Source organism: Staphylococcus sp. AC872 (assembly GCF_979255425.1).
Genome location: NZ_CEEDKW010000001.1, coordinates 403,292 through 460,962, shown reverse-complemented (window position 1 = coordinate 460,962; position 57,671 = coordinate 403,292). Strand labels below are relative to the sequence as shown.

Below are 57,671 nucleotides of genomic sequence, written 5' to 3'. Positions count from 1 at the left end.
CGGTGAAACAGCGTTACATCCATCATGCAGTGCGAAAATGGGACCTGCATCAGATCCAATGGCAGTTGTAGACCCACTTACAATGAAAGTTCATGGTATGGAAAATTTACGTGTTGTTGATGCCTCAGCAATGCCTAGAACAACAAACGGAAATATTCATGCACCAGTTCTAATGTTAGCAGAAAAAGCTGCTGATATTATTCGTGGTAGAAAGCCATTAGAACCTCAATATGTTGATTATTATAAACATGGTGTTCATGATGAAATGGCTGGCGCTAAAGAAAACGATCCATTTTATAAACATTAAATCTTTTCAATTAATCACTTCGGTATGACATATTCATATCGAAGTGATTTTTTATATTTTCATAACGATGTCTTTAACAATGTAAAGTGTGACACAACAATAAATGGGAATAACGTATTATAATATAGATAAAAGGAGAGGATTTTATGAGTAATACTTTAGTTGAACGTCTACGTGAAAAAGAAGATAGAATGATTGAGATTAGAAGATATCTTCACCAACATCCTGAATTGTCATTTAAAGAAGTAGAAACACCTAAATACATCGCTAACTTTTACAAAGATAAAGATTGTAAAGTAGAAACGAATGTAGGACAAAATGGTGTAAAAGTAACGATTGATAGTGGTAAACCTGGTAAAACACTTGCAATTCGTGCTGATTTTGATGCGTTGCCAATTAAAGAAGAAACTGGGTTGCCATTCGCCTCTGAGAATGAAGGTGTTATGCATGCGTGTGGACACGATGCACATACTGCTTATATGTTAATTTTGGCTGAAACACTTATCGAAATGAAAGACCAATTTAAAGGTAAAGTTATTGTTATTCATCAGCCAGCTGAAGAAATGCCTCCAGGTGGTGCGCAAGGTATGATTAAAGACGGTGTCTTAGAAGGTGTTGATCATGTACTAGGCGCACACGTCATGAGTACGATGGAAGCTGGTAAAGTCTTTTATAAAGAAGGATTTGTTCAAACAGGACGTGCGTATTTCAAACTTACTGTTCATGGTAAAGGTGGTCATGGGTCATCACCCCACATGGCAAACGATGCGATCGTTGCGGGGGCTAACTTTGTGACAACAGCACAAACTGTAGTGTCTAGACGCTTAAGTCCATTTGAAACAGGTGTTGTAACTATTGGTTCATTTGACGGTAAAGGTCAATTTAATGTTATTAAAGATAGTATTGAAATTGAAGGTGACGTGCGCGCATTAACAGATGATACTAGAGATACAATTGAAAAAGAATTAACGCGTCTCGTAGAAGGATTAGAAAGTACATTCGGTGTGACATGTGATTTTGAATTTAATAAAGACTATCCTGCATTATACAATAACCCAGAATTTACATCTTACGTTGCTGACACAATTAAAAATGCAGGAGACAATGATATTAAAGGTGTTGAAGAATGTGAACCACAACCACCGTCTGAAGACTTTGCGTTTTATGCAGTAGAATTACCAAGTACATTTATTTACTCAGGTGCTGCACCTGAAGACGGTGAGATTTATCCGCATCATCACCCTAAATTTAATATTAGCGAATCTTCTATGTTAGTTGCAGCTGAAGCAGTGGGTACTGTTGTGCTAGATTACTTGAATTAAAGGAGATTAATACAACTATGAATCAACAACAAGAATTTAAAGGTAATAATAGATTATTAATTGGTATTGTTTTATCGGTGTTAACATTTTGGCTATTTGCGACGTCATTAGTTAACGTGATTCCAACATTGACGCAAGCATTTCATAGTCGTTTAGAGACAATCAGTATAGCCGTCAGTCTAACAGCACTCTTTTGTGGAATGTTTGTTGTAGGTGCTGGCGGTCTTGCTGATACATATGGGCGTGTCAAATTAACGAATATCGGTTTGTGGCTTAATATCATAGGATCATTACTTGTTATTGCTACATCTTTTGTGCCATTACTATTAATAGGAAGAGCAATTCAAGGTTTATCCGCAGCAGCCATTATGCCGGCGACTTTAGCAATAGTGAAAACATACTATCACGGTAAAGATAGACAACGCGCATTGAGTTTTTGGTCCATAGGCTCTTGGGGTGGCTCAGGTTTAGCATCTATATTTGGTGGTGTAATGACTACATTTTTAGGATGGAAATATATATTTATATTTTCTATTATCGCGTCGCTTATTGCGTTGTTGCTTATTAAAGGCACACCAGAAACAACTGCATACCAAGGCAAAGAGAAGAAACGCTTTGATGTTATAGGTGTAGGGTTGCTTGTTTTAATTATGCTCAGTATCAATATTATTATTACGCAAGGGTCAAAGATGGGATGGCTTTCTATATTTATCATATGTTTGATATGTTTTTTTATTACGATGGCTATCATATTTTATTACTTTGAAAGAAAATCATCGTATCCATTAATAGATTTTAATCTTTTTAATAATAGATTATATTCGGTTGCAACATTAGCTAACTTTTTACTAAATACAGTGGCAGGAACACTCATTGTTGCGAATACGTTTGTACAACAAGGTTTAGGATTTTCTGCTTTTAAAGCAGGTATGTTATCAATCACATATTTAGTTGCTGTGCTTTCTATGATAAGAGTTGGCGAAATGTTTTTAAGAAAAGTGGGACCCAGACAACCAATGTTACTTGGTACGTTTTCAACCATGTTAGGCGTGTTATTCATGTCGATGACTATGCTCTCGGTTACAAGTTACATTGTAGTTTGTGTATTAGGTTATTTGTTATTTGGATTGGGATTAGGTTTGTTTGCAACACCATCCACAGATACTGCCATTTCCAATTGTTCAGAATCAGAAGTAGGTGTGGCAGCAGGTATATATAAAATGGCCTCATCTTTAGGTGGTGCATTTGGTATTACTTTAGCCGGTACGATTTATAGTGTAATGGCAAGTACATCTTCTATTGCTACTGGTGCTATGATAAGCTTCTGGTTTAATGCTTTAATGGCATTAAGTTCATTTTTAGTAGTTTGTGTAGCTTTGCCCAAATTATCACGTCGCTCAAAATAATATCAATCATGTAAAACGACTTACATGTGAATTGATATAATTTTGAAAATGAAAAAAAGTTTAATGCTATTTGATTGATAGTGATGTTTTATTGCGCGTTTCGTGATAGTATAGTAGCAATAAGTAAGATGAGGTGATAGCGTGACGTTTTATGAATTTATACAAAGTTTTACGGGGGACCAGACACCTCTAGGCGAACTTGCGGCATGGGTAGATAAGGATATACAATTTCCAAAAGAAGAAAAACTAGCTGATAATATATTATTATATTTTAAGCAAGTGACTAATTTAGACGATGAAATATTAGAAATAGTTAAAAGATCACTCTCATTATACGAACAAGCTGTATAAAGAAAAGTAAAAATGAATTAGGATGAAGGAATAACATGTTATTAAATGATTACTATAAAACATATAAGATGAGTGAATCAGACGATACATTTATGATCGAGAAAAATAATGATGCTCAGTATTATGACATCTTAGAATCGATTAATGAGCTATCAAATGATACATTTTGTGTGCTCAATCATTTATATGTCAATGAAGATAAAGAAACTCAATTTGAAGATAAATTTTTAGGACGTCAAAAGCATTTGCAAGATGTACCAGGATTTAAAGCGTTACGTTTTCTTAGACCTCAAACTAAACATAAACATTATATTATAGTGACTTTATGGCAATCGAGACAAGCCTTTTATGATTGGCAAAAGTCATCAGCATACGCACAAACACATCGCAAACGTGGAACAAAACGTGGCGTTGATAACCTAATTGTCAATCGTGATTTGTCATATAATATTAGAATAGAACTTGAAGATATGGCCAATCAGTTTCTAAATTATGAAGATATATTCTAATATATAAAGAAACGGTACAGAAATTATTTCTGTACCGTTTTTTGATGAATATGAAAGTCATATTAGTTTGGTCGTCTGTCAATAAAGAGTAAAATATATCAATGTGATAATACATTTGATAAAATTGAAATGAATGACATGGAAAGGGAGTAAAAATATGCAAAAAACAGATTTACTTGCACCTGAAAAGTATAATATTACATCAGCAATAGAACAATATGCTACAGATGCAACTAAAAAAGCAATTATTTACAAAGATTCAGAACATGATCATATTGAAGTGACTTATCAAGAATTGATAAAAAATGCGAATAAAGTAGGTAATATTTTCAAAAAGCATGGCTTGAAACATGGAGACAAAGTATTAATTATGATGCCAAGAGCTATAGCTACATATGAATTATATATTGCAGCATTAAAATTAGGGATTGCCATCATTCCAAGTTCTGGAATGTTACGTACCAAAGACTTACAATATCGAGTAAGCCACGGTGAAATTGATGCGGTTATTTCATTTGGGAAATTTATTAAGGAATTTGAAGGGTTAAAAGAATATCAAAACCTTACTAAATTTATTGTTGGTGATACACATCCAGATTGGATTTCAATTGAAGAAGAGAAACCCAATGCAAGTGATGAACTAGAAGTGACTGATACTTCTCGAGAAGATGTTGCGATTTTATCATACACGTCTGGTACTACTGGTAATCCAAAAGCTGTTACTCATACACATGGTTGGGGTTATGCGCATTTACAAATGGCACCTAAACATTGGTTATGTATTAAAGAAGATGATCTTGTTTGGGCGACTGCAGCGCCAGGTTGGCAAAAATGGGTATGGAGTCCATTTTTATCAAGTTTAGGTTCAGGGGCAACAGCGTTTGTATATAACGGTCGTTTTAAACCAGAAACATATTTAGAATTATTACAAGAATATCAAATCAATGTATTATGTTGTACGCCGACAGAATATCGTATGATGGCTAAATTACAAAATTTAGATGATTATCATTTAGAACATCTGCATAGTGCAGTGTCAGCGGGTGAACCATTAAATAGGGAAGTCGTTGAACAATTTAAAAAGTATTTTGATATCACAGTGAGAGACGGCTATGGTCAAACAGAAAGTACATTATTAATTGGTTTCTTAAAAGATACAGCATCTCGTCCAGGTGCGATGGGTAAATCTATTCCAGGTAGTTATACAACTATTATTGATGACGATGGAAATGAAGTGGAACCTAACGTCAAAGGTAATATTGCTGTGCCGTTAGACTTACCAGCGTTATTTAAAGGGTATTTCAAAGAACCAGAACGAACTGCAGCTGCAAGATTAGGCGATTATTATGTGACTGGAGATTTAGCTCATCAAGACGAAGATGGTTATTTCTGGTTTGAAGGTCGTAAAGATGACATCATTATTAGTTCTGGTTATACGATTGGACCATTTGAAGTAGAAGATGCATTGACAAATCATCCTGCTGTTAAAGAATGTGCTGTCGTAGCAAGTCCACATGAATTAAGAGGTAATATTGTTAAAGCATTTATAATTCTTCAAAATGGATACACAGGTGATGACGAGCTAATTAAAGAACTTCAAACCTTTACAAAAAATGAAGTTGCACCATATAAATATCCACGTGCAATAGAATTTGTAGAAGAATTACCAAAAACAAATTCAGGTAAAATTAGACGTGTTGAATTAAGAGATGCAGAAGTAGAAAAATATAACCAAGAACATTAATAAAATATAAAGTGAGAAAACAGGCTGGGACATAAATATATATTTCAAGTTACATTCATATTTAGGCAGTAGTTGACTGAAATGAAAATGCCCTTGTACCAAGCTTTTTCATTTCTAGTCAACCTTGCCGGGGTGGGACATCGAAATAAATTTTAATCAAATATTATTTCTGTCCCACTCCCTTTTTATTAGTATGACACATTGTTTGTAAAAAGATGGCTAAAACAACTATAGATTTTTAGTACAAATATTAGATGAATTGTGACAATAATAAAAACTTTGCGTAATCGTTTTCATATCATACTTGTATTTTTCTTTTTATTATGACATACTCAAAATTAATTAGTATGACATAATAAAAAGAGGTGCTTACTTATGACAAAATTGATTTATGCATTTGATGAAGGACAAAAATCTATGAAAGACTTATTGGGGGGGAAGGGTGCCAATTTATCGGAAATGAAACGATTGGGTTTACCTGTTCCAGACGGTTTTACGATTACGACAGAAGCTTGTATAGATTACTTAAAGCAAGGTGAACGTTTATCAGACGAAGTAAAGTCACAATTACATGACCACTTAACTGCTTTTTCAAATAGAACAGGCAAATCTTTTTCATCTCAGGATCATTTATTACTTGTATCAGTACGAAGTGGTGCGAAAATATCTATGCCAGGTATGATGGATACCATATTAAATTTAGGATTAAATGATGAGAATGTAGAAAAACTTGCCACTAAAACAGATGATGCTCGATTTGCATATGATTGCTATCGACGTTTATTACAAATGTTTGGTGATGTTGTTTATGGCGTACCAATGACTCATTTTGATACATATTTTGAACAATATAAAAAAGCGCATCAATATAACTCTGATGCTGATATTACTGCTGAAGGATTAAAAGAAATTTGTGAACAATATAAAGAGATTTATTTAGAACATGGTCATAAACCCTTCCCTCAAGATCCGCTTCAACAATTAGAAGAATCCATTGAAGCTGTATTTAAGTCTTGGGATAATGATCGTGCTCGTGTCTATAGAGATTTAAATGATATTCCACATGATATTGGTACAGCTGTGAACATTCAGGAAATGGTATTTGGTAATAGTGGTGAACGAAGTGGTACAGGCGTGGCATTTACTAGAAACCCTGTGACAGGAGAGAATCAATTATTTGGAGAATATCTATTAAATGCTCAAGGTGAAGATGTCGTAGCAGGTATTCGTACACCCAAGGATATTGATACATTGAAGGAACAAATGCCAGATGTGCATCAACAATTTGTCAATGTGACGAAACAATTAGAAACGCATTATAAAGATTTACAAGACATTGAATTTACGATTGAAAATGGAAAACTGTATTTATTACAAACGCGTAATGGTAAGCGTACGGCTCGAGCAGCTATTAAAGTGGCTGTTGATTTGGTTAATGAAGGGCTCATTACTAAAGAAGAAGCTGTGACACAAGTTGATGTAAAATCAATCGAGACATTATTACATCCTAATTTTAAAGAAGAAGCATTAAAACAAGCGACGGTTATTTCGAAAATGGGGCTACCTGCAAGTCCAGGTGCAGCGACAGGAAAAGTTGTATTTTCAGCTGAAGAAGCTAAAGTTCAAGCAGAGAATGGTGACAGTGTTATTTTAATGAGACCTGAAACATCTCCGGAAGATATCGAAGGTATGGTGGCGAGTGAAGCTATTGTAACTACACATGGAGGAATGACATCACATGCTGCAGTTGTCGCTAGAGGGATGGGGAAATGTTGTGTGACAGGTTGTTCTGATGTCGAAATTGATACAGTAAACAAAACAGTACATTACCCTAATGGTGATATGTTACATGAAGGAGATATCATTTCTGTCGATGGTAGCGCTGGAGATTTATATCTTGGAGAAATTGAAACAGTTAGCGCTGAACATAGTGATGAGTTCGAACAATTTATGCAATGGTCAGAAGAAATTGCACGATTACAGGTACGAATGAACGCAGAAACACCACAAGATATACAAGCAGGTTATCAATTTAATGCTAAAGGTATTGGCTTAGTGCGTACAGAGCATATGTTTTTCGGTGCGGAACGCCTTGTGGAAATGCGTCGATTTATATTAGCTTCTAATTATGATGAACGTGTAGAAGCATTAAATAAAATCAAGACATATCAAATCGAAGACTTTGAAGCTATATTTAAATTGTCATCTGGGCGACCAACAATTGTCCGCTTATTAGATCCACCATTACATGAGTTCTTACCATCAACGGAAGAAGATATTGCTATGGTTGCAGACCAATTAAATGTTTCTACAGCACATCTAAAACGAAGAATCAATGATTTGAATGAAGTTAACCCAATGTTAGGACATAGAGGATGTCGCCTAGCTATTACTTACCCTGAACTTTATGAAATGCAAGTTGAGGCAATCATGACTAGCGTGTTTAACCTTAAAAAAGAAGGTATTACATCTCAACCAGAAATCATGATTCCACTTGTATCTACAGTTGAAGAATTTACAACATTAAAATCACAATTAGTATCAACGATTCAGGATTTAGAAAATGATATGAAAGATAAAGTACATTATTTGATTGGCACTATGATAGAAACGCCAAGAGCATGTTTGACTGCGGACCAATTGGCACAACAATGTGACTTCTTTAGCTTTGGAACGAACGATTTGACGCAATTAACATATGGGTTCTCAAGAGATGATGCAGGTAAATTTATAAATGTGTATACTGAAAGTAATATATTACAGCTTGACCCTTTCCAAACGTTAGATCATGATGGCGTAGGTCAACTGATAGAGATAGCGGTCACAAATGCTAAGCGCGTTAATTCGTCCATAAAAATAGGTGTTTGTGGAGAATTAGGTGGAGATGCAAAATCAATACGTAGATTTAACCAATTGGACATTGATTATGTTTCATGTTCACCATTCCGTGTACCTGGAGCAATCCTAGCTACAGCTCAGAGTCAAGCTGAAGAAAGTGAGAGATAATGTGAAAGAACAACAAGCACAACAATTAACGATTTACATCGTTTCTGACTCTATAGGGGAAACGGCACAACGGATGATACATGCGACACTGACCCAATTTCCAGATTTAACACAAATAGAAATTAAGAAGTTCCCATATATTAAGGATGAAAATGAATTTCTTAATGTATTAGAATTAGCGCATGAAAAAAACGCGATAGTGGTTACAACACTGGTTAGTGAATCTTTCAATGCACTTGGTCATCAATATGCACAGGAACACCAAATATCATATATAGATTATATGTCGGAATTAATCACGATGATTGAGCAACATACGCAATTTACACCACTGATGGAAAGTGGCGCATTACGAAAAATGAACACAGAATATTTCAAACGTATTGAAGCTATAGAATATTCGGTTAAATATGATGATGGTAAACACTTCACGGATATTGGAGAAGCGGACGCCTTAATTGTTGGCGTATCTCGAACGTCTAAAACACCATTGAGTATGTATTTAGCCAATAAAGGTTATAAAATAGCGAATATACCATTAGTGCCAGAAGTGACGATTCCTGAAAGTGTATTTCAACATAAAGGACTAAAGGTATTCGGTTTAACAGCAAGTCCCAATTATATCGCTAATATTAGAAAAAATCGTGCTGAGGCGTTAGGTATTTCAAAAACGTCAACATACAACAGTTTAGACAGAATTAAAAAAGAATTATCCTATGCCGAAGAAATATTCAATAAATTAAATGCAACCGTGATTAACACAGAATATAAATCTATAGAAGAATCAGCATTTTATATTGAAAAGTTTTTACAACAAAACGATTAAAACATAATCATATTAAATGTTATTTTATAGTGACTTAATGTGACATATATACGATTTCATGTATTTATGGATAAAATATAATCACCTTCTAAATCAATTTCTATTATTATAAAGAATAATAATTTACTTTTATCAATGGTTGATTTAACATAAGAATAGAAGACTAGTTTATGAGATGAAATGTTAGAAAAATTGTATTAAATCCTGATTTAGTCAATAAAATGCAATTTTAGTGGACTGGTGTAAGTATTTATTTTGGAGAGGTGAACAACATGGCAAAGTCTGACAAAAAAGACGTGATTTTAATTGGTGCCGGTGTACTTAGTACAACTTTCGGATCAATGTTAAAAGAAATTGCGCCAGACTGGAATATTCATTTGTATGAACGCTTAGACCGTCCTGGTATTGAAAGTTCTAACGAACGTAACAATGCAGGTACAGGTCATGCTGCACTTTGTGAATTGAACTATACTGTTCAACAACCTGATGGTTCAATTGATATCGAAAAAGCGAAAGAAATCAACGAACAGTTTGAGATTTCTAAACAATTTTGGGGTCATTTAGTTAAATCAGGAAATATTGAAGACCCACGCGCATTTATTAATCCATTACCTCATATTAGTTTTGTAAGAGGTAAAAATAACGTTAAATTCTTAAAAGATCGTTATGAAAAAATGAAAGCTTTCCCAATGTTCGATAATATCGAATACACTGAAGATATCGAAGTAATGAGAAAGTGGATTCCATTAATGATGAAAGGTCGCCAAAATGATGGTGGCTACATGGCAGCAAGTAAAATTGATGAAGGTACAGATGTAAACTACGGTGAATTAACACGTAAGATGGCACAACACCTTCAAGAAACTGATAATGTAGAAGTAAAATACAATCATGAAGTGGTTGATTTTACACGTTTATCAAATGGTAAATGGTCAGTAAAAATTAAAAACCGTAACACAGGTGACGTGTTTGAACAAGAAACGGACTATGTATTTATTGGTGCTGGTGGTGGCGCAATTCCACTATTACAAAAAACAGGTATCCCTGAAAGTAAACATTTAGGTGGATTCCCAATCAGTGGACAATTCATTGCATGTACAAACCCAGAAGTCATCAAACAACACGATGCCAAAGTGTATGGTAAAGAACCACCTGGCAAACCACCAATGACTGTACCTCATTTAGATACACGTTATATTGATGGTGAAAGAACATTATTATTCGGACCATTTGCGAACGTAGGTCCTAAATTCCTTAAGAATGGTTCAAACTTAGATTTATTCAAATCTGTAAAACCATACAATATTACAACTTTACTAGCATCTGCGGTTAAAAACTTACCATTAATTAAATATTCATTTGACCAAGTGATTATGACTAAAGAAGGTTGTATGAATCATTTACGTACATTCTATCCAGAAGCACGTGATGAAGATTGGCAAGTTTATACAGCAGGTAAACGTGTACAAGTTATTAAAGATACAGAAGAACATGGTAAAGGTTACATTCAGTTCGGTACTGAAGTAGTGAATTCACAAGACCACTCAGTGATTGCATTATTAGGTGAATCACCAGGGGCTTCAACTTCAGTATCTGTAGCATTAGAAGTTCTTGAGAAAAACTTCGCTGAATATGCTGACGAATGGAAACCATTAATTAAGAAAATGATTCCATCATATGGAGAATCATTAATTGAAGATGAACAATTAATGAGAAAAATCCGTAAACAAACTTCAAAAGACCTTAAATTAGGTTTCTATGGAGAAAAATAATTAAAATTAACTCAACCAAAGTGTAAATGAACTTTGGTTGAGTTTTTTTGTTTTGTTATAAAGTTTGAACTTTTAATTGATATAATGAATGTAACAGATAAAGAAATGAGGGGTTGTAGTATGTCTAAATTACCTAATGATTTTTTATGGGGTGGCGCATTAGCGGCTAACCAATTTGAAGGTGGCTATGATCAAGGTGGAAAAGTACTAAGTGTGATTGATGTGATGACAGCAGGTGAACATGGGAAAGCACGTGAAATCACTCAAGAAGTAGAAGCAGACAAGTATTATCCTAATCACGAAGGTATTGACTTCTATCATCGTTATAAAGAAGATGTGAAATTATTTAGTGAAATGGGATTAAAATGTCTCCGTACTTCTATTGCTTGGACACGTATTTTCCCTAATGGAGATGAAGAAGAACCTAATGAAGAAGGACTAAAATTTTATGATGACTTATTTGATGAATTATTAAAATATGGTATTCAACCGGTCATTACGTTATCACATTTTGAAATGCCATTACATCTTGCTAGAGAATATGGTGGGTTTAAAAATAGAAAAGTAGCAGATTTCTTTGCGCATTTTGCTGAAACAGTATTTCAACGTTATAAAGATAAAGTGAAATATTGGATGACATTCAATGAAATTAATAACCAGATGGATTTGAATAACCCTATCTTTTTATGGACAAACTCTGGTGTGTTATTATCCGAAGAAGATAATAAAGAAGAGGTTTTATATCAAGTCGCACATAATGAACTCATCGCAAGTGCCAAAGCTGTTAAAATTGGTAAAGACATTAATCCTGAATTTGAAATAGGCGCAATGATTTCACATGTACCTATTTATCCATATAGTTGTAATCCTAAAGATATGATGGAAGCGGAAATTGCAGGTAGAATGCGTTTCTTCTTCCCAGATGTGCAGGTTAGAGGGTATTACCCAGGTTATGCTACGAAAATGTTTGAAAGAGAAAATATTAACATAGGTTGGCTTGAAGGAGACGACCAAATTTTACAAGAAGGTACAGTCGATTACATTGGATTTAGCTATTATATGTCTACAGTAGTTAAACATGATAGTAATAGTAGTGTAGAAGATAACGTAGTGAACGGTGGCTTACCTAATTCAGTTGAAAATCCTTATATTCAAACTAGTGATTGGGGTTGGGCAATTGATCCGGTAGGTTTAAGATTCACATTGAATGTATTATATAATCGTTATCAAATTCCATTGTTTATAGTCGAAAATGGATTTGGTGCAGTTGATGAAATGGATGAAAAAGGAAATATACATGATGACTACGGTATTCAATATTTAAAAGAACATATTGAAGCCGCAATTGATGCAGTCGACCAGGATGGTGTTGACTTAATGGGTTATACACCTTGGGGTATTATAGATATTGTATCTTTCACTACTGGAGAAATGAAAAAACGATATGGTTTAATCCATGTTGATAGAGATAATAGAGGACAAGGTACACTCGAACGCACGAAAAAAGATTCTTTTGAATGGTATAGAAATGTGATTGAATCTAATGGAGAACGGTTATAAGAGTATCAATAATGTATTAATAAAAAGGGAGTATACTATGTCTTATTATTTAGTGAAATTTGTTCATACAGATATGAAAGGCTGGCAACAGCACATACGTGATCATGCTATTTATTTATATCAGCTCGTTGAATCTGGTGACTTATTAGTATCAGGTCCAGTCGAAAATGAGGATAAAAGTAAATTGGAGGCGTATTTAGTACTTAAAGCAAATAATGAAGACCAATTAATGTCTTTACTCAAAGCTGATCCGTTTTGGAAAGAAGGATTAGTGGCAGATTATACGATAGAGCAATGGACACCTATGTTTGGTAAGCCAGAAAATATTGAAATAACTAGTCCTATAGAAGAAGATTAATTAATACAAATGGCGCTATGAAAGGAAAAATCATAGTGCCATTTTTTATTTTAAAATAATTAACGATATATCGTTGACTAATTTCGATATATCGTTTAATATATCGATATATCGAAAAAAGAAAGGTGATTAACATGTTTAATAGAAATAATAATCGTATAAATAGAGGTATGAGACATTTTGAAGGATTTGATATGAACAGAGGCCAAGGTAGAGGGCCAGGTCAGTTTGGAGACTTTAGACAAATGAATGGTAGAGATAGATTCTTCAAAAAAGGAAATTTACAATTTGTAATTTTAGAAATGTTAAAAGAGGAACCAAGACATGGTTACCAAATTATTAAAGATTTAGAAGAAAAATTTAAAGGTTTTTATTCTCCAAGTCCAGGTTCAGTGTATCCTATTTTACAAATGTTAGAAGATAGAGACTTTGTCACAATCACTAAAGATGGCAATAAAAAAGTGTATTCAATTACAGAAGAAGGTCAACAATTTGTTGATGAAAACAAAGAAAATAGTGATTTTTCAGAACGCATGGCGCAATTTGAAAATGTAGACTTTGAAGAAATGAAACAATCACGCGAAAAGTTACACGATTTATTCCATTTATTTATGAAAGCATCAAAAGAATCTATGCAAGACAATGATAAAAAAGAACAGTTAGATAAGATTATAAAAGAGACAAAAGAGAAATTAGAACAATTATCTAAATAGAGATATAGTTGTACTGTAGAAGGTCTATTCAATAAAAAACAAAGAATAGGAATTATCGGTGCAGGTCCAGGAGAATTAATGTTTAGTCAAAATAGTACACAAAAATTTGGTGATTTTTTCAACCAAGCTTTTGATGAAGCATAAAAAATAAAAATGATATAAAGAAAGGTCGTGCAGTTTTCCTGCACGACCTTTTTTTAATGTGGAAATTAGTTTTTATTAACTGATGCATCGTAGATTGAATCTACAGCGTCACCTAATGCTTTATCGAATTCTTCTTGAGATTGGCTAGCTCTTAAGTCACTAGCTAATGCACGTGAGAAGCTTGCGATAAGTTCATCGTTATCTTTTAATAATTTGTTAGCTTCATCTCTGCTGTAACCACCAGAAAGTACTACAACACGTACAACATTTGGATGTTGAGCTAATTCTTTATATAAGTTAGGTTGAGTTGGGATAGTTAATTTAAGCATTACTAATTGATCACTGTCTAAACTATCTAAACCTTTTTTAAGTTCATCTTTTAAGACATTTTCAATTTCAGCTTTATCTTTAGCATTGATATTTACTTCAGGTTCAATAATTGGTACTAAACCTTTTGCAATAATTTTTTTAGCGAATTCAAATTGTTGTTCAACAACATCTTTGATACCTTGTTCGTTTAATTCTAAAATGTTTGAACGCATTTTAGTACCAAAAATATGACGTTCATTAGCACGATCTAATGTCTCGTCTAAATCGTCAATTGGTTTCATTAATTGAACACCGTTTTGTTCTTCAGCTAAACCTTTATCAACTTTTAAGAAAGGAACAACGCCTTTATCAGCTAAATAGTCTCCAGTATATTTACCTTCAACTTCACGGTCCATTGTTTGTTCGAAAAGAATTGCACCTAGGATTTTATCAGCTGAGAATGATGGTGAAGTTACCACGCGAGTACGCATGTCATGCACAAGTTTGAACATTTCATCGTCATTGCTATATTCATCTTCGTTTACACCATATTCTTTAAGTGCTTTAGGGGTACTACCGCCACTTTGGTCTAATGCAGCGATAAATCCTTTACCATTCTTCATTTTTTCTAATTGTTCTTTATTCATACTTTCCACTCCTTAACTTAACTTTCATCTACAGTATGATAAAAAATATTGTTATTCTCAAGCGATTCAACTTATAATTACCTAGAAAATTACACTATAATAGTATAAAGTCAAAAAATCGCCTTATAATGTGATGATTTGAAGGAGGATAACAATGTATAACAAAGTTCTAGTTATAGGTAGTCCAGGGAGCGGTAAATCTGCGTTAAGTACTCATTTGTCTAAATATATGAGCTTGCCTCTTTATCATTTGGATCAAATCAATTGGAAAGATGATAATCAGACCATAGAACAAGATGAATTGATTAACGAAATCAAAGATATCTTGATACAACAATATTGGATTATTGATGGTAATTATATAGACACATTAGAACTGAGAGTAAGTCATGCTGAAGTTGTTATTTGGTTACAAGAAAAAAGAGTGACGTGTATATGGAGAGTACTAAAACGATATTTCCTACATGTCATTTGTAAGCAAACGATTGGAAAGAATCCTAAAACAATGAGTCTAGCGTTTTTAAAATTTATTTGGGATTTTCCAAAGATTAATAATGAACAAATAAAGAAGTTACAACGTAAGTACCCAGAGAAATTATGGATTATCAAATAAAGAGATTAAATATATGTAATGTACATGCTATGTATGAAATATGATAATATATAATATAAGAAAAGATTAATGATTTTTAAAATTTTGTACCACTACATAAATTGTCTGTAAAAATCATTTTCAATACATAAAAGGGGATTAAGGATGAAGCAAAAGAAAATTTGGATTACATTAGCAGCAAGTGCATTAATAATTACTGGTTGTAGTTCCGGTCATGAGAATGATAAATCAAAAGATAATAAAGCAGAACAAACGGCTAACCAAAGAAATAAAGTCGCTTATCCTAAAGATGGTGTGAAAGGCATCTACGTTACAAGTAATTCAACACAAGGAGATAAAATTGACCAATTAATTAAATACGTGAAAGATGCCAAATTAAATGCAATGGTTATCGATGTCAAAGATGACGAAGGTAATGTCACTATGAAATTTAATACTGGAAATAAATTAATCGATAAAAATACTATGGATATTGCAGATGCTAAACCATTATTGAAAAAGTTAAAAGATAATGACATTTATCCTATCGCAAGAATCGTTACATTTAAAGATACTAAACTAGCTAAAGAACATCCAGAATGGTCATATAAAGAGAAAGATGGTTCTGTTTGGCAAAATGGTAAAGGGGATAGTTTTGTAAACCCATTTGTTAAAGATGTTTGGAAATATAATGTAAGTATTTCTAAAGAAGCAGCCAAAGCTGGTTTCCAAGATATTCAGTATGACTATGTTAGATTCCCAGAAGGATTTGAAAATGAAGCTGATCAATTAGATTACGATAAAGGTGATTATAAAAATAGTAAATTAAGTAAAGGCGATCAGCGTGTAGATGCTGTTACAAGTTATTTAGAATATGCACGTAAAGAATTAAAACCATACAATGTGAAAATATCAGCAGATGTCTTTGGGTATTCCGCATTAGTGAAAAATGCACCAGGTATTGGTCAAAGCTTCCCTAAAATCTCTAAAAACGTAGATGCTATTTCTTCTATGATTTATCCATCACATTGGAGTCCAGGAGATTTTGGATTAGAAGCACCTGATACTGAACCATATAAAACGGTTAATAGATATATCCAAAAAGAAAATAGTATATTAGATTCATTAGGTAAACAAAAACCAATTTCTCGTCCATGGATTCAAGACTTTACTGCTTCATATCTTGGAGAAGGTAACTATAAAGAATATGATGCAAAAGCATTATCTGATCAAGTACAGGCTTTAAAAGATAATGGCGTTAACGAATTCTTATTATGGAATGCTGGCAATGACTATACTAAAGGTGCCAACTTCAATCCTGAAAAAGGAAAGAATCAAGATAAAGATTACCAAAAAGAGAAAAAAGATAAATAGTTAATTAAAAACACCTCTAATGCATACGATGCACTAGAGGTGTTTCTTTCAAAGTATTTAATTTAAAATAGCATTTGATCGCTACCAAATGTGTCATTTAATGCTTGCTGAGCAAGTACGTTTAAGTAATTCCAAGGTCTGTCGTAGTCAGGTTGGAAGAAGAAGTCTTGTACTGCGAGTTGTTCTAAAGTATAACCAGCTGAAATGGCAATGGACATGGTGTTGATTGATTCAGTAATATTATCTTTAGACATAAGTTGTGCGCCTAAAATTTTATGACTATCTTCATCATAGATAATTTTCATGTGTACAGGGATTTCATCTTGCATGAATTTTGGACGAATAAGTTCTTTGACATATTTTTGTCCTAAGTTTCCATTATAATGATCTTGTTCTGTACCATGAACACCTGTTTGACCAAATTTATAATCAAACAATTGTAAACCAGATGTACCAGAAACGCGAGGCATTGTCATATCATGGCCTAACATATTTTTAGCTGCTGTTACACCTTGTCGACGTGAATTGGTTGCTAAAGCAATATATCGATTTTCTTCAACTGGTGCAAATGGAACAAGTGTTGCATCGCCACCAGCATAGACATCTTTAGCAGATGTTTGTTGTTGATGATTAATATTAATGACGCCTTTTTTGCCTAAATCTATTTTACCTTCTAACCAATCTGTTGCTGGTTGGACACCTACGGCAAATAGTACTGTATCTGCTTCGTACTCGTTTTTATCTGTGATGACTTTAGTTACATTTCCTTGTTCATCACCGTTTAAGGATTGAACTGTTTCGCCACCTATAAATTCTAATCCGTGTTCTTTAGCGTTATCCTCAAGAATATCAGTAAATTCTTGGTCTAAATACGTACTTAAAATACGATCCGCGACATCAATAACTTTCGTTTGAATACCAGCTTTAGCGAAGGCTTCTGCTGCTTCGATACCGATATAGCCACCACCAACGACAACTGCTTTTTTGGCGTTTGACATACGTGATTTTACTTGATTAGCCCAATCTCTGCCACGCATGAATAAAACATGATTGTATTGATCGATACCTTCAACTGGAGGTGTGACCGGTTTTCCTCCTGGACTTAAGAAGAGTTTGTCGTAATTTACTTGCTCAGTATTACCATTTTGATCAACTGTAATGACTTTTTGTTCAGTATCTATATCAGTAACGGTGCTATTAACATGAATGTTAACACCTTGATCTTTATATGATTGTTCATTCGCATAGTGTAATGAATCTAGAGATGGTGATACATCTTCTAAGTAACTTTGTATACCACAAGATAGGAAAGAAGGTTTGTCACCACTTTCATATACATGTATATCAGCGTCTTTGTCTTCTTTAAGTAGTGTTTGGATGACCTCATATCCAGCATGAGATGTACCAACAATAATGTATTTCATTCTATTACCTCCTATTAGAATGGTTTATAATCATGAAAATAATTTTATTTCGTCTACAAATTATGTTTACCACTATATTTATTTTTTATTCACATAATCGGCAATTAGAGGCAATGTTCAAAAATTTGTCATGATTAACGGTTTTGAAAACATAAAAAAGAGGTCAGGACAAAAGTGTTTAGGATATGAACAGAACCGAACGATGATAAAGAACTACTTCCTTATTCATAGGTTAGTAGTTCTTACAAACTCAATAGTTGAGTTTGTTCATTTGAATTGTTTTCCAAATTTTGTCGAATCGTGAGCGTTTGCCCAACTTGCATTGTTTGCAGAAATTGGAATACCAATTTCTCTATGTTGGGTCCCTTCTGCCGATAATCCTGCTTTCGGGATGCCGTTAATCGGTTTCCTAGAGCACAAAAACTTTATATCTCAACCTCTTTTTTGAATATATGAATTATGAAATTTTTCTTAATGGTCTTTGGCTAATGAAAGCTATGCCTGCTACTAGGGACAGCACTGCTAATGCATCAGTAGATCTTGTGTCATCCTTACCTGACTCTGGTAATTCGTTAGATTTCACTTTACCAACATAATACGCATTTAACTCTTTAGTGCTATCTACTGAGGCATTCTCTTGTTGGCTTTCATTATTTTCTTCATAGCTTTTGGCACTGATACCTTGGCCTGTATAGTTATCTGATGAATTTAAAGAACTATAATCTCCGAAATTACCACTTTTATATTGAACTTCTCCATTTTTGTAAACTTTATATGCACCAACGCCGGCACCAGACTTATTATTAATATTAATGATAAAATAAGATCCTTTATCTTTGACGTTGTTGAAATTTTGTAAGTCGGGATTACCGCCGCTATTTTTCATAGCTTGTTGTGCAACATTGATGGCATTGTCTGCAGTGACTTCTTCAGCTTTGGCCTCACTTACGAAAGATGCTGAAAATAAAACAGTGCTAGCTAAAACAGTTGTTGCTATTATAGAGCGTTTCTTCACAATGAAAACCCCATTTCCAATTAGAGAATGATTTAATTCCTTTTACATTAATAGTGTACCACCATTTTTTTCTGAATAAGCCTTTTTAAATGAATCAATACTCAAACTTAAAGCTAATTTAAAGAACTTAATAAATGATTTAGAAATGGATATTAAATGTTATAGATAAACCCAATAGATTAGAAGATAAACAAATTACTTATTTACAATTATTGTGTAATTAGATATATGTTTTTGAAATAAGATAGTTTATAATAAATTTATAATGTAATGTATATACAAAATATAAATAAAGGGGATTCTTTAATGAAAAAATTAGCTGGCACATTACTAACAGCATCTATAGTATTAGCAGGTTGTGGGTTAGGGAATAATGACAATGATAAAGGAAGTTCTAAAGTATCTGATGATTCAACAAGTAAGAGTCATCAAAGCAGTGATAATAAAGATAATCACTCATCACAATCGAATCAAAGTTCAAGTCAATCATCTTCAAAGAGTTCAAAAGCACAACAAGAAAATACCAATACCCAAGATTATTATGCTAAAGTTTGGCTTACAGTATTTAAAGACTACCGTGGAAGTGGTGAAGTAGAGAATCATATATCAGCTATGTCTCATACTGATGTTAGTGGTGAAGCAATTAACCCATACAATAAAGAGGCATCAGAAAAATATCCAGATGGCGTTCAAATTATAAGTGGTACACCAACAGCTGCTGGTCATGTTATATATAAAAATAATGGGGATGGTACAATAACGACTTATGGCACGCCATCTCATTTCCAAGACCGTCGTTGGATGGAAGATGATTATACAAAATCTGAAACAAAACGTATTTTAGATAATGCTAATACGATTAAGTTATATGATGCGAGTCAAGATGAAATTGATAAAGTTAAAGGTTACTTTAATGAATCAGATTCAGTGCCCGCGACTGATGATGATGTATCAAACGATTCATCTGACGATTCAGATGATGACACGTCTTCAGATTCTAGTGATACAACAGTGACTCGTGATAATGTTATTGATATAGTTGAAGACTATGAAGGTCATAAATTGGATACATCAACATATACGTATAAAGAACCTGAGAAAAATAGCGATGGAGAATGGGGATTCTCATTCACAGATAAAGACGGTAACTTAGCAGGCTCTTATATTATTGATGAAGATGGAAATGTAACGAAATACGATGAAAATGGTGACGAAGAATAATCATCATTCAATTAGCGATAGGCTAGGATATAAATATATATTTCAAGTTACATTCATATTTAGGTCGTAGTTGACTGTAAAGTCATTCTTTTTCTTTAGAAAGTAGTATTTCTTATGCATGAGTTTCACTCATGTATTTCTAAATTTAAAGTACACATTAGCTGTGGCTAATGCGTAAGAACCACTACATAATCAATGATTAGTGGTTCTTTATTATTTCTGTCCCACTCCATTGTTTTATAAATGTAATTTTGAAATAGCAAAGATACAGAAATACATGAATACTACAAAGATCATATGTGCAATGAGCCACCAAATCCATTCTGTCGCATTAAATACAAAGAATGATCTTTGAGCGATGGCAATGAGGAAAGGATACATACCGATAAATATCACTAATAAAGGTAGATAGGCTAAGTGATAGAGTAGTTTTGATATATTGTAAAGTACCATGAAGATGAGATAAATCATCAAACCTATAGACAGATGTATGATGACTTCCATCCATGTTGGTACAAGTTTAGGGTTAACTAGAAAATCTATATTTAATAATAGCTGTGTTAGATGAGTATGCTGTATGAGAACATCTAAAATCATAGTACTGAGTAATAATACAAAGGATGAAGCAACAGCACTTAAAAAGTGGTAAGTCAGTCTTAGAATAATACCCCTCCTAGTCCACGTTTGATGTATATTTTATTCCCTAATACGGATAACATATACATACAAAAAAGATATCTATTTTATTTAGTTAGAATTTTCGGAAAATATTTACAAATCTGAAAATTATTAGTATATTGAGTACTATCATCAAATCGAAATCATTTTATAACTGAAGCATATGAATCATCTTTTTAATCGTCAGTAATGAAGTGAAGTTTAATTAAGAAAGGATGATTTGATCATGAGTAAAGCACAAGACTTAATAAAAGAAGATGAGCAATATTTTGCTAAATCTGGAAGAATCAAATATTATCCTTTAGCCATTGATCATGGCTACGGTGCAACGCTAGTAGATGTTGATGGAAAAGAGTACATCGACTTATTAGCCAGTGCAAGTTCACAAAACGTGGGTCATGCGCCTAAAAAAGTAACCGAAGCGATTAAAAAGCAAGTTGACAAGTTTGTCCACTATACGCCAGCGTATATGTATCACGAGCCATTAATTCGCTTATCTAAAAAGTTATGTGATATTTCACCCGGTGACTATGAAAAAAGAGTGACATATGGGTTGAGTGGTTCAGATGCCAATGATGGTATTATTAAGTTTGCTCGTGCATATACAGGACGACCTTATATCATTAGTTTTACAAATGCGTATCATGGTTCAACATTTGGTTCACTTTCTATGTCCGCAATAAGTTTGAATATGAGGAAAAAATACGGTCCGCTTTTGAATGGCTTTTATCATATACCGTTTCCTGACAATTATAGAGGTCTATTTGAACAACCTAATGCGAATACTGTAGATGAATATTTAGCACCGCTTAAAGAAATGTTTGACAAATATGTTCCGGCTGACGAGGTAGCATGTATTGTATTAGAAACGATACAAGGGGATGGTGGTCTATTAGAACCTGTACCAGGGTACTTTGAAGCTTTAGAAGGTATTTGTAGAGAACATGGCATTTTAATTGCGGTTGATGATATTCAACAAGGATTAGGACGTACTGGAAAATGGAGTTCAGTAGAGCACTTCAACTTTACACCAGATTTAATTACGTTTGGTAAGTCGCTTGCCGGGGGATTGCCTATGTCAGCTATCGTCGGACGTAAAGAAATCATGGAGACGTTAGAAGCACCAGCACATCTATTTACTACTGGTGCGAATCCAGTTAGTTGTGAAGCGGCCTTAGCTACACTTGAGATGCTTGAAGAAGAACAGTTACTCGAAGCAAGTCTAGAAAAAGGTAAATATGTACGTCAAACAATGGATAGATGGGTCACTGATTATGAATGTATTGGCGATGTCCGTGGTAAAGGATTATCAATTGGTATCGATGTAGTATCTGATTACATTCAAAAGACTCGTGATCCTGAAGCAGCATTAAAAATCTGTAACTATTGCTTTGATAAAGGCGTAGTTATCATAGCGGTAGCAGGGAATGTGTTAAGATTTCAACCCCCACTAGTCATTTCCTATGAACAGTTAGATTATGCATTGTCGACGCTTGAAGATGCGATTCGAGCGTTAAATCGAGGGGAATTAGATCAATATGAAATAGAAGGTCAAGGCTGGTAAATAGATTGTAGAATATAAATAAAAGAGCCGTTCCACAAACGATATTCATTGTGGAACGGCTATATATATGTTTTTATTAAGATTTTTTTGGAGATTTGTAGGCATCATCACGATCTTTTTTAGAATGTCTCATGCCGTAAAGTAAATAGATAAATATACCTACAATGAACCAAATGAGTGTATATAATTTGGCTTCAAAACTTAATCCCCAGAATACTAATAGAACTAGTATGAAAGTGACTGCGGGTAATACTGGGTATAATGGCAGTTTGAAAGATGGGATAGGTAAGTCTTTACCTTCACGTTTTCTAAGTTGATACATTGCTAATGAAACAAACATAAATGCTACTAATGTTCCTGCTGAAATTAATTGAGCTAAGAAAGCAAATGGGAACATTGATCCGATTAAGACACCAATTACTGTTAAAATAACTAATGCTCTATTAGGTAAATGTTTGTTATTTAATTTACCTAACCATGATGGTAATAAACCGTCACGACCAAATGAGTATAACAGTCTTGATCCAGCAAGCATCATACCAATTAAGGCAGTAAACATACCGATAACTGAGATAGCTTGCACAACTGCTGCAACAATACCGTGACCACTTTCGCGTAATGCCCAACCTACTGGTTCAGCGTTGTCAGCATATTGACTGTAATGGAACATACCTACTAATACTAAAGCAACTGCAACAAATAATACTATAGCGACTAATAATGATCCTAAAATTCCTCTTGGCATTGTTTTTTGAGGATTAATTGCTTCAGCAGAGTTGGCAGCGATAGAGTCAAATCCGATATATGCTAAGAAAATCATAGAAACACCAGCATAAATACCTTGCCAACCACCAAAGTCACCTGCATCTGTCACCTTGTGTTCTGGAATAAATGGTACATAGTTACTAAAGTTGATAGCTGTTAGTCCTACAATGACGAATAAGATAATTGCTAATACTTTTAAAATAACTAAAATATTTTCCATACGTGCAGCTTCACTCATACCACGTGATAATAGTAAAGCAGTTAAGATAATAACAATGGCTGCTACAATATCAATGACGCCACCATCACTACCAAATGGATTGGATAATGCTTTTGGTAATTCAATGCCTAAGGGTTTAACTAATCCTCGTAAGTTAGCGGAAAAACCAGAGGCCACAAAGGCGACGGCAATAAAGTATTCAGCTAATAGCGCCCAACCGGCAACCCAACCAAAAAATTCACCAAATAGTACGTTAATCCAAGAATAAGCAGAACCTGCAAATGGCATAGTGGAAGCCATTTCAGCATATGTAAAGGCAACTAATCCTGCCACAATGGCTGCAAGTAAGAATGATAGTGCAACCGCTGGTCCAGCATGCTCAGCTGCTACAACACCAGGTAAAGTAAATATAGACGTAGAAACAATAGTACCTACACCTAAAGCAAGAAAATCGCGAACACGTAAAGTTCTTTTTAAATGGCCATCTTTACTTTGATAGATGGATGGATCTTCTTTTTGTGTTAATCGTTTAAAAAAACTAGACATAATAAACCTCCGTATATCAATGAGTTATATTTAACTGTCATTTTAATAATTTATATCATAGCATAAAAAACGCATGTTTTGTCTAAAAATTCTGAAAAATCAAAACTTTCTTATTCAATTCTGTTATACGTGACATAAATTAACATTATGTAATATGTCTACAAAATGGCAGTAGCTATCCAAATTGTATATACTTTGAAATAAAGTATTACAATTAGAGCTATCCTTGCCGAGGTGACTCTAAGAAATAAAGTTAGCAGTTATTTCTGTTTCACGCTCAAATTTAAAAGGATAAACTTGATTATAACAGAAAATATCGGGATAAGAAGTATTTTTTTATAAATGTGAACGATATTTTAGCTTTTTACAACATATTCTATACAATGAAGGTATATAAACATACCAATGGACTATATGTTCCATATTACTATAATAAAAAACGTTGAGGCGATAACGATGGCTTTAGAAAAATTTATGCGAAGAAATATATATCAGAGTAAGGAAATGGCTATACTCTTAACCTTTGTTGGTGGATATATTGATGCTTATACCTTTTTAAGTCGAGGAGGCACACTAGCAGCAGGTCAAACAGGAAATATTATATTTCTTGCTTCAGAGGTATCACATAGAGATTTAACTGGTGGTATGTTGAAGATTGCTTCAGTTGTATCCTTTATGATTGGCGTAATGTTTGTGTCTTTAATTCATCATCAAATGGCAACACGGTATTGGAGATTAGTCTCATTATTGCCTATTACAATAAGTTGTCTTGTTGTAGGATTTTTACCAATGAGTATACCTAATTTGTATATTTTACCACCGCTAGCATTTGGTATGGCAATGCTTACAACCTCATTCAGTAAAATAGAAGGGGAAGGTTATAACAATACCTTTTCAACGGGGAACCTTAAAAATGGTGTGATAGCACTGAGTGAATATATATTAAATGGCGATACTGCCCAATTGAGAAAGGCTAAACTTTACATTAGAATAGTATTAAGTTTTATTATTGGAGCTATTATTTCAGCAGAAGTTCAAAAATATATAGGCACTTATGCCATATTAGTTGCAGCAATGATTCTAATAGTGATATTTATCTTTTATAGTATTTTAATTTATAGAAGAGAGCATACGGTGGAATAACTTTCAAAATTCAAATTAAGAGGTTAGCGCTATGGAAATAAAACAGATCAAATATTTTGTTGAAACTGTTCGACGTGGTGGCATGACGCAGGCATCAGAACATTTATATATTGCACAGTCAACGATCAGTAAAGCAATCAAAAGTATAGAAAACGAATATGATATTACATTATTTGACCGTTCACAAAAGCAAATTAAACTGACAGACATCGGTCAGACATTTTATGATAACAGCTTAGAATTTTTAGCATTGTTCGAGAAACTATCACTAGAAATGAACGATGTGATGAATGTACAAAAAGGTCATATTAGAATAGCCCTATCGCCCATGATGAATGTTCAATTATTTACAGACAGTTTAAATCAATTTCATCAACTCTATCCGAAAGTCACGTATGAGGTAATGGAGGGTGGAGGTAAAATAGTAGAAAACCTCACAGAAACAGATGAAGTAGATATAGGTATCACGACATTACCTGTTGATGCGACTTTATTTCATTCGGTACCATTGTATAATGAAGAGCTATTACTTGTTGTGAGTAAAGACCATGCTTTGGCACAACAAGAAAAAGTAGATTTAGCTGAACTAAAAGAAGAAGAGTTTGTGCTATTTCATGATGATTATTACTTAAAAGATCAAATTATCGAGAACTGTAAACGATTAGGATTTTATCCGAAAACTGTAGCGAATATATCTCAGATTAGTTTTATCGCGAATATGATTAGTCAAGGCATTGGTATTAGTGTCGTACCAGAAAGTTTAGTACATTTAATGGGAGATAATGTGAAGGCATTGAAACTAGAAAATGCAGAGTTATCATGGCATTTAGGTTTAATCTGGAGAAGAGATGCATACCTTAACTTTGTAACGCGCGAATGGATACAATTTATAAGGGATTTAAGAGAGAAGTAGTCATCCTTAAATATCAAAAGGAATGCTTAAATTTAAAAATACTTTGATGTCAAAGCGCATCAAAGTATTTTTTATTACTTTTTTCTATATATAATGTATTCCTTTTAGGAATGTAATTAATCGAAAATATGTATTTTATTAATACTTCGAGAGAGGCTATAATGAATGATGTAAGGCACATAAAACCAACAAATTGGTGACGTTAACATCATTCACCCCCTTGTATGTTTACACATAAAATTTAATAAAGTATATTTAAAATGAAGTCGGATTTAATTGTAATTTATTATAAATGAATGAGATAAAAACGTAAACTTTAATCTTTATCTCTTCAAAGTGAAGGAGTTTTTCAATATGAAAAAATTTGGTAAAAAAGTTGTTTTAGTTGGGGATGGCTCTGTAGGCTCTAGTTATGCTTTTGCAATGGTCACACAAGGTATTGCAGATGAATTTGTAATTATTGATATTGCTAAAGATAAAGTGAATGCAGACGTTCAAGATTTAAACCACGGTGCACTTCACAGTGATTCACCAGTTGTTGTTAAAGCTGGAGAATATAGCGATTGTAAAGATGCTGATTTAGTAGTTATTACTGCTGGAGCACCACAAAAACCAGGTGAAACACGTTTACAATTAGTAGAGAAAAACACAAAAATTATGCATAGCATTGTGACAAGTATTATGGATAGTGGTTTTGATGGTTACTTCCTAATTGCGGCAAATCCAGTAGATATCTTAACTCGTTATGTTAAAGAATTAACTGGTTTACCAGCTGAACGTGTTATCGGTTCAGGTACAGTATTAGACTCTGCAAGACTTAGATATTTAATCAGTAATGAGTTAAATGTAGCTCCTGCAAGTGTGCATGCTGCAATCATTGGTGAACACGGTGACTCAGAATTAGCAGTATGGTCTAAAGCAAATATCGCTGGTATTTCAGTATTCGATACGCTTAAAGAGCAAACAGGTAGTGAAGCTAAAGCACAAGAAATTTATGAAAAAACTAGAGACGCTGCTTATGAAATTATTCAAGCTAAAGGTTCAACATACTACGGTATTGCATTAGCCTTATTAAGAATTTCAAAAGCTTTATTAAACAACGAAAACACAATTTTAACAGTTTCTTCACAATTAAATGGAGAATATGGATTTAAAGATGTATACATTGGTGTACCAACATTAATTAACGAAAATGGTGCAAGTAAAATTTATGAAACACCATTAAGCGATCACGAAAAAGAATTGTTTAAACAATCTGTTGAGGCATTAGAAGCTTCATATGATTCAGTGAAACATCTTTTAGACCAATAGAACATGAATAATAATCTTTAATGTATAAATGAGCAACGGGGAATTGTTTTCACACTGATGTTATCGTCAAGATAAAATAAAATGTGAGCATTGGAAGGAAATGAATATAATGGCAGACAAAAAATATACTGCAGCCGATATGGTCATAGACACGTTAAAAAATAATGGTGTAGAGTACGTATTTGGTATTCCAGGTGCAAAAATTGACTATTTATTTAACGCACTTGAAGACGATGGACCTGAACTTATTGTTACGCGTCACGAGCAAAACGCAGCAATGATGGCCCAAGGTATAGGACGACTAACTGGTAAACCTGGTGTCGCACTTGTAACGAGTGGTCCAGGTGTAAGTAACTTAACGACTGGACTATTAACAGCAACATCTGAAGGAGATCCCGTATTAGCTTTAGGAGGACAAGTTAAGCGTAATGATTTATTACGTTTAACACATCAAAGTATAGACAACGCGGCTTTATTAAAGTACTCAACAAAATACAGTGAAGAAGTACAAGATCCTGAATCTTTATCAGAAGTCATGACTAATGCTATGAGAACAGCAACATCAGGTAAAAATGGTGCAAGCTTTATAAGTATTCCACAAGATGTGATTTCAGCACCAGTAGAATCAAAAGCAATAGCACTATGTCAAAAGCCTAATTTAGGTGTTCCTAGTGAGCAAGATATTAATGATGTGATTGATGCAATTAAAAATGCAGCATTCCCTGTTTTACTTGCTGGTATGAGAAGTTCAAGTGCAAATGAAACAAATGCTATCCGTAAATTAGTTGAAAGAACAAACTTACCAGTAGTAGAAACATTCCAAGGTGCTGGTGTCATTAGTCGCGAATTAGAAAATCACTTCTTTGGCCGTGTAGGATTGTTCCGTAACCAAGTAGGTGACGAATTACTTCGTAAAAGTGATTTAGTTGTTACAATTGGTTATGATCCAATTGAGTATGAAGCAAGCAATTGGAATAAGGAATTAGACACGAAAGTGATCAATATTGACGAAGTTCCAGCAGAAATTACAAATTATATGCAACCTACTAAAGAATTAATTGGTAATATTGCAGGAACTATTGAAATGATATCTGACAAAGTAGATGAACCATTTATTAACCAACAACATTTAGATGAATTAGAGCAGTTAAGAGCACATATCATTGAAGAAACAGGTATTAAAGCAACTCATGAAGAGGGTGTATTACATCCAATCGAGATTATCGAATCTATGCAGAAGATGTTAACTGACGACACAACAGTTACTGTTGATGTTGGAAGTCATTATATTTGGATGGCGCGTAAATTCAGAAGTTATAATCCAAGACATTTATTATTTAGTAATGGTATGCAAACATTAGGTGTTGCATTACCATGGGCGATTTCTGCAGCACTTGTACGTCCAAATACACAAGTTGTCTCAGTGGCTGGTGATGGAGGATTCCTATTTTCAGCACAGGATTTAGAAACAGCTGTTCGAAAAAATCTAAATATCATACAATTAATTTGGAATGATGGTAAGTATAATATGGTTGAGTTCCAAGAAGAAATGAAATATGAACGTTCATCAGGTGTAGATTTTGGTTCAGTTGATTATGTGAAATATGCAGAAGCTTTTGGAGCAAAAGGTATGCGTGTCACAAATCAAGAAGAATTAGAAGCGGCTATCAAAGAAGGCTATGAAACAGAAGGCCCAGTATTGATAGATATTCCAGTTAACTATAAAGATAACATGAAGCTTTCAACAAACATGTTACCTGATGCATTTAACTAATAAAGATGAACACAAAGTAGGAGTGAAATCGTTTATGACTAATGTCTTATATCAACACGGAACATTAGGAACATTGATGGCAGGTTTATTAAAAGGTACTGCATCAATTAATGAACTATTAGAACATGGTGATTTAGGTATTGCGACGCTAACAGGTTCTAATGGAGAAGTGATATTTGTAGATGGCAAAGCTTATCATGCCAACGAACATAAAGAATTCGTTGAACTCAAAGGTGATGAATTAACACCTTATGCAACGGTGACAAAATTCACAGCAGATACAACATACCAAACTAAAGATAAAACTTCTGAAGCTGTTTTTGATGAAGTGAAGGAAAAAATGCTTAGTGAAAATTTATTTTCAGCAGTGAAAATTTCTGGATTGTTTAAAATGATGCATGTACGTATGATGCCTGGTCAAGAACCACCATACACTCGTTTAATCGATTCAGCACGCAGACAGCCTGAACAAACCGAAACATATATCAAAGGATCTGTAGTTGGATTCTTCACACCGGAACTTTTCCATGGTGTAGGTTCAGCAGGATTCCATGTGCACTTTGCTAATGATGATCGCAACTTTGGTGGCCATGTATTAGATTTTGAAGTTGAAGATGTTAAAGTTGAGATTCAGAACTTTGAAACTTTCGAACAACATTTTCCAGCTCATGATGAAACATTTAATAATGCTACTATTGATTATAAAGATATTGCGGAAGAAATAAGAGAAGCCGAATAATTATAAATGAAGCCTGAGGTAAGTGATGTCTTGCCTCAGGCTTTGTTAAATTATTAGAAAAGTTATTAAAATTGAGATTGATAGGCTGATAAAAATGCATAAACCGTATTAAGGTAAGGTGTCATTATATGATATTCTTGAGCCTTCCTATAAATGTATCCTTGGATAGCCTCCATTTCTAAAGGTCTTCCAGATGTGATATCATAGTACATACTTGTTCCCATTTGATCAGGGTACCCCTCATATATAGTCATAATAGAGTCGAGTGTATTCACATCGAAATTGAGTCCTTCAGCACGTGCTACGGCAATTCCCTCTGAAATGATTCCACGACAAATGTCCCGAATATGTGATGAATGTAATAATTTAGCAGTATCTCGACCCAACGCAGTAATTGAATTGATACCTAAATTAACTAATAGTTTATACCATATTATTTCTTCTATATTCTCTTCGAGTATGATTTCAATATTCGTTTGGTCAGTTAACTTTTGTAATTTTCGAGTCCTTGGTGTATCTTTCAAGTGAAGGCGATAGTCTCTAAAATGAGTGACATCATTGTTGTTTTTCTGACCACTAATATAGACAACAGCTTGATATGAATTTGGATAAGGTATATGTTCTAATTGTCCATAGCCATTTTGAGCGAGAATGATTATAGTCTCTTCATGAATAATAGGCGATAATTGAGTAATAACTGATTCTAATTGATATGTTTTAACCGCAATAAATACAATATCAAGGGGTTGTGTTATATCTTGATAAGGCGTTACAGAGATTGTTTTAGGTTGATGTCCATTTTCTGGGAAATAATTTAATGTGTTTTTTTGTTTTCCAATAAGTAAAGTGTCAGGATATGCTTGCTGTAGTTCAATAGCAATCGTTGTTCCAACGGCACCTGGACCAATAACACCAATTGTCATAATATTATTCTTTCCTTTCTGGGATAGATTCATTATACTATTGCTTAATAATATAGGAAATTGAGGATGAATTGAATTGAAAACTATAGCTCAGTTAGTAGAAATGAAAGAACAAAGCAATAAAATTTCAATGGTTACTGCTTATGATTTTCCTAGTGCAAAGCAAGCACAACAAGCAGATATAGATATGATTTTAGTAGGAGATTCCTTAGGAATGACTGTGTTAGGTTATGAAAGTACAGTTCAAGTTACAATAGAAGATATGATTCATCATGGGAAAGCAGTTCGACGTGGTGCGCCCGATACATTTGTAGTCGTAGATATGCCTATCGGTGCGGTGGGCATCAGTGATGAATTAGATTTGAAAAATGCATTAACGTTATATCAACAAACAGAAGCAAACGCTATTAAAGCAGAAGGTGCACATTTAACATCATTTATTCGTAAAGCCACTCAAATAGGCATTCCTGTTGTTGCACACTTAGGGTTAACACCACAAAGTGTTGGCGTTATGGGATATAAATTGCAGGGTAGTACAAAAGAAGCTGCATTACAGTTAATTAAAGATGCGCATCATGTAGAAGAAGCTGGTGCAATTGCACTTGTACTCGAAGCGATTCCTAGTGATCTGGCGCAAGAGATTAGTCAACAGCTATCAATTCCAGTGATAGGTATTGGCGCAGGGAAAGATACTGACGGACAAGTATTGGTTTATCATGACATGTTAAATTATGGTGTCGATCGTCATGCCAAATTTGTTAAGCAATATAGTGATTTTTCAATAGGTATTAATGGTTTAAAACAATATAATGAAGAAGTAAAATCAGGCGCATTTCCATCCGAAGCACACACGTATAAGAAAAAAATTATGAGCGAGGTAAATAAAAATGACTAAAGTGATTACAACGGTAAGTGAAATGCAAAGTATTGCTAAAGAATACAAGAGACATGGTCAAACGATTGGTTTTGTACCAACTATGGGTGCATTACATGAAGGGCATTTAAAAATGATGGAATTATCGTCAGAATTTAACGATATAACTGTAGTAAGTATATTTGTTAATCCTTTACAATTCGGTCCAAATGAAGACTTCGATGCGTATCCACGTCAAATTAATAAAGATGTTGAAATGATGGAAGAAATTGATGTGGATTATGTCTTTTATCCAAGTGTAGAAGAAATGTACCCTGATGAATTAGGCGTAACGTTGAAGGTGGGTAAATTAGCCCATGTATTAGAAGGTGCTCAACGACCAGGACATTTTGAAGGTGTTGTAACTGTAGTAAATAAATTGTTTAATATTATTAGTCCAGACTATGCTTACTTCGGTAAAAAAGATGCACAACAATTGGCTATCGTTGAAAAAATGGTTAAAGACTTCAATCATCCAATTGAAATCATTGGAGTTGATATTGTTCGTGAAAAAGATGGACTAGCTAAAAGTTCACGAAATGTATATTTAACAGAAGAGGAACGTCAGGAAGCTGTTCATTTAAGTAAAAGTTTGAAATTAGCACGTGATTTATATAATAATGGTGAACGCAATAGTTCTGTTATAATAGATGAAATTACACAGTATTTATTAGATTATACAAGTGGTCAAGTTGATGAAGTAGCCATTTATAGTTACCCAGAATTAGAAGAGCAATCTAAAATTCAAGGCCAAATCTTTATTTCATTAGCGGTTAAATTTTCTAAAGCACGTTTGATAGATAATATAATAATTGGAGCTGAATAAGTTGATTAGAACAATGATGAATTCTAAAATTCATAGAGCAAGAGTGACGGAATCCAACTTGAATTATGTTGGAAGCATCACGATTGATTCTGATATTTTAGAAGCCGTTGATATACTACCTAATGAGAAAGTAGCAATCGTTAACAACAATAATGGTGCACGTTTTGAAACATACGTCATCGCGGGCGAAAGAGGTAGTGGCAAAATTTGTTTGAATGGTGCCGCCGCAAGATTAGTAGAAGTAGACGATATAGTCATAATTATGACCTATGCACAATTAAATGAAGAAGAATTAAAGTATCATGCACCTAAAGTTGCAGTGATGAATGAACATAATGAAATCATTGAGATGATACATGAAAAAGAAAATACGGTTGTTTTATAAGTCGTATAACTCAATATGAAAATAAAGTCCTAGTAAATCGCAAGATGCGTTTTATTAGGACTTTTAAATTTTAATGAATAAAATAAAAATAATATAGAATAGGATGGTCAAATGGGATATAATTTAGCTAAGTAAGTATAGCGGAGGAATTGAATAGACATGAAATGTCCAAATTGTGGTCAGAATTATCAACAAGAAGATCAATGTTGTAGTCATTGCGGTTACCAATTAACACGTCAAAATGACCATACAACAACTAGTACAACAGCATCTACAATGAAAGAGACTCAACATTATTCTATGAAAACTAACGGTAAAAATACGGAAAGTAGAAGGGATAAAGAAAAATTTAAACAAGGTACAACATCAAATAGCACAAAGAGAAAGTTATCTACGCTAGGTGAAAACGATGCGCATTTTGAAGAAATTATGAAAGACAAAACGGCATCTTTTGAACATAAAATGAAGGATTTAAAAGACGAAAGTAAACAGTTTTTTAACCATGCATTTAAATTATCGGATCAAAACGATGTGATATATAGTTATCGATTATTAGTGACGTTAATGTGCGCTGGATTATTTTTAAGTACGTTATTAGTTATTATTTTATCATCTGATATATTTTTATTATTTCCAGAAAGTTCACCATTCAAAGCTATTTTTTACATGATAGTTATCATTCTAGGTAGTTTGGCTTTATCAGTGAGTATTTTATATTGTATTGTGAAATATACTTTAACCACAGCGATAGAATTTCATAAAGTATTTTCAGATTATATCGTAATTAATACATTTTCAGTATTAGCATTATTGATGGGTCTAGTCTTAGGTATTTTATCTATCTTTAAATTAGCATTGATTATCATATTATTAGCATTTGTTCTATTATATATGATTTCCCCAACGTATATATTAGTAAAATATAGCAGTGTCTATCCTACAAAAATTGCGAGTATATATGGCATTATCATTTACCAATTTGTCATGATGGTAATGGTTTATTTATTAGGGCATATGATTATACAACAAATCATCAATCATTGACAGATGATGAAGCGTCAGCATATTTTTCTTTAATTCAAACAATGGGTGGTTCGGATAGATATATGAAACAAATCAAATCTGCTATCCGCCATCTAGATCAGAGTGAAGCTACATCACAAGATATTAACATTGATGGTGTGACAATTTTAACAATTAAAAAGAAAACGCAATTATATGGTTATATCAAAGAATTTCAATTTGAAATACCACAATTTCGTTTTATATTAGATGCTAAAGATAATGGTAAATTGACATATCAATTAAATGATAATAAGCATGAAATACGTTTAGTGAAAGGTCATATAGTGAGTCTTGAAGCAGTACCATTAGGTGAATATAAATTAAAAGCAACTAAAAAAGTGGGTAATCGTACCTATGATGGCGATATCATATTAAGTTTAAAGCAGTACGGCACAATGGCTAAAGAAGATTTTAGTGAAAAGCGATTTAAAGTAACAACTAAAAATAGTTATATGTTTAAAAAAGTAGAGTTAGTATTAAACGATAAGCATATGGGTAGCGTTAAAGATTACATCACATATGGACCGTATAGTGGAGAAGAAGATTTACTTGTATATGGATTAGGTTATATAGGGAATCAATCATTCAAATCCAATGAAGTGAATGTGCCTTCAATTAACAGCGATGAAAGTCCAGTTAACGTCGTACTTAAATTTAATGAGTCAGAAGTCTTTAATCAGACTCGAAATAAAGATAACCGTGGAATACCAAAAAATTAAATCATATTGATAAAAAAGAGAAGGCGATAAGCACTTCTCTTTTTTTATTGATTTGATAACGATAGAAGGTTTTTGATAGATATTAAAATAAAATAATTTTAGTAAAAATATCTATAAAGGTATTTGGTCTATCTAAAAATATAACTAACTTTAATAAAGATTTTTATAAATATTTCAAAAATCCATAGAAAACAACATAAATATAATGTTATACTTTGCAAAGATTAAAAATAGAAATTGGGGGTAACATTATGAAATGTCCAAATTGTGGTCATCAAGTCGAACAAGATGACGTTTTTTGTGGAGAATGTGGTACTAAATTAGACCGTCAATCTAAAGCAGTCACAGCCGCTGAAAATGATATTCAAAAAGCAGACTCTAATACACAGTCTCATCATTCAACACAACCATCTAGTCACCACACGATCAATTCAACTAGCAATGCCTCACATGAACAATCACAATCTATGAACCAAGATGCTTCATTTAATTCTATGAATCAACATACTGGATCTACAGAAAGTAGTTCAAACTCAAACTTCAATCATAGTCAACAGCAACAAGCGTCAAACAATACTCATCAACAGCAATTCCAAAACCAGCAATATCAGCAACAACATCAACAATTCCAAAATCAGCAATATCAACAACCACCACATGGTTATCAAAAGCAACCTAACCAATTTAGTGAACAAGCTAAAGAGGTTACAGCTGAAAGTAAAGGGTTTTTCAAAAGTGCCTTTGTAGATCCAGACAGAGAAATTAAAAGTATACATACATTTAGTTTCAAATTATTAGGGTCACTTTTAGCAATTGGATTAATTTTAATAGCGATTATTTTATTCTTAGCTATTCCAGAAGAAGTATCTTTATTTACTTCAGAATCTAAAATTGTTTTTTCTATCATTTTTAGCTTAATTATTTTATTAGCTGCAATTGTAGGTGCAACGTTTGCTATTACTAGATTAGTTGTAGTCCAAGCGATACCATTTAAAAAAGTACTTTCAGATTTTGTATTTATAAACAGTGTAACAGTAGCAACATTATTACTATCAATTATTTTATTAATAATGGAAGCATATACGTTTGGTACAGTCGTTCTTATCTTATCTTTCGTTATACTTGTTACGTCAGGTGTTTATCTTATTGCTAAATATAGTGGTATTAATCACACTAGATTTTCTAGCTTTTACGGCATTATTATTTATTTAATTGTTATTTTCATTTTAATGAGAATATTTGGTGAAGTAACATTCTCAAGTATCTTAGAATCATTCAATGAAACAAAAGATTCATTATTTGACAGCTTATTTGGTGGGGGTAGTACGTTTTAATGAAATATTGTAGTAATTGCGGTAATCCTTTACGCCCAGACGTAAAGATATGTACAAATTGTGGTGCACCAGTTAATGGATCATCAAGTACATCACAATCAACTCAAAGTCAAGGAAATGCACAACGACAACAAGGTTATAATAATGCGAATATGCATCAACAGTATGAACCACAACCTAAGAAAAGTAAGAAAAAGGTCATCTTAATTATTTTGATTATTGCGGTGGTATTGGCTATGTTAATTGCCATTTTTGCAATCTTGAAACATCAATTTTCACCTGAAAGTCAAGCGGACAATATCGCACATGCAGTGAAAAAAGATGATGCTAAAGGTCTTGCAAAACAAGTAACATCAGCTAATCATAAATTGAGTGAAGAAGAAGCAAGAGCATATTTAAATTACATTAAAGCTGAAGACGATTTAACTAACGTTGCCAATCAAATTAAAAATAATACTAAAGAAATCAAGCAAGGTAAGTATAAAAGTTTATCAGTCAATGCGAATGATAATAATGTCTTGAATATTGAGAAGAATGGTAAAAAATATTTATTCTTCGATAAGTACAACTTTAATATTCCGCAACAAACGGTATCCATTTATCCTAATGATAGTGGTGACATTACTTATACTTTTAATGGAGAGAAACACCATATTTCTGTTGAGAAAGAAGAAGAAAAAACGTTAGGCGCGTTCCCAATAGGCGACTATAACCTAAAAGCATCTAAGAAGATGGATGGCAAAACGTTTAATGGTGCGCTTGACATTAGTATGAGTGAAGATAAAGCTACTGCCAAGGAATCATTTAAACAAAAGCGTTTCACTGTGACAACTGAAGGCGGCTCAATGTTAGATGATATTAAAATCTATGTGAACGATAAAAATTCAGGAGATGAATCAAAAACGTATGGTCCATATGATCCTGATGAAGAGGTAATTGTTTATGCACAAGGTACATTAGATGGTCAGTCATTTAAATCAAGTTCAGTGAATGTCTCAAGTGCAAGTAATGAAGATGATGGCGTATCTGAAGTTACATTGAAATTTGATGAAGACGCGATTGATGACGCATATGATAAAAAAATGGATGAAGACGATGACAGTGACAGTAGCGACTCAGGTGAAGTGACAAGAAGTAATGTTATCGACAAAGTAGAATCATATGAAGGTCATAAATTAGATACAGATACGTATACGTATAAAGAACCTGAAAAAACGGATGACGGCAAATGGGGCTTCTCATTTGAAGATAAAGATGGAGACTTAGCCGGGTCATATACAGTTGACACAGATGATGGCTATGTAACAGAATATGATGAAGACGGCGAAAAGGTCGGTTCAGGTTACTAAGATTACCATGATTTAAAGTTATCATTTTAATATTCTAGTTAAACAAAAGAAAGGGCCACTCTGATGAGTGGTCCTTTCTTAAATATATATAACATTATTTTGTAACTGGAACGATAAGTTGAGAATCATATTGTCCACCTGTATGAATATGATGAAGACCTTTGTTAACGCGTTCTTCATGTTCATAGCGTGTTTTCATACCAGGCGTACTATTACCTTTAACTATTTCACTACCTTTGACAATAACGACTAATGTTTCACCTTGTTTGAAACGTGTGCCAGATGGTAATAATTCGATTTCAACAGGAACAATGTCACCTTTATTAAGTTTGAGCTCTTGTTCATGTTTATGCCAAGGTTGAGCGATAGTTGATTTGTCTTGGTCTAACTCACGATGAGATGCACGTAACCAACCTGTAGCTACTTGACCTTGTTCAATGTGGTTGAAGTCTGGGAAGTGCACTTCGTTACCACGACGATCTAGTTTCTTAATACCTGCGAATAAGTCCATATCGTCTGCATCATCTGTACTTACCCAAAGTTTTAAGTTCATATTTCCTACTAATTCTGTGTCATGATCGAATGTATAGCTAAAACGCACATCATCTTGTTCATTTTCAGAATCGTATTGAGTTGAACTTTCTTCATTGACAGCATTTTGATTTAAAGTTAAGTCTTTAGCATTTAGATATAAAGGTGTGTAGTTTGTATTTGGTAATGGGAATGCTGTTGCTGTTTTGAATTCACCTTTATAGAATTGATCTCTTACTTCATAAGTAACAGTTGGTGTTTCTTTCCAATCATTATCTTCTTCTTTAAGGTAATAATCGAAGAAGGCTTTTTGGCGTTCAAGGTTTTCTCGAGCATAATAGCTTTCCCATTCTTTACGACCATGGATATATAACCATTTGTCTTCTGAACTTGCTTGTTTAAAGCCTTCAAAAGAACCACGATTGTGTAAACCTTGTGTTGACCAACTTGCACAAGCTAGTAATGGTGTTTTAATTTGATGCAATGGTGCTTGACGTTGTTTCCAATAATCATCGAATAATGGATGGTCTTTTTGAGCTTGAACTAAATCTTCAATATTTGGATTATCAGTCCATCTTGCAAAAATACCTTGAACCCAGAAACGGAAGAAACCTGTATCAGGAATACCGCCATGGAAGGCTACTTCACGATACATATCATTGAGTCCTTCCCAAGGAATCATAGCTTTTAAATGAGGAGGATTTAATGAAGCAACCCACCACTGAGTAACAGCTAGATAAGATACACCATTGGTACCCACATTACCATTACTCCATTCTTGTTTTGCAGCCCATTCGATGACTTCATAGTAGTCTTCAGCTTCACGTTTTGACCAAGGTGATAGAACACCATTTGATTTAGAACTACCTCTTAAAGCAAGTTTAACTACGACATAATCTTGAGGTACCCAGAATCCTGGATCTGGTGATTCTTCTGGTGTGAAACTAGAAGTTGGAATAGGACCTAATGTAGGCCATTGTGCGCCCATGTTAGTGATTTTAGGTTTATTATCTTTACCATAAGTGTCGGCTGACATGACAACAGGAAATTGACCTTCTTTATTCGGACGGAAAATATTGACGTATAATTTTTCGCCATCTTTCATATCTACAGCCACATCTTTTTCCATAATCATTTCTTGATTACCAAATTGTACACTATCTACAACGATATGATTAAGACCTTCTTTAACATCGTTAACATCTGTGACAGTTAATTGAGGATTACCTAATAAATTTCTTGTCATATGAATCACCCTTTTTTTGGTTTGTTTTCTTTACACTTTTATCGTAAAGGGTTATGTGGTTAATTCCAATCATCAATGTAGATGATTTGTATGTTAACCAACAAACACCTTATAATTGTTGGAAAGAAAGCTATAAGGAAGTGACATAATGCCACAAGACCGGCGTGTTAGAAAATCACAAGCAGCAATTAGACATGCTTTTATCGATTTACTCCATAAATATGACTTAGAACAAATCACGGTTCAGCAAATATCAGATTTGGCAGATGTGAATCGTAGTACTTTTTATACTCATTACATAGATAAATATGATTTATTAGAAAAGATGGAAGATGAACAAGTAGAAATAATAAGAACGTTTATTGAAGAGGGAGATGTATATAAAAATCAAACATTCTCTGCTGAAAGTATCCGCACGATTATGGAATTTTTAATAGGAAATATAGAAAAGAATATGGAATTTTATCAATTAATGTTTACGATGGGGAAAGATTCGAATTTACATGAAAAGTTATATGAATTAATCACAGGTCATTTAAATCATTTTAAAAATGAAAACAATAAAATAGATGATATACCGTTTTCTTATTTTATGAGTTATGTATCAGGTGCTGGGTTATCATTTATCCGACATTGGGTCGAGGATCCCAATCGCATTGCTAAAGATGATTTGATACAGCATTTTTACGATATTGTTAACAATGGACCAGCTACGATAATTAGAAGAGGAGAATAAAAGCAAAAGGTTGGGACACAAACTTTATGTCTCAACCTTATTATATAAATTATGACTGTGGCATTGCGTTGTAATCTTGACCGTGTAACATCCATCTTACGCCGTATTTATCTGTAAATACGCCCATTTTACCGCCCCAGAATTGCTCTGATAATGGTAATTCAACGTCGATAGAATCATGGTCTTTAATTTTATCATAGAAAGCTTCGACTCTTTCTACATCAGCTTGATCATTAATATCAAAATCAATTAATAATGAAATGCCGTTATTGATAGGTTGGATTCGGCTGAATGAATCCGCGCCTAAGATTTTTACCCCAACAATTTCAAATTCAGAATGCATTGTTGCCTCTTTGGCTTGCTCTTTAGTCATACCAAAATGTTCAGCTTGATCTTCGCCAACCTCTAAACGTTTAATATTTGTAGCGCCAAAAACCTCTTCATAATATTTAAGTGCTTCTTTTGTATTTGGAAAAGCTAAATATGGTGATAATTGAGTCATAAAATACCCCTTGTTATTTTTATTTTATTGCTAACCACATCATACAATGTTTTATGTAAAAAGAATAGAATTATGTATGATTAGTTTATTAATAATGGAAATAAGACTTAGTTTTCAATTGTATCGTTTATATGGATATATTAGGAAACTAGAAATATACTTTTTATGTATCGTTTATTGTATAATATTCATAAATTATATTATGCATTAAAAGGGAGGGGTTTCTTTTGATTGAAGCGGGCGAAATTTTAAAGAAAATGAAGAACCAAAAAATCAATTATGACAAAGTTTTAAGGAAAATGATTCAACAATGGGAACAAAACGGGGAACGACCTAAAATTTTATTACATAGTTGTTGTGCACCTTGTAGTACCTATACTTTAGAATTTTTAGCACAATATGCTGATATCGCGATATATTTTGCCAATCCCAATATTCACCCTAAGAGTGAATATTTAAGACGCGCTAAAGTTCAAGAAATGTTTGTCAATGATTTTAATGAACAGACAGGAGCTAATGTAAAATATATTGAAGCAGCTTATCAACCACATGAATTTATGAAAATGGCTAAATCAAGAGGACTTACTGAAGAAAAAGAAGGTGGTCTTCGATGTACAGCTTGTTTTGAAATGAGGCTTGAGATGGTTGCCGAAGCAGCTGTTAAATATGGTTATGATTACTTTGGTAGTGCAATCACGTTATCGCCAAAGAAGAATGCGCAATTAATTAATCAACTTGGTATGGATGTTCAACAAATTTATAATATTAAATATTTACCAAGTGATTTCAAGAAAAATAGGGGATATGAGCGTTCCATTGAAATGTGTAAAGATTATCATATTTTTAGACAGTGTTACTGTGGGTGTGTGTTTGCCGCAATGAAACAAGGGATTGATTTTAAAGAAATTAATAAAGAAGCCAATGAATTTTTAAAGCAATTTTAAAAATGACCCAGAGCGAAGATGTTATATCTTTTACTCTGGGTCATCATATTAATTAAATCATTCTATGAATGAAACGTACGATAGCCATAATAGCTATGACGAGCATTGCTGCAAAAGAAAAGAATTTAAATCGTTTATTTTCTTTTTTAATTTCTTTGTCTTCATTTTGCATCATTTCTTGTAATTCACGTTCGATTTCTAAATCGAGATCTGTTTTTCGATAGCCATTTAGGCCTTTTCTTTCATCTTCATCATTTGAAGGATGTGATTTACTGTTTTCTGTTGTGTCTTGTTGTGTGGACTGATTCATTTCTTTATCTTTGATATCTTCTCGCATTGTATAATGCCTCCTATATTCATGACACATACTTTTAATGATTATACTTGATGTAAAGTCATTGATTCATCGTTAACTTGCTTTTTAATTATTTTACATCTAATCCAATAATATCGCTAATATGATGATAACCGTTTTGGTTTAAATATTGAACAATATCTTTATTTATTTTTTTTGTTAATCCTGGACCTTCCATAACTAATGAAGAGTATATTTGTAATAAAGAGGCTCCATTACGTAACATTTGGATAGCATCCTCAGCATTAAAGATGCCGCCTGTACCAATAATTAAGAGTTCTCCCTTAGTTTCTTGATAGGCTAATTTAACAAGTTTTAAATTACGTTCAAATAATGGACGTCCGCTTAACCCCCCATCTTCAACACGGTTAGCTGATTTTAAGCCATCACGTTTACGTGTCGTATTTGCAAGGATGACACCATCGAAGTGTGTCTGAATAGTTGGTAATAGAGATTTCAAACCTTCTTCATCCATATCAGAGGTCAATTTTAAGAAAATAGGTACATTGATTTCATTGCTTGCTTTAAACGTTTCTAACGCATTGCATAACATTGAAAATTCATCTTTATCGTGAAAATTTTGTAAGTTTTCAGTATTAGGTGAACTTATATTGACAGTGAAGAAATTAACATCATTTTTGAATGTATCAATGACTTTAATATAATCTTGATATCGCTCGTCATAAGAAGTCATTTTATTAACACCTACGTTTAGACCTATAGGTGTATGGTAAGCGTAGCGGCGCAAATGACTAAGTGCTTTGTTCATACCGATATTATTAAAGCCCATGCGATTAATTAAGGCATCATCTTCTAATAAGCGATACATACGAGGTTGTGGATTACCTGGTTGTGGTTTTGGTGTGATACCACCAAGTTCTAATGCGCCGAAACCAAGATTTTCTAAAGCTTTAGGTACTTCGCAAGATTTATCATAACCAGCTGCAAGGCCGATTGGATTTTCAAATGTAATACCGTGAATATCTTGAGATAACATTGGATTTTGGTAATCGAATAATTTTTTCATAATCGGTAATACATAGGATTGCTTTTGTGCAATTTTTAATGCGTCGATAGTTAATCCGTGTGCTTTTTCAGGTTCAATTTTAAATAAAAGGGGTTTAATTAATTTATACATGTTAACGCTCCTAGTTCATTATATTTGAGGCTTACTATCCTCAACTTAATATATTTGAAACTTTTCCTTTTAATAGACTAGCATTTTCATTTGCAATTTCCTAGTTAAATTATAAAAATTAAAAAAATAGACGAACTTTTATAAAGTAGGACTACATATTGATACCGTCTTTAACGATTAAGCGATTGGAAATGAGGTAATATAAATAGTATTCAGTAATATAGGGAAGGTGACATCATGGCTATAGATTGGAAAGAACATTTACCGCTAGATTACATTAAAGAGATTACGCCAGTCAGTGGTGGAGATGTGAATGAAGCATTTAAAGTAACCACGCAGCAAGATGATACGTTCTTCTTATTAGTACAACGTAATCGAGATGAATCATTTTATGCTGCAGAAATAGCAGGACTAAATGAATTCGAAAATGCAGGTATTACTGCTCCTAAAGTCATTGCAAGTGGTGAGATAAATGGGGATGCTTATTTAATTTTAAGTTATCTTGAGGAAGGAACAACTGGCAGCCAAAAAGACTTGGGACAATTAGTTGCTAAAATGCATAGTCAACAACAAGAAGATGGTCAATTTGGATTCAGACTGCCACATGAAGGTGGCGATATTTCATTTGATAATTCATGGACGGACAATTGGAAAGACATTTTTATTTATCGCCGTATGGATCATATTCGAGATGAATTATTACGTAAACAACTATGGAATGAAGAAGATAATAAAGTATATGAACAGGTGAGAGCGGTGATGCTGGATGCATTAGACCAACACCAAAGTAAGCCATCGTTATTGCATGGTGACTTATGGGGTGGTAATTATATGTTTTTAACAGATGGTCGTCCAGCTTTATTTGATCCAGCACCGTTGTACGGTGATCGTGAATTTGATTTAGGTATTACAACCGTATTTGGTGGTTTTACTCAAGAATTTTATGATGAATATGAAAAGCATTACCCGTTGGCTAAGGGTGCGTATGAACGGTTAGAATTTTATAGATTATATTTATTGATGATACATTTATTAAAATTCGGTGGAATGTATGCGAGTAGTGTTAATCGTTCAATGGAAACAATATTAGGGTAAAGAAAAGCACGCGTTGAATTATTTTTCAACGCGTGCTTTTTTAATCAACTTATTGATGCCACATTTTTAATAATACTTCGGCAAAGCCTTCAGGTTTTTGTACATAACCTAAATGACCGCCAGGAATATCAAAGATTGGTAAACCAATTTGTTCATTAATATAGAAGTTAACATCTTGTGGGAATGATCCTTTAGAATCAGTACCATTTAGTAATGTGATTTGATCTTCATGCTTTTTAAAGTCCTCTAAAGTAATATCTGAATGTGTATATTGGCGAATTTCGTATTCAGACCAGAACATTACACGTTGATATTGTTCTTTTTGAGCTTCTTCTGTTTCTGCAGGCTGAGACATCATTTTAGCATCTATCGGTGCAATATTAAGTGTTTCAGCAAATGTTTTCATACCTTTTTCTAAACCTTCTGTAAGGATTTGGTTTACAATTTCATCATTTTTATCTTTCCAGTATTTACTATCTGGTAAGAATGTATTGATTGGTGGTTCGTGGAAAGCAATTTGTTTAACCACTTCAGGGTGTTCTTTGAGTACATGCATAGCAACGATTGAACCAGAACTTGAACCTAAAATATAAACAGGTTTATCACTAAGTGATTGTGCTAATTCAGCAATATCTTTTGCGTCACGTTTTACACGGTAATCGTCGTCTGGATTTGTTGCTGATTCTGGTAGTGGTTCTGTTAACTCACTTTCACCATAGTCACGACGATCCACTGCAACTACAGTGAAGTGATCTTTTAACTGTTGTGCTAATGGCATAAAGATGTCGCCAGTCCCATTGGCACCTGGGATGAATATTAATACCGGACCTTGTCCAATTTGATGATAACGTAATTTAGCACCTTTTAATTCTATTGTATTCATATAAAATACCTCCATTGAGTTAAAGCATGATTTATAAATAATATTATTCTAAGCCAAGTAATTTAGCGCCATTTCTATAACTTACTTTCTCTTTTTCTTCATCAGTTAAACCAAGTTCATCTAAAAATACGCCTAAACGTTCTGGTTCGATATAAGGATAGTCTGCCGCATATAAAATTCGGTCAATTCCCATTTCTTTTTTAACTAAATCAAATTGTGGTTTAGTTAACATACCACTTGGTGTCATATAGAAATTATTTTTAAAGTAATAACTAACAGGGTGTTTTAAATGATCAGCAAATAAAGTTTCATCCATACGTTCTAAGAAGAATGGAATGAATTCACCCCAGTGTCCGATAATCATATTTAGATTAGGGTAACGATCAAAGATACCTGATAGTACCAAATGGATTGCATGAATACCAACATCGATGTGCCAACCATAACCGAAACAAGCGAATGTAGCAGCAGTGATTTCTGGATAATTTCCTTTATAGTAAGCTTGGTATACATCACTATTTACGGGTGCGGGATGTAAATAAATAGGTACATTTAATTCTTCAGCAGTTGCAAAAATACCGTCGAATTGATCTTGATCTAAGAAACCATCTTTTGTACGACCCATAATGAGTGCACCTTTAAACCCTAACTCGTTGACACAACGTTTGAATTCTTCAACAGCCGCTTCAGGTTCGTTAATTGGTAATGTAGCAAATCCTACAAAACGATCTGGATATTGTTTGATATAGTCAGCTAATTGATCATTAGCTTTTTTACATAAATCGATGGCTTTTTGACCTTCAAGATTAGAAGGTGCACCATTACCATATGATAATACTTGCATTTGTACATTTTGTTCATCCATGAATTTAATACGTTTATCATGATGAGAGATCTCATCAGCGTCAGTAAAACCTGATTTTTTCTCTAGTCCTTCTAACATGACTTTCATGGGTACACCATTTGGGTCAGCAGAAGCTTGACTCATTGTTTCTTTTTGAATGTCATCTATCACATAATGTTCTTCGAAAGTAATACTTTTCATTTTAAATCCTCCATCATAGTGCGTTTTTATTTATATAGTGGGAATACTACTCAATAATTATTGGAAATTACCAAGGCATTTTGCCGTCACCATTAATGAACGTACCTGTTGGTCCATCAGCATCAATTGTTGCTAATTCTACAATAGGTTTGATGCCTTCAGTTGCTGGTTTAGAATTATTGCTAAAGTCACCAACTAAGTCTGTATTTGTAGAACCTGGATCTGCAGCATTGATTTGCATTTGAGGTAAACCTTTAGCGTATTGAACTGTTAGCATAGTGACAGCTGATTTAGAAGAACAATAAGCTAATGAATTAACATGAAATTCTTCTGACTCAGGATTTGTTACCATACCAAATGAACCTAAACCACTTGTTACATTAACAACGACAGGTTGTTCTGATTGTTCTAGTAATGGAATGAATGTGTTCATCATTCTTACAATACCGTATACGTTTGTTTGATAGACTTTATCCATGTCTTCAACAGTAATATCTGCAGGTTTTGCAAATTGTCCTGAGATACCAGCATTGTTAACAAGTACATCTAAGCGACCTTCTTGATCTTTAATGTAGTTGAAAGCATGTTGTACAGATGTCTCATCAGTAACGTCTAATTGTACACTTTGTGCACCAATTTCTTTAGCTGCTTCTTGTCCACGTGATTCATTTCTAGAACCAATGTAGACTTTATGTCCTTCGTTGATGAGTGCTTTGGCAGTTTCGAAGCCTAAGCCTTTATTGCCACCTGTAATTAATGTAATTTTAGTCATGATATTACTCCTCTTTATCAAAATATAGTTTGATTATATAATCTCTGATTGTTTCATTTGATAGTCCGCGTTCGTCTTTTTGTAATTCGAAAGATTTAGTAGATAATGATTTCAAGAACATATCTACTTTGAAAGTTGTCCATGTTGTACTTTTATTATTGCCAAGAATTTCACTATAAAACTTAAATAACTGTAAATAAATATCACTATGGTAAAAGTCATTTTTATCTGTTGTTTCTTCAATACAGTGAAGTAAGTCACTGTTAGTGGTTTTGAAATCTAAAAAGATATCAAGCGACTTTGCCATGACTACTTTAGTATCGTGATGTTTTTCTTTCACTTCGTACATTTGGTTGATAATGTCAGTAAAGTCATGTTCGATAATCGTCGCACACAAGGCGCTCTTATCATTAAAATGACGATACAAAGTTCCCATTCCAATATTTAATTCTTTTGCGATGCGATTCATACTCACTTGTTGAACACCAAGTTGGTTAAAGAGTTCAATCGCTTTATTCTCAATGCGCTGCCGGTTCTCGAGGGCATCTCGTCGCAAATACATCACCTTCTTAAAATAAGTTTGTTGACAAACGGACAACTATCCGTTTATTATAAAGCCTATCATACAAAAAGACAAATAGAGTGATATAGATGTTTAAATAAGAAGGATGAGTGATATAAGTGTCATTAAATAAAGAGCAAAGACAAATCACAGCTAAAGAACTACAAGAGCATTTTGACGAAACAACGTTAAGTTTAAAAAATATAGCAGACGAATTGAACATTTCAATCAATGATGTGTCACATGTATTACAAATGAAAGCGCCAAATAAATTATTTGGAAATCATTTGCAACAATTTATACATTTAGTTTGGGACGTTCGAGACCTAATGAATGAAAATATCTGGCATACTGGTAAATCACCAAAAGAATATACATATTTAAAAGGTGAAAAGGAAGATTATTGGTTTTTACAACAGTAATGAAGGAGAGAATATCAATGAAAAGTATTTTAGTAATCGGTTCTACAGGTAAACAAGGTAATGCCGTAGTTAAGCAACTTTTATCAGATGGATGGCATGTACGTGCACTAACACGTAATAAGAATAATGAAAAGTTAACGTCTATTGATAGTGACAAACTTGAAATTGTAGAAGGTGACTTAAGCGATCAACATAGTTTAGAACAAGCAATGCAAGGACAATACGGATTGTACAGTGTTCAACCTATTGTTAAAGATGATATTGCTGAAGAATTAAGACAGGGAAAAATGATTGTTCAACTTGCTGAAAAGCAAAACATTGAATTTGTGGTTTATAGTACAGCTGGTGGTGTAAATAGAGATAGAAAAGGACCACACTTTGAAGCCTTAGCAGATATTGAAAATACACTTAAAGCGTCATCATTGAATTTTGCAATTATCAAACCTTCATTCTTTATGGATAACTTCCTTAGAATAGCTAAAAAAGAAAATCAACAAATTGTAATACCTGAATTTATTAGTCCAGATGTTAAATTTGCGATGATTTCTTCAATTGATATTGCTAGAATTGCTGCAAATTTATTTAAAGCCCCTGAACAATATAATCATCAAGCGATTGAAATTGCTTCAGATGAGTTAACACTTAATGAAGTCGTTAAAACATTTGCTACTGTTACTGGCATGCCAACAGAAATTAAAGGTGAATTTGTAAGTGGTACAGCCGAAAGAAATTGGCTAGAAGAAAAAGGGTATGTTGTCGATTTTGATTTAATGAATCAAATTAATCCAGATAAACTATCATTAGCCCAATGGATTGAGAAAGTACAATTTTAGTAATGGTCTATGTTAATAAGGAGAGATAGTTATGATTCAGTCGATGTGGTTTAATTTACATGTTAAAGATTTAAAAAGAAGTGAGCAGTTTTACCAATCTTTAGGATTTGAAATTAATCATAATCCTGACATGCTTGACAAAATGGTAGGAATTAAAATAGGATCGACCATTGTCATCTTAATTGAAAATAAACATTTTGAAGCGGTCACTCAGGATAAAGTTCATGCAAGTGCTAATGAAACGATTATTTCTCTAGGTGTAAAGACGAATGAAGAAGTTGATCAACTTGTTAAACAAGTTGAAGCGTCAGGCGGTCATATTTTAGAACAACCGACAGTTAAACAAGGCTATTATGGTGCTATGTTTGCTGATCCAGATGGACATAAATTTAACTTTTTAGTTTGTTAAATACAATAAGGCACTCAGTTTCCAAGTTTGGATGCTGAGTGCCTTTTAATTTGGATTTAAGATCAACTTAAATATTTCCATATTCTTTTCTCAAATCATAAACTTTTTCTGGTGTAACATCTTGGCCAAGTGGATCAACAACTTTCATAGTAGAAAATGTATGAAGTACTTGTCCTCGTATCATTTTTAAATAGTCTTGTCTGAGTGCTTGTTGTTCTTGTTTTTCTTCTACACTCAATGTTTGTACTTTTTCTTTATTTGCTAATTCGTTAATTCTGTCTAAAATTTGCATCATCGCAACCTCCAATTTATATTTCCAACAAATATTTACTAAACAACACTTGTTGTATAAACATAATATACTCGCATATGCATGATATAGCAATAGACATGCTCAATTCATATGTTGTCTATGCAACATATTGATCAGTTTGTTGTATAAATAAAAAATATGACCCTATGCATCATTATTTTATTAATGTACATAGGGTCATCATTTGTTTTAGATAATAAAATGGTGGAATCTTTATATGTGCGCGATGTGATGAATTAAGAATGGAAGATTTTTGTCTATAAAGTTTTCAGCTGTATCATGATTTGTAGAAAGCCAATGATTACACAGACCACTCATACCTGCCGCAAGAAAACTAGCACTACTTACCAAGATGTCTCTATCAATATCTGAATAACTATTTTCTAACATGATAGAAAAAATATCCTCTAATTCGTTATTAATTCTCTTGTGCGCTTGTTCACAAAATACATCTTGGTTCATTTCACAAGATGCTTGTACTTGTTCCATATATTGAGTCATTGTGATGAATATATTTTTTAAGACGATTTCATTGATAATATTTGAAATGTTGAGTGTGTCATTTAAATCTTTAAGAATAGTGACATCTAAAGAATAATCGAGTATGTCGTATTTATCTGTGAAATGTGCATAGAACGTAGCTCTATTAACAGTTGCTTCATCAGTAATATTCTTGACTGTTAATTGGCTTAATTTCTTTTCTTTTGATACTTTTTGAAATGCGTCAACAAGTAGTTGTCTTGTTCGTGTGACACGGGGATCAATTTTGTCAGTCAATTATGTTTGCACCTACCTAACAAGTGTTGTTTATCTTAATATAAATTATCTTGCTAAATGTCATATATGTCAAAAATAGTGTCTATGAACTAATTTAATAGTGATTGTAAATTTAAATTATGGGTAAATATAGTTTTATAGAAAGTGAATTTACTTTCAAACAAAGTTTGTAATCTTTTTAGGGGAGAAACTGTTAAAGAAACAGAACGGGGAGACGGATATGGCAGATAAACTGCAACGTGAATTAAGCAATAGACACATACAATTAATTGCTATTGGTGGTGCTATTGGTACAGGATTGTTTTTAGGCGCAGGTGAATCAATTCATCTGGCAGGACCATCGATATTGTTGACTTATATTATAGTAGGTTTTGTATTATTTATGTTTATGAGAGCAATGGGGGAAATGTTGTTATCTAACCTTGGATTCAAATCATTTGCAGATATCGCTCATAAACATATAGGGCCATTAGCAGGCTTTGTGGTTGGATGGACTTATTGGTTAACGTGGATTATTTCAGGAATGGCAGAAATTACGGCAGTTGCTAAATACATAGAATATTGGTATCCAGCAATGCCTAATTGGTTAACAGCTTTATTTACATTGTTAGTATTAATGACACTCAATTTATTTAGTGCAAAGTTATTTGGAGAATTAGAATTTTGGTTTGCGATTATAAAGGTATTAACAATACTAGCTTTAATAATTGTGGGTATTATTATGATTGTCTTTGCAATGAAGACACCTTATGGCACTGCTAGCGTATCTCAAATATGGAGTCATGGTGGTATATTCCCGCATGGTGCTTCAGGATTTTTCATGTCCTTCCAAATGGCCATTTTTTCATTTATAGGAATTGAATTAATTGGTATTACTGCAGGAGAAACTAAAAATCCTCATAAAACGATACCTCAAGCGATTAATAATGTACCATATCGCATTTTGATATTTTACATTGGATCACTTGCAGTCATTATGGCGGCGGTGCCATGGAATCAATTAAATCCTTCAGATAGTCCTTATGTGAAATTGTTTGGTTTAATTGGTATTCCATTTGCAGCAGGTTTAATCAACTTTGTAGTATTAACAGCTGCGGCATCTGCGTGTAACAGTGGTGTGTTTGCCAATAGTAGAACGATGTTTGGTTTATCTCAACGTAAACAAGCACCACCTATTCTTGGTAAAACTAATCGCAATGGCGTTCCATATTATGCGATATTAGTGACATGTGCACTATTAAGTATTTCTGTGATACTAAATGCCATCTTTAAAGATGCGACTCAAGTGTTTGTATATATTACGACAGTATCAACAGTTTTAAATATAGTGATTTGGTCAATCATCATGATTGCTTATTTAGGATATTTAAAACATAATCCAGAACTTCATAAAGCGAGTCAATATAAAATGCCAGGTGGCAAATGGATGGCATATGCTATTGTACTATTCTTTATATTTATCTTTGTGGTATTACTGATTAATCCAAGTACGAGACTTGCAGTAATCATTGCACCATTCTGGATGGGGATTTTAGGATTAATGTATTTAAGATATAAAAAAGAATCTAGAAAAGCAGAGATTCCAGATGAATAAATGAATGTGCATCGCCAACAAGAAAGCTTTGTTGGCGGTGCTTTTTAAATAGCAGTCGTGTTAAAAGAAAATTTGTAAAATTAATGACTTTACAAATATATTTATCTGAAAATTCTAATAATGTGATATACTATTCTCCATAGTCTTAATTGGCCCAACTTTACACAACAAATGATTGCATCAACGAATTACCAACACACCTTAGATTTCATCATGTGTATAGTTAGTTCAATTAAGGCTATTTATTTATGTTTGATTTATCGTATTTAGATATTGGAGGCGCTAGAAATGACAACATTGAGTAAAATTAGACCGAAAGAATTTATTTTTAGAGTGCTATCTGGTGTAGCAGTTGGTATTGTCGCAGGATTAGTACCCAATGCGATATTAGGGGAGATATTTAAATATTTAATGCAGTTTCATCCCATTTTTAAAACATTACTAGGTGTTGTTCAAGCAATTCAATTTACGGTGCCGGCACTTGTTGGTGCTTTGATAGCATTGAAATTTAATCTGACACCTTTAGCGATGGCAGTAGTTGCAAGCGCTTCGTATGTTGGTAGTGGTGCTGCACAATTTAAAAATGGCACATGGGTTATAGCTGGAATTGGGGATTTAATTAATACAATGATCACAGCATCGATTGCCGTATTATTGATTTTATTAATAGAACATCGCGTAGGAAGTATGGCTTTAATTGTATATCCAACTATTGTAGGTGGTATTTCAGCGACTATAGGTGTGTTGATACTTCCATACGTACATATGATTACTACTGGTATTGGTAATATGATCAATAGTTTTACAGAGTTACAACCTGTTTTAATGAGTATGCTTATTTCGATGGTATTTAGCTTTATTATCATATCGCCACTATCAACTGTTGCCATTGCGATTGCAATTGGTATTTCCGGTATTGCAGCTGGTTCAGCTTCAATCGGTATAGCAGCTATAGAAGCGGTGTTGTTAATTGGTACGAGCCAAGTTAATAGAGCAGGCGTACCAATCTCAATCTTCTTTGGTGGAGTTAAAATGATGATGCCTAATATGGTTCGCTATCCTATTATCATGATGCCTATATTGATTACAGCTGCAGTTTCAGGCATTGCATCCGGCATTGTCGGTATCGCAGGTACAAAAGAATCTGCAGGATTTGGTTTTATAGGAATGGTAGGACCAATTAATGCATTTAAATTTATGGGTATTGACTCAGCTTGGTTGAGTTTATTATTGATTATCATCGCATTCTTCATTGTGCCTTTCTTCGTTGCATGGATTTTAGATATTCTTCTAAGAAAGGTCTTTAAAATATATACGAACGATATTTTTAAATTTTTAGCGTAAAGCTAAATAGAATATAGACGTCTTACATATAAGTGAGGCGTCTATATTTTATTATGCTATACTTTATTAAAATCTCTATCTATAAAGGGTGGGTAAGATGAATAAAAAGATAGAACAATTAAAACTAAAAGCGGCAAGTTTAACACGACAAACACATGATTTAGGTATACCGGTCATGATCGTGTTTGAAGGTGTACCTGCCTCAGGTAAGACGCGCTTGTCCAATGAACTATTACTTACGTTTGATGCGAAATACACACAATTTATATCAACAAAAACACCGGATGCCGAAGACTTAAGATATCAATTTTTACAAAAATATTGGAATACACTGCCTCAAAAAGGAAATATCAATATCTATTTTAGAAGTTGGTATTCTCACTTTTTGGATTATAAACAAAATAATATTAAGCAAGATTATTACAAAAACGATGATAAACTCGTGAATCAAATCAAACATTTTGAAGAGATGCTTCAGAATGATAGTTATGAGCTAATTAAATTCTATATTGAAGTCAGTGAAGAAAAACGACAAGAGCATATTCAACAAACCAAAGATAATCCATTAATGAGTTGGAAAGTACAAGAGTATGAACAAATCATACCTAAAGATATCTATTTGAAAGAAATGAGAAAGTTCACGCATTCTGATAAACAATGGGAAGTTATAGACTATACACAACGAGAAGTTGCATTTGAAAAGATGTATAAACATATTATAGAAAGATTAGAACAAGCTATCCAAAAATCAAATCAATCAAAAGGTAATAAAGACGGGGCATTTACTAAAGATTTTTCAACTACTAAATTTGATGTAACATTAGATGAAGTATCTAAAAAAGAATATAAAGAACTGATAGAACCTTTACAAAAACGGATGAGGGAAATTCAATTTGCATTATATGAACGAAAAATTCCGCTTATCTTAACATTTGAAGGCATGGATGCAGCGGGTAAAGGTGGTAATATCAAACGTATTCGTGAGAAATTAGATCCAACCGGTTATGAAGTGAATGGTATAAGTGCGCCGACAGACGTTGAACTGGCACATCACTACCTTTGGCGTTTTGCGAAAGAAATGCCAAAAAGCGGGCACATTGAAATATTTGATCGTAGTTGGTATGGCAGAGTGTTAGTAGAAAGAGTAGAAGGATTTGCAAATAAAGATGAGTGGCAACGTGCTTATGATGAAATCAATCATTTCGAAAAAATGTGGACAGATGAAGGAGCAATATTATTAAAATTCTTCTTATGTTTAGACAAAGAAGAACAACTTAAACGATTTAAAGATAGAGAACAAGATATAAATAAGCAATGGAAAATCACAGATGAAGATTGGCGCAATCGTGAAAAATGGGATTTATACTTAGAAGCAAGTCACGATATAATAGAAAAAACAGATACAATACATGCACCTTGGCTTATAGTTCCAGCCGATCATAAAAAGACAGCAAGGATTGAAGTTTTAAAATATATCATTAGACAGTGTGAGAAGGTATTATGGGGTGTCAAAGATTATTAGCATCTTGAATATATCTTAAATAGTAAAAATTAAAGGTGGTTATATATCAAATTATTGTCAAAAATTTGAATATATCCATCTTTTTTCGTGTATTTAGATCTTTTTAAAATTTTTAGAACTATTACAATTATGTAACTACATTGCAATCTGTAATATTACGATGGATGTAAAAGTTGAGTGAAACTTAAAGGAATTCAATGTAATATAAGGCTTTATGATGAAAAATTAAACCAAATCATGCAAAAATTAATGTTACAAGGACGTCAGTAATATTTCAAAGTTACAAAACTTGATTTTGTTTGTAATGTTTTGTAAGGAACGTGTAATATACAAAGCGGATTTTTGTGGTATAGTGAATACCGTCGAAAGTTAAACAAAAACATTTTCAATATTGCACAACGAAATTTAATACTTTAAAACATATAAAAAACAAAAAACTTTTTGGAGGATTTTTCAATTATGAAGAAGACATTTATCGCATCAACTTTAGCATTAACATTAGGCGCAGCAGGTTACGCAGTATCAGGACACGAAGCACACGCTTCAGAAACTACTAACGTAGATCAAGCACACTTAGTAGACTTAGCTCATAACCACCCAGAACAATTAAACGCTGCACCAGTTCAAGAAGGCGCTTATGACATTCACTTTGTAAGTGGTGGATTCGAATATAACTTCACTTCAGATGGTACTAACTTCTCTTGGAACTACCAAGAAGCTAGTTCTACTTCAGCTCAAACATCAAACACTGCTGTTCAATCAGCTGACTACACAACTTCTTACAATCAAGAAGCTGGTACTCAATCAGTAAGCTCTAACCAACAATCAAGCAACACTAATGTAGAAGCTGTTTCAGCTCCAACTACATCAAACAATGGTTCAAGCCACAACTACAGCACTAAAACAACTTCATACTCAGCACCATCAACTTCAAGTGCTTCAACAGGTGGATCAACTAAAGCACAATTCTTAGCTAATGGTGGTACTGAAGAAGCTTGGAACGCTATCGTTATGCCAGAATCAGGTGGTAACCCTAACGCAGTAAACCCAGCTGGTTACAGAGGTTTAGGACAAACTATGGAATCATGGGGAACTGGTTCAGTAGCTAGCCAAACTAAAGGTATGCTTAACTATGCTAATAGCCGTTACGGTTCATTAAGCAATGCAATTGCTTTCCGTCAAAGCCACGGTTGGTGGTAGGATTTAATTTATAACTGGAAAGCCCTTCGAGTTATAAATGATTAAGAGGATGACAATGTCATCCTCTTTTTTTTATGCGTAAAAATGAACGATTAGAATATATTTATATTTCGTGTAAAGTGTTTGATTACCATTAAATACGGGAATTTAAGAAAAACTATATATAGCATATCATTCAGTTTTTTAATCAATTGAATTGGGTGACGAAACATTCAATTCAAATGATATAGATATAGGCTAAGTACGGTAGAAAGTTCTATATATTCATTACATAAATATCATTCTATACGTCTAGAATTGATATTAACGTATAAAAGGTTATGAGTAACAGGAGGTCCATGAATGACAACGGTCAATGAGAGTTATAAATATTGTCATCAAATAATGAAAAAGCATTCTAAAAGTTTTTCTTATGCGTTTGACTTATTACCAGAAAGTGAGAGGCGTGCTGTTTGGGCAGTATACGCGGTTTGTAGAATTATAGATTATAGTATTGATGAAGAACAAAATCCTCAAAAATTACAAGCTATTAAAGAAGATATTCAACTGATTGAGTCACAACAAGTTGATTCAACGGTTCAATTCAAGAGTAATCAACGTATTATGTTAGCTTTTTACGATACATCTCAAAATTACAAAATGGAGTATCAATCTTTCTATAATTTGATAGAATCTGTATTTGAAGATGAACATTTTGAAATGTTCGTTAAAGACGAGGAATTAATGAGATATTGTTATGGTGTAGCTGGGACAGTTGGAGAAGTACTATCACCTATTTTGACTGAACAGCCAAGTCATGAAACATATGAAGTGGCTCGAGAATTAGGAGAAGCATTGCAATTAACTAATATCTTACGCGATGTAGGCGAAGACTTTGAAAAAGGTCGTATTTATTTTAGTCGAGAGATGTTAAATCAATATGATGTAAATATTGAAGACGTTTATCAACAGCAGTTAACCGATAATTATATTAATTTATGGGAACATTATGCTCAAATTGCAGAAAAGGATTATCAATTTGCATTAGATCATTTAAATGTTTTTAAACCTGAAGCAAGATTAATTATCGAACTAGCGGCACGTATTTATAAAGGTATTATAGATGAAGTTCGTGTACATGGTTATCCATTACATCGAAGAGTATATGTCTCAAGGTTGGATAAGTTAAACATATACAGACAAGTTAAAGCTAAATATAATAAATAGGTGGAATGTCAATTGAATATTGCTGTAATAGGTGCGGGTGTGACAGGTTTAGCTTCTGCAGCTAGGCTTGCTGCACATGGTCATCAAGTAACATTATATGAAAAGAATGAACAGATTGGTGGACGTATGAACCAATTTACGAAAGATGGCTTTACCTTTGATATGGGACCTACAATAGTTATGGTGCCTGAAGTTTATAAAGCCGTGTTTGAAGAATGTGGTGAACGCTTTGAAGATTACGTAGAAATGAAACAATTACCATATATCTATGATGTCTATTTTAATAAAGATGATAAAGTGAGAGTGCCTACCGATTTAGCTGAGTTACATGACGCTTTAGAACAAATTGAACCTGGAACGACACATGGATTTATGAAATTTTTAGCAGATGTATATGGAAGATATGAGATTGCTAGAAAATATTTTTTAGAACGAACATATAGAAAACCATCAGACTTTTATAATTTAACATCAC

At 33.3% G+C, this 57,671-nt stretch carries 56 protein-coding genes (2 of these 56 running past the window's edge); 40 read left to right on the top strand and 16 right to left on the bottom strand.

What is annotated here, in order from left to right:
- The 12 genes from betA to ACZ267_RS02250 form a co-directional block, all read left to right on the top strand.
- Positions 1 to 307, top strand: the 3' portion of a protein-coding gene (gene betA / locus ACZ267_RS02305) for a choline dehydrogenase (RefSeq protein WP_015364653.1). Its footprint begins 1,403 nt before the window's first position; 307 of the gene's 1,710 nt are visible here — the last part of the coding sequence; the start codon falls outside the window, past its left edge; it ends in the stop codon at positions 305 to 307.
- A 146-nt stretch (positions 308 to 453) separates the two neighbouring features.
- On the top strand, positions 454 to 1,629 hold the full coding sequence (locus ACZ267_RS02300; RefSeq protein WP_002465369.1) for a M20 family metallopeptidase: 1,176 nt from the start codon (positions 454 to 456) through the stop codon (positions 1,627 to 1,629).
- A gap of 17 nt (positions 1,630 to 1,646) precedes the next feature.
- Entirely contained in the window at positions 1,647 to 3,035 is a 1,389-nt protein-coding gene (locus tag ACZ267_RS02295; protein WP_058714605.1) for an MFS transporter, read from the top strand.
- A 141-nt stretch (positions 3,036 to 3,176) separates the two neighbouring features.
- Positions 3,177 to 3,386: a sterile alpha motif-like domain-containing protein gene (locus ACZ267_RS02290; protein WP_002465387.1), complete on the top strand. Its 210-nt coding sequence runs from the start codon at positions 3,177 to 3,179 to the stop codon at positions 3,384 to 3,386.
- Between the two features lie 35 nt (positions 3,387 to 3,421).
- Complete coding sequence (locus ACZ267_RS02285) at positions 3,422 to 3,895, top strand: antibiotic biosynthesis monooxygenase family protein (RefSeq protein ID WP_047211200.1); 474 nt, start codon at positions 3,422 to 3,424, stop codon at positions 3,893 to 3,895.
- A 157-nt stretch (positions 3,896 to 4,052) separates the two neighbouring features.
- Positions 4,053 to 5,639, top strand: coding sequence for an acyl-CoA synthetase MbcS (gene mbcS, locus ACZ267_RS02280; RefSeq protein WP_047211199.1), 1,587 nt, complete (start codon positions 4,053 to 4,055; stop codon positions 5,637 to 5,639).
- Positions 5,640 to 6,014: 375 nt separating this feature from the next.
- Complete coding sequence (gene ppdK, locus ACZ267_RS02275; RefSeq protein ID WP_124747951.1) at positions 6,015 to 8,645, top strand: pyruvate, phosphate dikinase; 2,631 nt, start codon at positions 6,015 to 6,017, stop codon at positions 8,643 to 8,645.
- A gap of 1 nt (position 8,646) precedes the next feature.
- A complete protein-coding gene (locus ACZ267_RS02270) occupies positions 8,647 to 9,471 on the top strand; it encodes a pyruvate, water dikinase regulatory protein (RefSeq protein WP_047211196.1) in 825 nt (274 codons plus the stop codon).
- A gap of 272 nt (positions 9,472 to 9,743) precedes the next feature.
- Positions 9,744 to 11,243, top strand: a complete 1,500-nt coding sequence (gene lqo, locus ACZ267_RS02265) for an L-lactate dehydrogenase (quinone) (protein WP_079448991.1) — start codon at positions 9,744 to 9,746, stop codon at positions 11,241 to 11,243.
- Between the two features lie 120 nt (positions 11,244 to 11,363).
- Entirely contained in the window at positions 11,364 to 12,803 is a 1,440-nt protein-coding gene (locus tag ACZ267_RS02260) for a 6-phospho-beta-glucosidase (protein ID WP_058714604.1), read from the top strand.
- Between the two features lie 37 nt (positions 12,804 to 12,840).
- The gene (locus tag ACZ267_RS02255) at positions 12,841 to 13,161 is read left to right on the top strand and encodes a YciI family protein (protein WP_047211194.1); all 321 of its coding nucleotides are present in this window, start codon (positions 12,841 to 12,843) and stop codon (positions 13,159 to 13,161) included.
- A gap of 134 nt (positions 13,162 to 13,295) precedes the next feature.
- Entirely contained in the window at positions 13,296 to 13,874 is a 579-nt protein-coding gene (locus tag ACZ267_RS02250) for a PadR family transcriptional regulator (RefSeq protein WP_002465926.1), read from the top strand.
- Between the two features lie 209 nt (positions 13,875 to 14,083).
- Here the strand turns inward: ACZ267_RS02250 and ACZ267_RS02245 are convergent, their stop codons facing one another.
- Entirely contained in the window at positions 14,084 to 14,974 is an 891-nt protein-coding gene (locus ACZ267_RS02245; protein ID WP_002451238.1) for a fructose bisphosphate aldolase, read from the bottom strand.
- 154 nt (positions 14,975 to 15,128) lie between these two features.
- On the opposite strand from ACZ267_RS02245, the gene ACZ267_RS02240 reads away from it, so the two are divergent.
- On the top strand, positions 15,129 to 15,587 hold the full coding sequence (locus ACZ267_RS02240; RefSeq protein ID WP_047211193.1) for a P-loop NTPase family protein: 459 nt from the start codon (positions 15,129 to 15,131) through the stop codon (positions 15,585 to 15,587).
- Between the two features lie 144 nt (positions 15,588 to 15,731).
- A complete protein-coding gene (locus ACZ267_RS02235) occupies positions 15,732 to 16,940 on the top strand; it encodes a putative glycoside hydrolase (RefSeq protein WP_047211192.1) in 1,209 nt (402 codons plus the stop codon).
- Between the two features lie 62 nt (positions 16,941 to 17,002).
- On the opposite strand, the gene ACZ267_RS02230 is transcribed toward ACZ267_RS02235, so the two are convergent.
- On the bottom strand, positions 17,003 to 18,364 hold the full coding sequence (locus ACZ267_RS02230; RefSeq protein ID WP_047211191.1) for an FAD-dependent oxidoreductase: 1,362 nt from the start codon (positions 18,362 to 18,364) through the stop codon (positions 17,003 to 17,005).
- A 457-nt stretch (positions 18,365 to 18,821) separates the two neighbouring features.
- Entirely contained in the window at positions 18,822 to 19,379 is a 558-nt protein-coding gene (locus ACZ267_RS02225) for a hypothetical protein (RefSeq protein ID WP_047211190.1), read from the bottom strand.
- Between the two features lie 306 nt (positions 19,380 to 19,685).
- Here ACZ267_RS02225 and ACZ267_RS02220 point away from each other — a divergent pair, with 306 nt between their 5' ends.
- Positions 19,686 to 20,600: a hypothetical protein gene (locus ACZ267_RS02220; protein WP_015364661.1), complete on the top strand. Its 915-nt coding sequence runs from the start codon at positions 19,686 to 19,688 to the stop codon at positions 20,598 to 20,600.
- Between the two features lie 237 nt (positions 20,601 to 20,837).
- On the opposite strand, the gene ACZ267_RS02215 is transcribed toward ACZ267_RS02220, so the two are convergent.
- Positions 20,838 to 21,266: a hypothetical protein gene (locus ACZ267_RS02215; RefSeq protein WP_026088942.1), complete on the bottom strand. Its 429-nt coding sequence runs from the start codon at positions 21,264 to 21,266 to the stop codon at positions 20,838 to 20,840.
- 238 nt (positions 21,267 to 21,504) lie between these two features.
- Between ACZ267_RS02215 and ACZ267_RS02210 the strand changes: the two genes are divergently transcribed.
- Positions 21,505 to 22,842 carry an aspartate aminotransferase family protein gene (locus ACZ267_RS02210; protein ID WP_047211189.1) on the top strand — a complete coding sequence of 446 codons (1,338 nt, stop codon included), beginning with the start codon at positions 21,505 to 21,507 and terminating at the stop codon, positions 22,840 to 22,842.
- Positions 22,843 to 22,918: 76 nt separating this feature from the next.
- On the opposite strand, the gene ACZ267_RS02205 is transcribed toward ACZ267_RS02210, so the two are convergent.
- Positions 22,919 to 24,373 (bottom strand): APC family permease, encoded by a 1,455-nt coding sequence (locus ACZ267_RS02205; RefSeq protein WP_047211188.1) that lies wholly within the window; start codon positions 24,371 to 24,373, stop codon positions 22,919 to 22,921.
- A gap of 456 nt (positions 24,374 to 24,829) precedes the next feature.
- Between ACZ267_RS02205 and ACZ267_RS02200 the strand changes: the two genes are divergently transcribed.
- From ACZ267_RS02200 to budA, 5 genes are all read left to right on the top strand, one after another.
- Complete coding sequence (locus ACZ267_RS02200; protein WP_047211187.1) at positions 24,830 to 25,516, top strand: YoaK family protein; 687 nt, start codon at positions 24,830 to 24,832, stop codon at positions 25,514 to 25,516.
- A 31-nt stretch (positions 25,517 to 25,547) separates the two neighbouring features.
- On the top strand, positions 25,548 to 26,429 hold the full coding sequence (gene cidR, locus ACZ267_RS02195) for a cidABC operon transcriptional activator CidR (protein ID WP_002450462.1): 882 nt from the start codon (positions 25,548 to 25,550) through the stop codon (positions 26,427 to 26,429).
- Positions 26,430 to 26,783: 354 nt separating this feature from the next.
- Entirely contained in the window at positions 26,784 to 27,740 is a 957-nt protein-coding gene (locus tag ACZ267_RS02190) for an L-lactate dehydrogenase (protein WP_002465932.1), read from the top strand.
- 109 nt (positions 27,741 to 27,849) lie between these two features.
- The gene (gene alsS / locus ACZ267_RS02185; RefSeq protein WP_047211185.1) at positions 27,850 to 29,514 is read left to right on the top strand and encodes an acetolactate synthase AlsS; all 1,665 of its coding nucleotides are present in this window, start codon (positions 27,850 to 27,852) and stop codon (positions 29,512 to 29,514) included.
- Between the two features lie 34 nt (positions 29,515 to 29,548).
- On the top strand, positions 29,549 to 30,253 hold the full coding sequence (gene budA, locus ACZ267_RS02180; protein WP_015364664.1) for an acetolactate decarboxylase: 705 nt from the start codon (positions 29,549 to 29,551) through the stop codon (positions 30,251 to 30,253).
- A gap of 65 nt (positions 30,254 to 30,318) precedes the next feature.
- Here budA and ACZ267_RS02175 read toward each other — a convergent pair whose 3' ends face one another.
- Positions 30,319 to 31,176 carry an oxidoreductase gene (locus tag ACZ267_RS02175; protein WP_047211147.1) on the bottom strand — a complete coding sequence of 286 codons (858 nt, stop codon included), beginning with the start codon at positions 31,174 to 31,176 and terminating at the stop codon, positions 30,319 to 30,321.
- Positions 31,177 to 31,252: 76 nt separating this feature from the next.
- Between ACZ267_RS02175 and panB the strand changes: the two genes are divergently transcribed.
- The 7 genes from panB to ACZ267_RS02140 all read left to right on the top strand — a co-directional run bounded on the left by panB (position 31,253) and on the right by ACZ267_RS02140 (position 37,767).
- Positions 31,253 to 32,071 carry a 3-methyl-2-oxobutanoate hydroxymethyltransferase gene (gene panB, locus ACZ267_RS02170; protein ID WP_002467254.1) on the top strand — a complete coding sequence of 273 codons (819 nt, stop codon included), beginning with the start codon at positions 31,253 to 31,255 and terminating at the stop codon, positions 32,069 to 32,071.
- The gene (gene panC / locus ACZ267_RS02165; protein WP_002450179.1) at positions 32,064 to 32,915 is read left to right on the top strand and encodes a pantoate--beta-alanine ligase; all 852 of its coding nucleotides are present in this window, start codon (positions 32,064 to 32,066) and stop codon (positions 32,913 to 32,915) included. Before panB ends, panC begins: the two co-directional genes overlap by 8 nt.
- Position 32,916: 1 nt before the next feature.
- A complete protein-coding gene (gene panD, locus ACZ267_RS02160; RefSeq protein WP_015364666.1) occupies positions 32,917 to 33,300 on the top strand; it encodes an aspartate 1-decarboxylase in 384 nt (127 codons plus the stop codon).
- A gap of 159 nt (positions 33,301 to 33,459) precedes the next feature.
- Positions 33,460 to 34,344, top strand: a complete 885-nt coding sequence (locus tag ACZ267_RS02155; RefSeq protein WP_047211146.1) for a zinc ribbon domain-containing protein — start codon at positions 33,460 to 33,462, stop codon at positions 34,342 to 34,344.
- Positions 34,345 to 34,406: 62 nt separating this feature from the next.
- Positions 34,407 to 35,084, top strand: coding sequence for a zinc ribbon domain-containing protein (locus ACZ267_RS02150; RefSeq protein ID WP_185639940.1), 678 nt, complete (start codon positions 34,407 to 34,409; stop codon positions 35,082 to 35,084).
- A 251-nt stretch (positions 35,085 to 35,335) separates the two neighbouring features.
- Positions 35,336 to 36,418 carry a zinc ribbon domain-containing protein gene (locus tag ACZ267_RS02145; protein ID WP_047211145.1) on the top strand — a complete coding sequence of 361 codons (1,083 nt, stop codon included), beginning with the start codon at positions 35,336 to 35,338 and terminating at the stop codon, positions 36,416 to 36,418.
- A complete protein-coding gene (locus ACZ267_RS02140) occupies positions 36,418 to 37,767 on the top strand; it encodes a zinc ribbon domain-containing protein (protein ID WP_047211144.1) in 1,350 nt (449 codons plus the stop codon). Before ACZ267_RS02145 ends, ACZ267_RS02140 begins: the two co-directional genes overlap by 1 nt.
- A gap of 94 nt (positions 37,768 to 37,861) precedes the next feature.
- Here ACZ267_RS02140 and ACZ267_RS02135 read toward each other — a convergent pair whose 3' ends face one another.
- Entirely contained in the window at positions 37,862 to 39,544 is a 1,683-nt protein-coding gene (locus tag ACZ267_RS02135; RefSeq protein ID WP_047211143.1) for a CocE/NonD family hydrolase, read from the bottom strand.
- Positions 39,545 to 39,692: 148 nt separating this feature from the next.
- Between ACZ267_RS02135 and ACZ267_RS02130 the strand changes: the two genes are divergently transcribed.
- Positions 39,693 to 40,280 (top strand): TetR/AcrR family transcriptional regulator, encoded by a 588-nt coding sequence (locus ACZ267_RS02130; RefSeq protein WP_002467244.1) that lies wholly within the window; start codon positions 39,693 to 39,695, stop codon positions 40,278 to 40,280.
- Positions 40,281 to 40,329: 49 nt separating this feature from the next.
- Here the strand turns inward: ACZ267_RS02130 and ACZ267_RS02125 are convergent, their stop codons facing one another.
- The gene (locus ACZ267_RS02125) at positions 40,330 to 40,782 is read right to left on the bottom strand and encodes a VOC family protein (RefSeq protein WP_002467249.1); all 453 of its coding nucleotides are present in this window, start codon (positions 40,780 to 40,782) and stop codon (positions 40,330 to 40,332) included.
- Between the two features lie 257 nt (positions 40,783 to 41,039).
- Here ACZ267_RS02125 and ACZ267_RS02120 point away from each other — a divergent pair, with 257 nt between their 5' ends.
- Positions 41,040 to 41,726 (top strand): epoxyqueuosine reductase QueH, encoded by a 687-nt coding sequence (locus ACZ267_RS02120; RefSeq protein ID WP_372868297.1) that lies wholly within the window; start codon positions 41,040 to 41,042, stop codon positions 41,724 to 41,726.
- Positions 41,727 to 41,778: 52 nt separating this feature from the next.
- Here ACZ267_RS02120 and ACZ267_RS02115 read toward each other — a convergent pair whose 3' ends face one another.
- Together ACZ267_RS02115 and ACZ267_RS02110 are read right to left on the bottom strand one after the other, a co-directional pair.
- On the bottom strand, positions 41,779 to 42,063 hold the full coding sequence (locus tag ACZ267_RS02115) for a hypothetical protein (protein ID WP_002467247.1): 285 nt from the start codon (positions 42,061 to 42,063) through the stop codon (positions 41,779 to 41,781).
- Between the two features lie 88 nt (positions 42,064 to 42,151).
- The gene (locus tag ACZ267_RS02110) at positions 42,152 to 43,219 is read right to left on the bottom strand and encodes a quinone-dependent dihydroorotate dehydrogenase (protein WP_015364670.1); all 1,068 of its coding nucleotides are present in this window, start codon (positions 43,217 to 43,219) and stop codon (positions 42,152 to 42,154) included.
- 237 nt (positions 43,220 to 43,456) lie between these two features.
- On the opposite strand from ACZ267_RS02110, the gene ACZ267_RS02105 reads away from it, so the two are divergent.
- Positions 43,457 to 44,314 carry a fructosamine kinase family protein gene (locus tag ACZ267_RS02105; RefSeq protein ID WP_047211141.1) on the top strand — a complete coding sequence of 286 codons (858 nt, stop codon included), beginning with the start codon at positions 43,457 to 43,459 and terminating at the stop codon, positions 44,312 to 44,314.
- A gap of 49 nt (positions 44,315 to 44,363) precedes the next feature.
- On the opposite strand, the gene ACZ267_RS02100 is transcribed toward ACZ267_RS02105, so the two are convergent.
- From ACZ267_RS02100 to ACZ267_RS02085, 4 genes are all read right to left on the bottom strand, one after another.
- The gene (locus ACZ267_RS02100; RefSeq protein WP_047211140.1) at positions 44,364 to 45,197 is read right to left on the bottom strand and encodes an alpha/beta fold hydrolase; all 834 of its coding nucleotides are present in this window, start codon (positions 45,195 to 45,197) and stop codon (positions 44,364 to 44,366) included.
- 43 nt (positions 45,198 to 45,240) lie between these two features.
- A complete protein-coding gene (locus ACZ267_RS02095; protein WP_023374161.1) occupies positions 45,241 to 46,242 on the bottom strand; it encodes an amidohydrolase family protein in 1,002 nt (333 codons plus the stop codon).
- A 67-nt stretch (positions 46,243 to 46,309) separates the two neighbouring features.
- Positions 46,310 to 47,014, bottom strand: a complete 705-nt coding sequence (locus ACZ267_RS02090) for an SDR family NAD(P)-dependent oxidoreductase (RefSeq protein WP_002467059.1) — start codon at positions 47,012 to 47,014, stop codon at positions 46,310 to 46,312.
- Positions 47,015 to 47,018: 4 nt separating this feature from the next.
- Positions 47,019 to 47,570 (bottom strand): TetR/AcrR family transcriptional regulator, encoded by a 552-nt coding sequence (locus tag ACZ267_RS02085; RefSeq protein WP_047211139.1) that lies wholly within the window; start codon positions 47,568 to 47,570, stop codon positions 47,019 to 47,021.
- A 125-nt stretch (positions 47,571 to 47,695) separates the two neighbouring features.
- Between ACZ267_RS02085 and ACZ267_RS02080 the strand changes: the two genes are divergently transcribed.
- From ACZ267_RS02080 to ACZ267_RS02070, 3 genes are read left to right on the top strand one after another with little or no spacing between them, the layout of a single operon-like run.
- A complete protein-coding gene (locus tag ACZ267_RS02080) occupies positions 47,696 to 47,998 on the top strand; it encodes a DUF2316 family protein (RefSeq protein WP_023374158.1) in 303 nt (100 codons plus the stop codon).
- 17 nt (positions 47,999 to 48,015) lie between these two features.
- Entirely contained in the window at positions 48,016 to 48,831 is an 816-nt protein-coding gene (locus ACZ267_RS02075; RefSeq protein WP_047211138.1) for an NmrA/HSCARG family protein, read from the top strand.
- A 31-nt stretch (positions 48,832 to 48,862) separates the two neighbouring features.
- Positions 48,863 to 49,240, top strand: a complete 378-nt coding sequence (locus tag ACZ267_RS02070; RefSeq protein WP_047211137.1) for a VOC family protein — start codon at positions 48,863 to 48,865, stop codon at positions 49,238 to 49,240.
- 67 nt (positions 49,241 to 49,307) lie between these two features.
- Here the strand turns inward: ACZ267_RS02070 and ACZ267_RS02065 are convergent, their stop codons facing one another.
- Both ACZ267_RS02065 and ACZ267_RS02060 read right to left on the bottom strand, forming a co-directional pair.
- On the bottom strand, positions 49,308 to 49,532 hold the full coding sequence (locus ACZ267_RS02065) for a DUF896 domain-containing protein (protein WP_002467048.1): 225 nt from the start codon (positions 49,530 to 49,532) through the stop codon (positions 49,308 to 49,310).
- 234 nt (positions 49,533 to 49,766) lie between these two features.
- The gene (locus ACZ267_RS02060; protein ID WP_079448990.1) at positions 49,767 to 50,330 is read right to left on the bottom strand and encodes a TetR/AcrR family transcriptional regulator; all 564 of its coding nucleotides are present in this window, start codon (positions 50,328 to 50,330) and stop codon (positions 49,767 to 49,769) included.
- 220 nt (positions 50,331 to 50,550) lie between these two features.
- Between ACZ267_RS02060 and ACZ267_RS02055 the strand changes: the two genes are divergently transcribed.
- The 6 genes from ACZ267_RS02055 to ACZ267_RS02030 all read left to right on the top strand — a co-directional run.
- On the top strand, positions 50,551 to 51,924 hold the full coding sequence (locus ACZ267_RS02055) for an amino acid permease (protein WP_002450156.1): 1,374 nt from the start codon (positions 50,551 to 50,553) through the stop codon (positions 51,922 to 51,924).
- Positions 51,925 to 52,212: 288 nt separating this feature from the next.
- Positions 52,213 to 53,268: a PTS sugar transporter subunit IIC gene (locus ACZ267_RS02050; protein WP_047211134.1), complete on the top strand. Its 1,056-nt coding sequence runs from the start codon at positions 52,213 to 52,215 to the stop codon at positions 53,266 to 53,268.
- Between the two features lie 97 nt (positions 53,269 to 53,365).
- Positions 53,366 to 54,790, top strand: coding sequence for a phosphate--AMP phosphotransferase (locus ACZ267_RS02045; protein WP_047211133.1), 1,425 nt, complete (start codon positions 53,366 to 53,368; stop codon positions 54,788 to 54,790).
- Positions 54,791 to 55,249: 459 nt separating this feature from the next.
- The gene (locus ACZ267_RS02040; protein ID WP_047211132.1) at positions 55,250 to 55,990 is read left to right on the top strand and encodes an aggregation-promoting factor C-terminal-like domain-containing protein; all 741 of its coding nucleotides are present in this window, start codon (positions 55,250 to 55,252) and stop codon (positions 55,988 to 55,990) included.
- Positions 55,991 to 56,332: 342 nt separating this feature from the next.
- Complete coding sequence (locus ACZ267_RS02035) at positions 56,333 to 57,196, top strand: phytoene/squalene synthase family protein (RefSeq protein ID WP_047211131.1); 864 nt, start codon at positions 56,333 to 56,335, stop codon at positions 57,194 to 57,196.
- Between the two features lie 12 nt (positions 57,197 to 57,208).
- A protein-coding gene (locus tag ACZ267_RS02030) for a phytoene desaturase family protein (protein ID WP_047211130.1) crosses the window boundary here: on the top strand, positions 57,209 to 57,671 show its start. The gene runs 1,043 nt beyond the window's last position; only the first 463 of its 1,506 coding nucleotides appear in the window; its start codon is at positions 57,209 to 57,211; the stop codon falls past the right edge of the window.

Coding starts and splice junctions, on each gene's coding strand:
- ACZ267_RS02300 (WP_002465369.1), top strand. CDS start 454: ATGAGTAATACTTTAGTTGAACGTCTACGTGAAAAAGAAGATAGAATG.
- ACZ267_RS02295 (WP_058714605.1), top strand. CDS start 1,647: ATGAATCAACAACAAGAATTTAAAGGTAATAATAGATTATTAATTGGT.
- ACZ267_RS02285 (WP_047211200.1), top strand. CDS start 3,422: ATGTTATTAAATGATTACTATAAAACATATAAGATGAGTGAATCAGAC.
- mbcS (WP_047211199.1), top strand. CDS start 4,053: ATGCAAAAAACAGATTTACTTGCACCTGAAAAGTATAATATTACATCA.
- ppdK (WP_124747951.1), top strand. CDS start 6,015: ATGACAAAATTGATTTATGCATTTGATGAAGGACAAAAATCTATGAAA.
- lqo (WP_079448991.1), top strand. CDS start 9,744: ATGGCAAAGTCTGACAAAAAAGACGTGATTTTAATTGGTGCCGGTGTA.
- ACZ267_RS02260 (WP_058714604.1), top strand. CDS start 11,364: ATGTCTAAATTACCTAATGATTTTTTATGGGGTGGCGCATTAGCGGCT.
- ACZ267_RS02255 (WP_047211194.1), top strand. CDS start 12,841: ATGTCTTATTATTTAGTGAAATTTGTTCATACAGATATGAAAGGCTGG.
- ACZ267_RS02250 (WP_002465926.1), top strand. CDS start 13,296: ATGTTTAATAGAAATAATAATCGTATAAATAGAGGTATGAGACATTTT.
- ACZ267_RS02245 (WP_002451238.1), bottom strand. CDS start 14,974: ATGAATAAAGAACAATTAGAAAAAATGAAGAATGGTAAAGGATTTATC.
- ACZ267_RS02240 (WP_047211193.1), top strand. CDS start 15,129: ATGTATAACAAAGTTCTAGTTATAGGTAGTCCAGGGAGCGGTAAATCT.
- ACZ267_RS02235 (WP_047211192.1), top strand. CDS start 15,732: ATGAAGCAAAAGAAAATTTGGATTACATTAGCAGCAAGTGCATTAATA.
- ACZ267_RS02230 (WP_047211191.1), bottom strand. CDS start 18,364: ATGAAATACATTATTGTTGGTACATCTCATGCTGGATATGAGGTCATC.
- ACZ267_RS02220 (WP_015364661.1), top strand. CDS start 19,686: ATGAAAAAATTAGCTGGCACATTACTAACAGCATCTATAGTATTAGCA.
- ACZ267_RS02210 (WP_047211189.1), top strand. CDS start 21,505: ATGAGTAAAGCACAAGACTTAATAAAAGAAGATGAGCAATATTTTGCT.
- ACZ267_RS02205 (WP_047211188.1), bottom strand. CDS start 24,373: ATGTCTAGTTTTTTTAAACGATTAACACAAAAAGAAGATCCATCCATC.
- ACZ267_RS02200 (WP_047211187.1), top strand. CDS start 24,830: ATGGCTTTAGAAAAATTTATGCGAAGAAATATATATCAGAGTAAGGAA.
- cidR (WP_002450462.1), top strand. CDS start 25,548: ATGGAAATAAAACAGATCAAATATTTTGTTGAAACTGTTCGACGTGGT.
- ACZ267_RS02190 (WP_002465932.1), top strand. CDS start 26,784: ATGAAAAAATTTGGTAAAAAAGTTGTTTTAGTTGGGGATGGCTCTGTA.
- alsS (WP_047211185.1), top strand. CDS start 27,850: ATGGCAGACAAAAAATATACTGCAGCCGATATGGTCATAGACACGTTA.
- budA (WP_015364664.1), top strand. CDS start 29,549: ATGACTAATGTCTTATATCAACACGGAACATTAGGAACATTGATGGCA.
- ACZ267_RS02175 (WP_047211147.1), bottom strand. CDS start 31,176: ATGACAATTGGTGTTATTGGTCCAGGTGCCGTTGGAACAACGATTGCT.
- panC (WP_002450179.1), top strand. CDS start 32,064: ATGACTAAAGTGATTACAACGGTAAGTGAAATGCAAAGTATTGCTAAA.
- ACZ267_RS02155 (WP_047211146.1), top strand. CDS start 33,460: ATGAAATGTCCAAATTGTGGTCAGAATTATCAACAAGAAGATCAATGT.
- ACZ267_RS02150 (WP_185639940.1), top strand. CDS start 34,407: ATGAAACAAATCAAATCTGCTATCCGCCATCTAGATCAGAGTGAAGCT.
- ACZ267_RS02145 (WP_047211145.1), top strand. CDS start 35,336: ATGAAATGTCCAAATTGTGGTCATCAAGTCGAACAAGATGACGTTTTT.
- ACZ267_RS02140 (WP_047211144.1), top strand. CDS start 36,418: ATGAAATATTGTAGTAATTGCGGTAATCCTTTACGCCCAGACGTAAAG.
- ACZ267_RS02135 (WP_047211143.1), bottom strand. CDS start 39,544: ATGACAAGAAATTTATTAGGTAATCCTCAATTAACTGTCACAGATGTT.
- ACZ267_RS02130 (WP_002467244.1), top strand. CDS start 39,693: ATGCCACAAGACCGGCGTGTTAGAAAATCACAAGCAGCAATTAGACAT.
- ACZ267_RS02125 (WP_002467249.1), bottom strand. CDS start 40,782: ATGACTCAATTATCACCATATTTAGCTTTTCCAAATACAAAAGAAGCA.
- ACZ267_RS02120 (WP_372868297.1), top strand. CDS start 41,040: ATGAAGAACCAAAAAATCAATTATGACAAAGTTTTAAGGAAAATGATT.
- ACZ267_RS02115 (WP_002467247.1), bottom strand. CDS start 42,063: ATGCGAGAAGATATCAAAGATAAAGAAATGAATCAGTCCACACAACAA.
- ACZ267_RS02110 (WP_015364670.1), bottom strand. CDS start 43,219: ATGTATAAATTAATTAAACCCCTTTTATTTAAAATTGAACCTGAAAAA.
- ACZ267_RS02105 (WP_047211141.1), top strand. CDS start 43,457: ATGGCTATAGATTGGAAAGAACATTTACCGCTAGATTACATTAAAGAG.
- ACZ267_RS02100 (WP_047211140.1), bottom strand. CDS start 45,197: ATGAATACAATAGAATTAAAAGGTGCTAAATTACGTTATCATCAAATT.
- ACZ267_RS02095 (WP_023374161.1), bottom strand. CDS start 46,242: ATGAAAAGTATTACTTTCGAAGAACATTATGTGATAGATGACATTCAA.
- ACZ267_RS02090 (WP_002467059.1), bottom strand. CDS start 47,014: ATGACTAAAATTACATTAATTACAGGTGGCAATAAAGGCTTAGGCTTC.
- ACZ267_RS02075 (WP_047211138.1), top strand. CDS start 48,016: ATGAAAAGTATTTTAGTAATCGGTTCTACAGGTAAACAAGGTAATGCC.
- ACZ267_RS02070 (WP_047211137.1), top strand. CDS start 48,863: ATGATTCAGTCGATGTGGTTTAATTTACATGTTAAAGATTTAAAAAGA.
- ACZ267_RS02065 (WP_002467048.1), bottom strand. CDS start 49,532: ATGCAAATTTTAGACAGAATTAACGAATTAGCAAATAAAGAAAAAGTA.
- ACZ267_RS02055 (WP_002450156.1), top strand. CDS start 50,551: ATGGCAGATAAACTGCAACGTGAATTAAGCAATAGACACATACAATTA.
- ACZ267_RS02050 (WP_047211134.1), top strand. CDS start 52,213: ATGACAACATTGAGTAAAATTAGACCGAAAGAATTTATTTTTAGAGTG.
- ACZ267_RS02045 (WP_047211133.1), top strand. CDS start 53,366: ATGAATAAAAAGATAGAACAATTAAAACTAAAAGCGGCAAGTTTAACA.
- ACZ267_RS02040 (WP_047211132.1), top strand. CDS start 55,250: ATGAAGAAGACATTTATCGCATCAACTTTAGCATTAACATTAGGCGCA.
- ACZ267_RS02035 (WP_047211131.1), top strand. CDS start 56,333: ATGACAACGGTCAATGAGAGTTATAAATATTGTCATCAAATAATGAAA.